Here is a 56964-nt window from a genome sequence, read left to right as displayed (position 1 = left end):
ATGCGCTCGCTGCGGTCGCCGGAGCCGACCTTCTCCTTGCGGTCGGCGGAGCGTGCCGCGTCGGCGCGCTGGCGCTCGGCATCATAGATGCGCGAGCGCAGGATGTTCATCGCCGACGCCCGGTTCTTGTGCTGCGAGCGGCTGTCCTGCATCATCACCACGATGCCGGTCGGGATATGGGTGATGCGGATCGCCGATTCCGTCTTGTTGACGTGCTGGCCGCCCGCGCCCTGCGCCCGCATGGTCTCGATCCGCAGATCCTCGTTCTTGATGTCGACGTCGACGTCCTCGACCTCGGGCAGCACGGCCACCGTGGCGGCGGAGGTGTGGATGCGCCCCTGCGTCTCGGTGTCGGGCACGCGCTGCACCCGATGCACGCCGGATTCGAATTTCAGTTTCGCGAACGCGCCGCGGCCCTGCACCTCGGCGATGATTTCCTTGTAGCCGCCGACTGAGCCTTCGCTCGCCGAGATCACCTCGACCTTCCAGCCCTGCAGGGCGGCGAAGCGCTCATACATGCGGAACAGGTCGCCGGCGAACAGCGAAGCCTCGTCGCCGCCGGTGCCGGCGCGGATTTCCAGCACGACGTTGCGGTCGTCCATGGCGTCCTTCGGCAACAGCGCGATGCGGATATTCTGTTCGAGCTCGGCAAGCCGCGCATGCAGCGTCTCGAGCTCGGCCTCCGCCATGCCGCGCATGTCGGGCTCGGTTGCGGGATCGGCGATCAGGCTCTGGGTGTCGGCGAGCTCGGTGCGCGCGGCGCGATAGGCCTTCACCGCCTCGATCAGCGGATTGAGCTCGGCGAGCTCGCGGGTGATCTGGACATAGCGTTCCGAATTCACCTGGCCGAGCAGTTCGGCCTCGAGCGAGGCGTGATGGGCGAGCAGGACGTCGAGTTTGGCTTCGGGCAGCATGGATAGTTCTCAAATTACGGAAAGGGCAGGGGCGGCGTCGTCGAGGAGAGCGTCGCTACAAGGTGAGCCCTTCGGCTTCCGCAAATTCCGTCAGCTTCTCGCGGATCGACACGCTGCCGGCCGGCGCGTCCAGAAGCGGGTTGATCATCGCTTCGGCCTTTTTCGCGTCGAGCTCAATGATCATCGCCTTCACCGGGCCGTGCGCGGTCGCCGACAGTGACAGCGAGCGGTAGCCAATCGCGATCAGCGCCAGCGCGCCGATCGGCTTCGATGCCATCTCGCCACACAGCGAGGCAACCTTCCTGCAGCCCTGCGCCCTGCGCACGATGTCGCGCAGCGCGCGCAGGATCGGCGCGGACAGGGTGTCGAACCGTTCCGAGACCTTGGCGTTGCCGCGGTCGACCGCGAACAGGAACTGGAACAGGTCGTTCGACCCGACCGAGAGGAAGTCGACCCGCTTCAACAGCTCGTCGAGCTGGTAGAGCAGCGCCGGAACCTCGACCATGGTGCCGACATCGACGCGCTCGGGCAGCGAATGGCCGTGCTGGCGCAGATAAGTCAGTTCACGCTCGACAATGGCCTTGGCCTGATCGAACTCGGTAACGTCCGAGATCATCGGAAACATGATCTTCAGCGCGCGGCCGCCGGCGGCGCGAAGCAGCGCGCGGATCTGGCCGCGCAACAGTCCCGGGCGGTCGAGGCCGAGCCGGATCGCGCGCCAGCCGAGCGCCGGGTTCTCCTCGACGACGGTCTCCATATAGGGCAGCGCCTTGTCGCCGCCAATGTCGAGCGTGCGAAACGTGACGGGCTTCGATCCCGCTGCATCCAGCACGGTGCGATAGAGCGCGAGCTGGTCGCTGGAGCGCGGCAGGTTCGGGCTCACCATGAATTGCAGCTCGGTGCGAAACAGGCCGATGCCGGCGCTGCCGGTGTCATCGATATGCGGCAGGTCGATGGTGAGTCCGGCGTTGATCAGAAGCTCGATCGGCTGGCCGTCCTTGGTCACGCAGGGCTTGTCGCGCAGCGCCGAATATTGCGCCTGCCGCCGCGCGCGGAAGCGGACCCGCTCGGCGTAGGCCGACTCGATCTCCGACGACGGGCGGACATAGATCTCGCCCGAGATGCCGTCGACGATGATGGCGTCGCCGGGATCGGCGATGCCGGGCGCGTTCGGCACTTCGCCGACCGCGGGAATGCCGAGCGCGCGCGCCACGATCGAGACGTGGGAATTGGCGGTGCCTTCCTCCAGCACCAGGCCCCGCAATCGCTTGCGGTCATAGTCGAGCAGCGCCGCCGGGCCCATCGCGCGCGCGATCAGGATCGCGTTGTCGGGCAATTGTTCGCGTGACGGCGCGTGGTCCTGGCCGACGAGCTGCCGCATCAGGCGATGGCCGAGATCCTCGAGGTCATGCAGCCGGTCGCGCAAGTATGGATCGGTCGAACGCAGCATGCGCGCGCGGGTGTCGGACTGTACGCGCTCGACCGCGGCTTCAGCGGTGAGGCCGGTGGCAACTGCCTCATGCAGCTTGTGCGACCAGCCCTGGTCGTTGGCGAACATGCGATAGGCTTCCAGCACGTCGCGATGCTCGCCGCCATCGGCGACGTCGCCGCGCTCCAGGAGGCGGTCGAGATCGGCGCGCAGCTTGGTCAGCGCCGCATCCAGCCGCTTGATCTCCTTCGGCAGATCCTCGGCGATATAGTTGGTGATGACGACGCGCGGCTCGTGCAGCACGACATGGCCGAGCGCGATGCCTTCGGAGAGAATGGCGCCGGTCTTGTGCAGCGAATGCCGCGCCGCCGGCTCGGCGCCCGGTTGCGCCAGCGCCGCCAATTCGCCCGAGGCGATCATCTCCGCCAGCACCATGGCGGTGGTCTGCAGCGCCTCGACCTCTTCCTCGACATAAGTGCGCTTGGCGCGGTTCTGCACCACCAGCACGCCAAGCGTGTTGCCGGCGCGCAGGATCGGCACGCCGAGGAAGGAGTGGTAGATTTCTTCGCCGGTCTCCGGGCGGTAGGAGAAGGCCGGGTGGCTTTGCGCGTCGCTCAAATTGAGCGGCGTGGCCTCGCTGGCGACGAGGCCGACCAGGCCCTCATGGGCGCTGAGCACCGTCCTGTGGACGGCGTCGCGGTTCAGACCTTCGGTGGCGTAGAGCTCGAGGGTGTTATCGACGCGCAGCACATAGACCGAGCAGACCTCGGCCACCATATTGGCCGCGATCAGGACCACGATCTTGTCCAGCCGCTCCTGGGCCGAGACCTGCTCCGCCATGGTTTCGCGGAGCCGTCTCAACAGGACGCGGGGACCTCCCGAAGCGCTCCGCATAGGATGAAACCCTCCCCCACATGACCAGCAGGCCGTGTGGCCGGTAACTGGCGAGAAACTCGACTAATCCAACAATTTTATCCATCGGCGCCGCCGCAAGCTCGCAACCCTGCCGAATCGGATTCGCCAAGAGTGTGACACAGTTCGCGGCACCCTCCGATCAGGCCGTATAGCCAATCGAGGCTTGTTTTGCCAAGCAAAACGCCTGCCAAAAGATATAACGTCTCTGTCAGCCCAATGCTGCGGTAGCTAAGAGAAATTCTTACTCGCAACAGCGAGAAATGTGGGCTCAGGACGCCGTTGGAACAGGCCCGCAGCCCGTAGCCCGGGTGAAGCGCAGCGCAACCCGGGACCGCTCGTCAATGTTGAGGCGAAGTGCCCGGGTTACGCTTTCGCTCCACCCGGGCTACGGGATTTCGAGGTGGAGGGAACGCACCCTCAGGCCTGATCGAGACCGTACAGCGTGTGCAGTGTGCGTACCGCGAGCTCGGTATAGGCGGCATCGATCAGCACCGAGAACTTGATCTCGGAAGTGGTGATGGCGCGGATGTTGATGTTGCGCGCGGCGAGCGCGGCAAAGGCCTTGGCGGCGACGCCGGCATGGCTGCGCATGCCGCTGCCGATGACAGAGACTTTCGCGACGTCGGTGGCGCTGTCGAAGCGCTGGTAGCCGATCTTGCTCTTGGCCGCGGTGATGGTGTCGCGGGCGCGGCCATAGTCGGTCGCCGGAACGGTGAAGGTCAGGTCGGTGGTCTTGCCGTCCTCGGAGACGTTCTGCACGATCATGTCGACATTGATGTTGGCGTCCGCGAGCGGGCCGAAGATCGCTGCTGCCACCCCCGGCTTGTCCTCGATCTGGCGCACGGAAATCTGAGCTTCGTCCTTGGAGAAGGCGATGCCAGTGACGACGTGCATTTCCATGATTTCCTCCTCGCTGCAGATCAGCGTTCCCGGCGGCGTGCCGTGCGGGTCGATATCTTCAGGCTTGTCGAAGCTGGATCGGACGAAGATTGGCATGTTGTGCACCATGCCAAGTTCCACCGAGCGCACCTGAAGGACCTTGGCGCCCTGGGAGGCCAATTCCAGCATGTCCTCGAAGGCGATTTTCTCGAGCCGCCGCGCCTTCGGCACCACGCGCGGGTCGGTGGTGTAGACGCCGTCGACGTCGGTATAGATGTCGCAGCGGTCGGCTCGGACCGCTGCCGCGATTGCTACCGCCGAGGTATCGGAACCGCCGCGGCCGAGCGTGGTGATGCGGCCGGTCTCGGGGCTGATGCCCTGGAAACCGGCGATGACCGCGACCTCCTTCCGCTCCTTGAAGCGGTTCATGATCTCGGTGCCGTCGATATCGAGGATACGCGCCGAGGCGTGCGCGTCGGAGGTCTTGATCGGGATCTGCCAGCCCTGCCAGGAGCGCGCCTGGATGCCCATGCTCTGCAGCGTGATCGCCAGGAGGCCCGAGGTGACCTGCTCGCCGGAGGCGACGACGGCGTCATATTCGCGTGCGTCGTGCATCGGGGAAGCCTCGCTGCACCAGGCCACCAGCTCGTTGGTCTTGCCGGACATCGCGGAGACCACCACGGCGACGTCGTGGCCGGCATCGACCTCGCGTTTGACATGGCGTGCGACGTTGCGGATTCGGTCGATATTGGCGACGGAGGTGCCGCCGAATTTCATCACGAGGCGGCCCATGACGACGCGTGCATTCCTTGTGAGGATCGGTAGAGTGCCCGCGCTTTAATCCAAGCGCGGGGGCTGAAACGCGCGTATACATAGCGAAGCGGCCGGGGGCAAGCGGGTTCCTGGCGCCGTCCGTGGCGGGGGCGCGGGTGGCTATGACGCGGTGGTAACTGAGGCGTTTGTATGGGGCGGTATATCGACGAGATCCTGCAGCCCGGCGAGAGGGTGCTGTATTCGACCAATGCGCACTGGATCTTCTTCCTGCCGGCAATTGCCGGCTGGGTCGTAGCGATCGTGTTCCTGGTCCTCTCGTACATGGTTCCGACTGGCGCGCCGGCAGTTTTGTGCCTGGTGATGGCTGCTCTGGCGGCGATCGCGGCGCTTTACAAGACCGTGACTGCGGGAATCCACCACTGGACCACCGAAACCGACGTCACCAATCTGCGCGTCGTGCACAAGACCGGCTTCATACGGCGGAAGACCATCGAGATGAGTTTGGACAAGATCGCCAGTGTCAATGTAGAGCAATCCATTCTGGGGCGTATTCTCAACTACGGCGACGTAACGATTTTCAGCGTTGGTGAGGCAGAGCAGGACATTCCGACGATCGCCTCGCCGCTGGCGTTCCGCAATTCCATCACGGCGCGATAGGGGCGCGCGCATCATGGCCATGCAATCTGACTTTTCCGGCACCACGGTCGATCCGGCCGAGGTCGCAAAATTCTCAAAACTCTCGGCGGAGTGGTGGGACCCGCGCGGCAAGATGGCGCCGTTGCACAAGATCAATCCGTTGCGGCTGGGCTATATCCGCGATGCCGCCTGCCGCAAGTTCGACCGCAACGTCAGGAGCCTGAGCTGTTTGTCCGGCTTGCGCACCCTTGATATCGGCTGCGGCGCCGGGCTGCTGTGCGAGCCGCTGGCCCGGCTCGGCGCGCAGGTGATCGGGATCGATCCTGCCGCCACCAACATCGCCGCCGCGAAATTGCATGCCGACAAGGGGCACCTGGCGATCGACTACCGCTGCACCACGGTCGAGGAAATGGACGCGCGCGAGCGCTTCGACATCGTGCTGGCGATGGAGGTCGTCGAGCACGTCACCGACGTCGGCGTGTTCTTGAAGCGCTGTACGGCGATGCTCAAGCCCGGCGGGCTGATGGTGCTCTCGACGTTGAACCGCAACTGGAAGAGCTTTGCACTCGCGATCGTCGGCGCCGAATACGTGCTGCGCTGGCTGCCGCGCGGCACCCATCAATGGAGCAAGTTCGTCACCCCCGACGAACTCGCGCATCACCTGCAAGACAACCACCTCACCATCACCGACCAGGCCGGCGTGGTCTACAACCCGCTCGCCGACAAATGGAACATCTCCTCCGATATGGACGTGAACTACATGGTGGTCGCGGAGGAGGGGTAGGAGCTGCTTGCCACGCGGACGGCGTGCGGTCCGAGCGCAATCCTGTCATGCGCTGTTCCGGTTGACCGCGCCCGCGGCGGCCGCCACGGTGAGACCGTTTTCCCAGCCCGCTCGCGATTCTCCCGCACATGCTAACGATTTCCTCGCTCTGGATTCCCTTCACCATCGTCGCTGCGCTCGGGCAGGTCGCGCGCAATGCGATGCAGCGGTCGCTGACCGGGCCGCTCGGGACCTGGGGCGCGACCAATATCCGCTTCCTGTTCGGCTTTCCGTTCTCGATCCTGTTCTTTGCGCTGGTCATCGCGGCAACCGGCGATTCCGTTCCGTGGCCGCCAGCGGTGTTCTGGCCGTGGCTGTTGCTCGGCGCGCTCAGCCAGATCGTCGGCACCGGCTTGATGCTGCTGGCGATGAACGAGCGCTCCTTCGTGGTGACGACGGCCTATCTGAAGACCGAGGCGATCCAGACCGCGATCTTCGGCTTCGTCTTCCTCGGCGATCACCTCACCTTATTGAAGGTCATCGCGATCCTGATCGCGACCATCGGCGTCGTCATCACCGCGCTGCGGCCCGGCGGCGAGAAGGGGTTTGCGGAGCTGAGGCCGACCATCATGGGCCTCGTCGCTGCGGCCGCCTTCGCGCTGTCGGCGATCGGCTTTCGCGGCGCGATCATTGCGGTGCCCGGCGTCTCCTTCGTGACGGCATCGTCCTATACGCTGGTGTTCGGCCTGTTCGTGCAGACGCTGGTGCTGTCGATCTATCTGTTGCTGCGCGCGCCCGGCGTGCTCAAGGCGATCTTCGGATTATGGCGGCCGTCGATGCTGGCGGGCTTCATGGGCGCGTTCGCCTCGCAATTCTGGTTCCTTGCCTTCGCGCTGACGGCGGCGGCGAATGTGCGAACATTGGCGCTGGTCGAAGTCTTGTTCGCGCAAGGCGTGGCGTATTATTCGTTCAAGCAGCCAATCTCGCCGCGCGAGCTTTCCGGCATCGTCCTGATCGTGATCGGTGTGGCGCTATTGATCGCGGTCTGACGATCAGTTGCGGTCGTCCGGCAGCACCGGCAGCGGCGAGACTTCGACGCCTTCCTCGATCAGCGAGCGCGCTTCCTCCGGCGAGGCTTCGCCGTAGATCGGGCGGTGCTCGATATCGCCGTAATGCATCTTGCGCGCCTCGTTGGGGAAGCGGTCGCCGACATTGTCGGCGTTCTGGACGATGTGGTCGCGCAATTCCTTCAGCTTGGCGCGCAGCTCACGCTCCTGCGCCATCATCAGCGGTGTGGATTCGGCTGGCGCTGCCGCCGGCTGCTCGGCCGGCGCGGGAGCCGCGGCTTCGCGGCCCTTCTTGCCGACGATCTGCGGCGCCATGATCGCCTTCTCGACCGTTGACGTGCCGCAGGTCGGGCAGGCCACGAGCTTGCGGCGGACCTGGGAATCATAAGCCGACGAACTCTGGAACCAGCTTTCGAAAGCATGGCCCCGTTCGCAGCGCAGGTTGTAGCGGATCATGCTGAGCCCCGGACGAGGTGCAGATGCTCCGGACCTGCCTTGGGGTCGGCGACCGTGAAGCGGCGCCCATGCTGCAGCGAAGGAATCGCCCTGCGCGCGGTCTCGACCTTGGCCGGATCGATCTTCGCCAGGAATACGCCCGGCTCGACGCCGCCCTCGGCGAGGACCTCGCCCCAGGGGTCGATGATCAGCGAATGACCATAGGTCTCGCGCTTGTTCTCGTGCAGGCCGGCTTGCGCGGCGGCAAACACGAAGCAGCCGGTCTCGATGGCACGGGAGCGGAGCAGAATGTGCCAATGCGCCTCGCCGGTCTTGCGGGTGAAGGCGGACGGCACGGTGAGAAAGGACGCGCCGCTTTCGGCCAGCGCACGATACAGTGCCGGGAAGCGCACGTCGTAGCAGATGGTCAATCCGATCCGGCCCCACGGCAGATCGGAAATGACAGCGGTCTCGCCCGGCTGGTAATTGGCCGATTCGCGATAGCTCTCTCCGCCGGGCAGATCGATATCGAACATATGGATCTTGTCGTAGCTGGCGAGCAGGTTGCCGTCCGGGCCGATCAGGAAAGAGCGGTTCACCGCCTTCTCCGGAGAGAAGCGCAGCGCTAGCGAGCCGATATGGAGATGTATCTTCAATTCGGCGGCCAGCGCGCGATAGGCCTTTAGCGACTTGTCGTCCTCTTCCGTCGCCAGATGCTCGAACAGCGCCTTGCGGTTCAATTGCATCATGTTGCTCACTTCGGGTGTGAGCACATAGTCCGCGCCTTGCGCCGCCGCCTCGCGCACCAGCTTCATGCCTTGCTCGAGACTCGGCTCCGGCAGAAGCGAGGTGCGCATCTGCACCATGGTGGCGGTGAAGGTGCTGTCGGCGCTCATCAGGCCACGCCTTCGCTGGTTAAGAGATCATCGAGCTTGCCCTCGCGGTCGAGCGCATAGAGCTCGTCGCAGCCGCCGACATGGGTGCTGCCGATGAATATCTGCGGAAAGGTCGAACCGGCGCCGGCCCGCTCGTACATCTCGTCGCGATAGGCCGCGTCGCTGGCAATGTTGAATTCGGTGAACGCCGCCTTCTTGCGGGTCAGAAGCGACTTGGCCGCGGAGCAGTAGCCGCAGCCCGGGCGGGTGTAGATTTCAATTGCAGCGGTCATGGCGCGCTCGGTTGTGATTTTGTCCGGGATTATATGGGAGTTTTGTGGCTATCGACAACCCGGGCGAATACCAGCACGTCGACCTGCGCGGCTTTGGCGCGCAGAAGCGCCCGCGCGCAGGCGTCAACCGTCGCTCCCGAGGTCAGGACGTCATCGACCAGGATCACGCGGCGGCCCTGGACTTCGGCGGCCCGGTCGGGCGCCACCTTGAACGCACCCTGGACGTTGGTCGCCCGCTGCGCCCGCGACAATCCGACCTGCTGCTCGGTCGAGCGCACCCGGCGCAGCGCATCGGAGGCGAGGTTGACGCCGCTTTGGCGCGAAATGACGCGGGCAAGCGCGCCGGATTGGTTGTAGCGGCGGCTCCAGCCGCGCCGCCAGTGCAGGGGAACTGGTACCAAAACATCGGCGTCGCTGAGCAATTCCTTCCCCGCCCGCGCCATCCAGCGACCCATTGCTGGCGCCAGATCCGTGCGGTCCTGGTATTTCAATGCGTGCACCAGCGTGCGCGCGACGTCGTCATAGCGCACCGCGGCGCGGGCGCGCTGGTAGGCCGGCGGATTGGCGATCGCCTCCATCGACAACAGTTCCGGCCCCGGATCGTAGACGAAGGGAATGCCGAGCCGCGGGCAGAACGGTGGTGCAATGAACGACAATTTGGCCCAGCAGGCGGCGCAGACGCCCTCGCCATCGACCGGCTCGCGGCAGGCAACGCACAGCGTCGGCAGCGCGATGTCGAGCATCAGCCGTGCTGCATGCGTCCATGCTCCCTGCGCAACGCTCAGCGCGCCGCGCAGATGGCCTGCAATAGAGCGGGATGGTGATGCTTCGGCGCCCATGAAGGGAGGCTAGCGCCGCGAACCTGTCAGCTCAAGCATTGCGTTGCCAGCGACGGAGGCAAGGCGTACCAACCGGCATGGCCGCAAACCCGACCACTCCTGTGTTGTTCGACCGTTCGCTGTTGTCAGCCCGGCTGAAGCGCGCGCGGCGCAACGCGCCGGTCACCTTCCTGCTCGAGCGCGTCGCCGAGGACATGGCCGAGCGGTTGCAGGCGGTCACGCGGGAGTTTGCCGATGCCGCCGACATCTGGACGCCGGGCAACGCGCTGCATGATCTCGTGCGCGAGCGATGCAAGTCGGTCCGCGAGGTCACATTCGAGGCTTCCGAAGTCCTTCCGCTGCAGCCGCAATCGCTCGATCTCGCGGTCTCCGCGCTCGCCTTCCAGTTCGTCAACGATCTTCCCGGCGTGCTCGCGCAGATCCGTCGCGCGCTGAGGCCCGATGGTCTGTTGCTCGCGGCGATGATCGGCGGCGATACGCTGACCGAGCTCAGACAATCCTTTGCGGCGGCCGAAGCCGAATGCGAAAGCGGGGTGTCGCCGCGCGTTGCGCCATTCGCCGATCTGCGCGACGTCGGCGCGCTGTTGCAGCGTGCGGGCCTCGCGTTGCCGGTGACCGATGTCGACCGCATCGTGGTGCGCTACGACAATGCGTTCGCGCTGATGCAGGAACTGCGGCGCATGGGCGCCACCAACATCCTGGTCGAGCGGCGCCGCGCGCCGAGCCGCCGCGCCACTTTGCTGCGGATGGCGCAAATCTATGCCGAGCGTTTCGCCGATCCCGACGGCCGCATCCGCGCCACCTTCGACGTGATCTGGCTGTCCGGCTGGGCGTCGCACGAAAGCCAGCAAAAACCGCTGCGGCCGGGTTCCGCGAAGACGAGTCTGGAAGAGGCGGTGAAGCGGGCAAAGCGCGACTGACGCCGAACAGCCAGAGCCGTCATCGCCGGGCTTGACCCGGCGATCCATCGATCTGGAAAGAGTCTTTGTGAAGATGGATGCGCGGGTCAAGCCCGCGCATGACGAGTGTTGGCCGAAGGCAGCGCTACAACAACAGATCAATCAGATGCGGGATCAGCGGAATATCCGCCGCCGGCATCTCGTAGTCGCGCAATTTGTTGGCGCGGACCCAGGCGAGATTCTGCCCCTCGCGCGCCGTCACCATGCCGTCCCAGCGCCGGCAGATATAGAGCGGCATCAGCAGGTGAAACGTCTCGTAGGCGTGGCTCGCAAAGGTCAGCGGCGCCAGGCACGGCTCGGCGACGGTGATGCCGAGTTCTTCGTGCAATTCGCGGATCAGCGTGGCTTCCGGCCGTTCGCCTGCCTCGACCTTGCCGCCGGGAAATTCCCAGAGACCAGCCATCGGCTTGCCCGCCGGCCGCTGCGCCAGCAGCACGCGCTTGTCGGCATCAACAAGCGCGCAGGCAACCACGAGGGTGAGTTTAATATCGGTCATGCACCACACGCTTGAATGGTAGGCGGGCAAAGCGCAGCGTGCCCACCGCCAACACTCTGCTCGCAATGGTGGGCACGCCGCGCTTTGCCCACCCTACGGAATCACTGATGTCACGACCGATAATCGCCGTTGATCGCGACATATTCCTTGGTGAGATCGCAGGTCAGCACGCGGTCGCGGCCCTTGCCGAGGCCGAGGTTGACCTTGATCTGGATCTTCGGCTGCTTCATCGCCTGCGAGACTTCCGGCTCGTTGTAGGAGGGATCGCGCGCGCCGCTCTTGGCGACGCGGATGCCGTTGAAGGAAATCGAGAGCTTGTCGCGGTTGGCCGGCTCGCCGGCCTTGCCGACCGCCATCACCACGCGGCCCCAATTGGCGTCCTCGCCGGCGATCGCGGTCTTCACCAGCGGCGAGTTCGCCACCGACATCGCGATCTTGCGCGCCGACGCCTTGGTGGTCGCGCCATCGACGATGATCTCGACCAGTTTCCGCGCGCCTTCGCCGTCACGCGCCACCTGTTCGGCGAGGTCGGCGAGCACATCGCGGAACGCTTTCGTAAACGCTTTCAGCCGCGGATCGCTGGCGCGGCTGATCTTCGGCGCGCCATCGGCGGCGGCGGTGCCGGTCGCGAACGCCAATAGCGTGTCCGACGTCGAGGTGTCGCCGTCGATGGTGACGGCATTGAAGGTGTCCTCGACCCCGCTCTTCAGGAGCTGTTGCAGCGCGGCTGAGGACAGCGGCGCGTCGGTGAAGATGAAGGAGAGCATCGTCGCCATGTCGGGTGCGATCATGCCGGCGCCCTTGGCCATGCCGTTGATCGTGACCTTGGCCTTGCCGAGCTTGACGGTCGCGGTCGCGACCTTCGGGAAGGTGTCGGTGGTCATGATCGCCTTCGCAGCGCTCATCCAGTCATCGGGCCCAGCTTGTTTGGCCAGCGTCGCCAGCACCCCGTCGAACTTGGTCGCATCGAGCGGCTCGCCGATCACGCCGGTGGAAGCCAGGAACACCTCATTGACGCCGCAGCCGACCGCCTTGGCGGCGATCTGCGCGGTCAGCGCGGTCGACTGCTTGCCGGTCTTGCCGGTGAAGGCATTGGCATTGCCGGAATTGACCACCAGCGCGCGAGCAAATCCTCCCTTAGTAGGTCCGCCCTTGCCAAGCTTGGCGCGGCACCATTCCACCGGCGCCGAGGGGCACTTGGACTTGGTGAAAACGCCGGCGACGGTGGTGCCCTTCTCCATCACCGCGAGCAGCACATCGGTGCGCCCCTTGTAGCGGATGCCCGCTGCCGCCGTCGCAAGCCTGACGCCCGCAATCGCGGGCAAATCGGGAACGTCTGTCGGGGCGAGAGGAGAAACGGCGGTGGACATGGAGAGCTTCCGGCTTCGAGGAGGGAAGCGCTCTGTATCATCTCAATTGTCGGAGCGGGAGAGGGGACGCGACACGATCACCCACAGTCGTCCCGGCGAAGGCCGGGACCCATACCGCGTGATCCATCTATCTTGCGTGGAGGCTCGTTGCCCCTCACCAACTCAGGCTGGTGGTTATGGGTCCCGGCCTTCGTCGGGACGACCACCTAACTACTTCTCGCCCGACTATTTCTTCGCCGGCGGTGCCATCTTGGAGTCGGACGGCTTGGCGGCCGGGGCCGTTGCGTCCGGCTTGCTGTCGCTCTTGGCGGTCTCTTCCGGCTTGTCCATGCGCTCGATCTTGGCGGCCTCGCGCAGCTTGGCGACGTAGTCGGCCTGCGCCTTGCGGGTCACATAGGTCTCGATCTGGCTCTTGACCTGGTCGAACGGCGGCGCGGTGCGGTTGCGCTTTTCCTCGACCTTGATGATGTGCCAGCCGAATTGCGACTTCACGGGATCGGAGATCTTGCCCGGCTCGAGCGAAAAGGCGACGGCGGAAAATTCCGGCACCATCTGCTCCTTGGTGAAGAAGCCGAGATCGCCGCCATCGGAGGCGCCGGGATCCTTGGACTTCTTCTTGGCGAGTTCGGCGAAATCGGCGCCCTTCGCGAGCTCGGCCTTGATCGCCTTGGCCTCGTCCTCGGTCTCAACCAGGATGTGGCGGGCATGCACTTCCTGTTCGCCGGTGATCTGCTTGGAGGCCTCCTCATAGACCTTCTTCATGGCGTCGTCGGTGGTCGCGGCCTTGCCCTCGCTGGCAAGCAGGCTGTCCATCAGGAGCCGGTTGCGGGTGAAGGCGATACGCTTCTTGAACTCGTCAGTATTGTCGACCTTCTTGTCCTCGGCGGCCTTGGCGACGATCTTCATGTCGATCAGGAAGGCCAGGAGGTTATCCTTCCGCGTCGCCGGGTCCATCTGCTGCAGGCTCGGCCCGAGTTCCTCTTCGGCAATCGCCACATCGCTCTGGCGGATCTCCTGCCCGTTGACCTTGGCAAGCACCGGGTTGGCATCCTCGGCGCGGACCGGCAGGCCAAAGGCGAGAACGGCAGCGATCGAGCCGGCCACGGCCAGTGACGCAAGGCCGACACGCAAGCCGGGTTTCATTTCCGCGAACGAGGTGGTCATGCAAAATCCTTAACTTGTCTCGAACAGGGGGAACTTCTCTTGAGCGGGCGGACACTCGCCCAATCAAGCCGCCTTGGCAACGCGAAAAGTCTGACAAAATGATGAATTCCTTGACATCCTGCCGAGCGTTGACAACCCCCGGAGCGGGCCATATCTCTGGCCCATCGTGTCAATGGCGATAGCGCTCATTTTGCTTACGTTTTTGGCCGTTGAACCTTGGATTGCTTGCTTCCCACTTAATTGGCGGATCGGGCCCCAGGTTGGGGCCGTTGCCGGGGTGCGTCACGGTGAGTTGATAGACGATCGGCTGCACCACGCTCCGGTTGCAACGCAGAAGAACAGGAACTACGCATGATCGGCGCGCTCGCCCGCAAATTGTTCGGCTCCGCCAACGACCGGCGGGTGAAGGGATACCAGTCCCGCGTCAACGCCATCAACGCATTGGAGTCCGAACTCGCAAAGCTTTCGGACGAGGCGTTGAAGGCCCGCACCGCCGAATTCCGGCAGGAATTGGCGAACGGCAAGACGCTCGACGACCTTCTGGTTCCTGCGTTCGCCACCGTCCGCGAGGCCGCCAAGCGCACCCTCGGCCAGCGCCATTTCGATGTGCAGCTGATCGGCGGCATGGTGCTGCATGAGGGCGACATCGCCGAGATGAAGACCGGCGAAGGCAAGACGCTGGTGGCAACACTCGCGGTCTATCTCAACGCGCTCGCCGGCAAGGGCGTCCACGTCGTCACCGTCAACGATTACCTCGCCCGCCGTGACTCCGGCTGGATGGGCCAGATCTATTCCTTCCTCGGGATGAGCACCGGCGTGATCGTCCACGGGCTCGACGATGCCGAGCGCAAGACGGCCTATGCTTGCGATATCACCTACGGCACCAATAACGAATACGGTTTCGACTACCTCCGCGACAACATGAAGTACCGCCTGGAGGACATGGTCCAGCGCGGGCACTATTACGCCATCGTCGACGAAGTCGACTCGATCCTGATCGACGAGGCGCGGACGCCGCTGATCATCTCCGGCCCGCTCGACGACCGCTCGGATTTCTACAACACCATCGACACGTTCTTTCCCCAGCTCGACAAGACGGACTACGACGTCGACGAGAAGCAGCGCACGGTGACGCTGACCGAAGGCGGCATGGAAAAGCTCGAAGGGTTGCTGCGCGATGCCGGCCAGCTCAAGGGCGAGTCGCTCTACGACGTCGAGAACGTCTCGGTCGTCCACCACGTCAACCAGGCGCTGCGCGCACATACGCTGTTCACCCGCGACAAGGACTACATCGTCCGCGACGGCGAGGTTGTCATCATCGACGAGTTCACCGGACGCATGATGCCGGGCCGCCGCTACTCGGAAGGCCTGCACCAGGCGCTGGAAGCCAAAGAGCACGTCCAGGTCCAGCCGGAGAACCAGACGCTCGCATCCATCACCTTCCAGAACTATTTCCGGATGTACGAGAAGCTGGCAGGCATGACCGGCACGGCCGCGACCGAGGCCGACGAATTGTTCGACATCTACAAGCTCGAGGTCCTGGAGATCCCGACCAACCTGCCGGTGGCGCGCCTCGACGAGGACGACGAGGTCTATCGCACGCAGAACGAAAAATACGCAGCGATCCTCGCCGAGATCGAACGCGCCAACAAGCGACTGCAGCCGGTCCTGGTCGGCACCGCCTCGATCGAGAAGTCGGAAGTGCTGGCCGAGTACCTGCGCAAGCACGGCTACAAGCAGATCGACTTCAGCAATCACGGCGCGCTCGACAAGCTCTATGCCGCTGCGCGCGCCGGCAAGCCGGCGAAACAGTTCGCGGTCTTGAACGCGCGTTTCCACGAGCAGGAAGCCTATATCGTCGCCGAAGCCGGCGTGCCCGGCGCGATCACGATCGCGACCAACATGGCCGGCCGCGGTACCGACATCAAGCTCGGCGGTTCGCTCGACATGCGGATCCAGCAGGAGACGGCCGCCATCGCCGATGAAGCCGAGAAGGCGAAGAAGATCGAGCAGATCAAGGCCGACATCGAGCGCTTCCGCGAGATCGTCTTGAAGGCCGAGGAGGTCGTCGAGGTCGAGCCCGCCAAGGGCAGCAAGCCGGCGAAGACGGTGACCAAGCCAGGCGGCCTCTACATCATCGGCTCCGAACGGCATGAATCCCGCCGCATCGACAACCAGCTCCGCGGCCGCTCCGGCCGCCAGGGCGACCCCGGCCGCTCGAAATTCTTCCTGTCGCTGGAAGACGATCTGATGCGCATCTTCGGGTCCGACCGGCTCGACAGCATGCTGACCCGGCTCGGCCTGAAAGAGGGCGAGGCGATCATCCATCCCTGGATCAACAAGGCGCTGGAAAAGGCGCAGCAGAAGGTCGAAGCGCGCAACTTCGACATCCGCAAGAACCTGCTCAAATTCGACAACGTCCAGAACGACCAGCGCAAGGTGATCTTCGATCAGCGCGTCGAACTGATGAAGGACGAGAGTGTCGCCGAGACCGTCACCGACATGCGCCACGCCTTCATCGAGGATCTGGTGGCCAAGCACATCCCCGAGCACGCCTATGCCGAGCAGTGGGATGCGGCGGGGCTGAAGGACGAATTGAAGCGCGTGCTTGATGTCGACCTGCCGGTCGACGAATGGGCCAAGGAAGAGGGCATCGCCGACGAGGAATTGCTGGCGCGGATCGAGAAGCATGTCGACGAGCGCATGGCGGCCAAGGTCGCGCAATGGGGTCCCGACGTGATGCGCTACGTCGAGAAGACGATCCTGTTGCAGACGCTCGACCATCTCTGGCGCGAGCACCTGATCATGCTCGATCATCTGCGCCAGGTGATCGGCCTGCGCGGCTATGGCCAGCGCGATCCGCTGCAGGAGTACAAGACGGAAGCCTTCAACCTCTTCCAGGAGATGAGCTCGCATCTGCGCGAGGCCGTCACCGCGCAATTGATGCGGGTCGAGATCATCCCGCCGGAGGAGCAGCAGCCGGTGCTGCCGGCGATGGAAGTGCACAAGCTCGATCCCAACACCGGCGAGGACGAGATGTCCTTCGCCAACGCCTCGCTGGTGCCGAAGGCCGCCCCCTCCGACCGCGATCCCAACAACCCCGCCACCTGGGGCAAGGTCGGCCGCAACGAGGATTGCCCCTGCGGAAGCGGCAAGAAGTACAAGCACTGCCACGGCAGGTACGCGTGAGATGAGCTGCCCGTAAGCGGGCAGGGTACTCCTCTCCGTCATTGCGAGCCAACGGGTCGCGCGAACGCGCGCCCGACGACAGGCTCCGCGAAGCAATCCATAGCGCCGCAAGTGGAGACGTGGATTGCTTCGCGGAGCCTGTCATCGGGCGGCGCTACCGCGCCGACCCGGTGGCTCGCAATGACGATGTGGCTACTTCGGGCGCGACAAATCAACCCGACGGGCAAATCAGCAAAAGTCTGTCCAGCCCTCGCGCAAAAAACATTCCACTTCCGTCGTCGGGCAAATCAGTGATTTAACTCCGCGCGTCTCACGGCGGATGAGGGGCGGGTCGCGATCGTCACGAACGTTGCGGTGAGATGCGGTGGACGAGAGTGTCACGACTGACGAGCGTGGCGCTCACGGACGGCGAAGTCGTGTGGTCCTGGCGCCCCGACGCTGGCGCTAAGTCCTGGGGGATGGAAACATCCCTTGGGGTGACGGTGGCAAGAAAGCCCGGTCACCGGGGAGAGCACGAAGGAAGCCGTAACACCATCGCGCAGGGAAAGCCGGAATGCTTCGGTTGACCTGTGGTCCTACCCCCGTGCTTTTTGTTGCACGGGGCCCACGGGTGCAACCGGCACCCGGCTTTCCCTGCGCCCTCCGCTCAATGAGAGGGTGAAACGAACGCAAAGCTCGGACGCAAAGCGCCGCGAGAATGTGGACTCACATCCGCCGTTTGAATCCGACGTAGGATGGGTAGAGCGAAGCGAAACCCATCATTCGCGCAGCTTGCTCCCAAAGCTGATGGGTTTCGCTGCGCTCTACCCATCCTACGGAATCGCTGTTTGACATTTGAATCAGAACTCTCCGCACGTCATTGCGAGCGCAGCGAAGCAATCCATCGCGCCGCTTGCCGAGGCATGGATTGCTTCGCTGCGCTCGCAATGACGACAGAGGAAGCGCTGGCCCTCGCGGCGCCGCGCCTACTTCATCGCTCCGAAGCGGCCGTCGAAGGAGTTCGGCTGCACGATCGGCTGCGAGCCGGAGAGTTGCGTGTCCTTGGCGGCCGGCGCGGCTGCGGCGGTCGAGGTCGCCGGCGCATCGGTGACGGTCGGCTTGAGCGTCGGCTTGACGGCGGCGAGCTTGGTGTCGGGCTTCGGTGCGACGCGAACGACCGATTGCGGCTTGGTCTGAGCAGCCTTGATCTCAACAGCCTTGGCGTCGGCAGCCCTGGCCTCGACCGCCTTCGGCTTCGCGGCCGCCGCGGGTGCGGAGGGCGGCACGCTGGTGGCGGCGGCGTTGGCGTCGGCCGTGGCGCCGATCCCGACCTTGCGGGCGATGCTGGAGAAGAAGCCTTCCGACTGCTCGCCTGACTGCGTCGCGGGCGTCGCGGAAGCGACCTTGGTCGACGAGGTCGATGACGTCGATGAGGTCGACGACACCGCCACCACCGGCTCTTCGGGCTGCGCCAGGTTCGGCTTCGGCGGATTGACGGTGGATGGGATCGTGCCGGGCGCACGCGCCAACTGCAGCGACGCCAGGCTCTGGCTGTCGCCGCCCTCGGAGAGGCCGGTACTGCCCTCCGGCAGCTTGGAGGCAAAGATCTTGTTCATGCCGCCATCGATGCCGGTGTTCATCCGCGCCACTGGCGTGCCCTTGGAGATCAGCTTGGCGACTTCGGCCGCCTCCTGCTGCTGCCTCTCGCGCACGGCGCTCGCGATTTCGTCCGGGATCACATAGGCAGGGCACTTGGCGGACGCATCGAATGCCGGATCGCGGGTAGCGCCCGCAGGTTTGGCGGCGTCGAAGACATATTTCCTCTCGCAGAAGTCGACCTTCGGCTCCTGCTTCGTCACCTCGAAATGGTCGTAGCCTTCCTTGATCATCTTCCAGAAAGGCATGTTCGGGTTGTTGCGGTGCTTGGCCATGTTCACCGGCGTCATCCGGAACGGATAGGCCTGCAACTGGAATGCCTTCTGGCCGCCAAAGAAGGACTCGCGGCCGAGCGAATAGATCTCCGCGATCTGCTCGTCGGTCATCGCGTAGCAGCCGCGCGAGGAGCAGTCGCCATGCACCATCAACTGCGAGCCGGTGCGGCCGAGCGCCTTGTCGAAGGCGTTGGGATAGCCGGTGTTGAAGGAGAGATAGTAGGCCGATTGCGGGTTCATCTGGCCGGGGCTGATCGTATAGAAGCCCTCCGGCGCCTGGCGGTCGCCCTCGCGGATCTTCGGGCCCAGATCGCCGGACCAGCGGCAGATCGGATAGGTCTTCAGCAGCGCGAACCTGCCGGAGCGGTCCTGCTTCCAGACTTCGAGCTCGGCTTCCTGCTTGAACAGGCGGACCAGGATCGGCGACTGCAGATCCATGTCCTTTTCGGCAATCGCCGCGACCAGCTTCGGCGGCACCGGCTGGTTGGCCTTGGCATTCGATGCGAGTGAGATGTCGTCGCTATTGCAACCGGCGAGCAATACAGCGGCCGCAAGGGCAGCCGAGGCCAGAAGCGCGCGAACCAGCGTGCGGTGATTCAAGTCCAAGCTCCACACCCACCAGGCATTTCGGGCAACCCCAAGTCAGCCTTTATGCCTTGAAGCGATCGTTAAAATACTAACCTTTGGACTTCCCACCCGCAACCTGAACGGGGTCCGGCGGGCCGGAACCATGACAGGCATGGTCAAGCAAGGGTTAAAAACCCGCCTCTAGGCCGAATTGCGGCCAAACTGGCCGACCTGGAGCAAAATGCCGCGATTTGCGGCCAGCTAGGCGAGCTTGCGGCCGATATCGAGAAACTTCTGGCGGCGCTGCTTGCGGATCGCGTCCGCATCAAGATTTCGTAGGTCGTCGAAGGCCTGCGCGATGGCATCGCCGGTGGACGCGATCATGGCGGCGGGATCGCGATGGGCGCCGCCCGGCGGCTCCTTCAGGATCTGGTCGATCACGCCGAATCGCAGCATGTCCTGGGCGGTGATCTTCATGCTGTTGGCGGCTTCCTGCGCCTTGGTGCCGTCCCGCCACAGGATCGAGGATGCCGCCTCCGGCGAGATCACGCTGTAGATCGCGTGCTCCATCATCAGGACGCGGTTGGCCGTGGTGATCGCGATCGCGCCGCCCGACATGCCCTCGCCGGTAATGATCGCGACATTGGGGACGCCCAGCGACAGGCAGGCGTCGGTCGAGCGCGCAATCGCTTCGGCCTGTCCGCGCTCCTCCGCGCCGATGCCGGGATAGGCGCCGGCCGAATCGACGAGGGAGAGTACCGGGATGCCGAAACGGTCGGCCATTTCCATCAGCCGGACCGCCTTGCGGTAGCCTTCGGGCCGCGCCATGCCGAAATTGTGCTTGATCCGGCTCTCGGTGGAGGCGCCCTTCTCCTGGCCGATCACGCAGATGCTCTCGCCGCGGAAGCGGCCGAAGCCGCCGAGCAGGGCTTCGTCGTCGGCGAATTTGCGGTCGCCAGCCAGCGGCGTGAATTCGGTGATGAGCGCGCTGACGAAATCGGTGAGATGCGGCCGCTGCGGGTGCCGGGCCACCAGCGTCTTCTGCCAGGGCGTCAGATTGGCATAAAGGTCGGCCAGCGCCTGGCCGGCCTTCTCCTCGATCCGCGCGATCTCGTCGCCGATGTCGCTGCCGGACGCCGCCAGCGCGCGCAATTCGTCGATCTTGGATTCAAGCTCGGCGACGGGTTTTTCGAAGTCGAGGTAACTGCGCATCTGATCCGGCATTACGGCAATATAGGAAGGAACCTGGCGGGCGGCGAAGCGGGTCTGGGGTCTCGAAGAGAAGTTTTGTATCTTCAATAAGTTAACACGCAGCCTAAGCCGAGGCGCGTGGGCTGACCGCAAGCGGTGACGCTCTTTCCTGTGAGAAGCCGCCGAAGTCAAGGCGTAACCCGTAGCCCGGATGGAGCGAAGCGTAATCCGGGGATCGACCGGGCTAAGCCTTCTCCGCCAGCGGATGCAGGTCGCGCACCAGGCTCTTCAGCCGCTCCTCGACCACATGGGTATAGATCTGGGTGGTGGAGATGTCGGTGTGGCCGAGCAGGGTCTGGACGATCCGCAGGTCCGCGCCGTTGTGCAGGAGGTGGCTGGCAAAAGCATGCCGCAGCACGTGCGGGGAAACGAGCCGCGGCGCCAGGCCGGAAGCCGCCGCCAATTCCTTGAGATCGCGGGCAAAGTGTTGCCGTGTCAAATGACCGCTCTCGCCGAAGGAGGGAAACAGCCATTTCGACGGCGCGGCCTTCTTTTCCGGCTTCATGACCTGCATCGCCGTGAGATAATCGGCCATCGCCTGCCGCGAAGCCTCGTTCAGCGGCACCAGCCGCTCCTTGTTGCCCTTGCCGCGCACCACGATCATGCGGGCATCGCGCCGCGCCGCCGATAGCGGCAGCGAGACCAGTTCGGAGACGCGCAAGCCGGTGGCGTACAGCACCTCGAGCAGGCAATGGAGCCGGAGCGCGCGCAGCCGCTGCGCCGGCGTCGTGTCGGTCTGCGTGAGTTCCTTCGCCCGGGTCAGCATGCGGTCGACGTCGGCGATCGACAGCACCTTGGGCAGGCCGCGGCCGCGCTTCGGGCCAGAGAGGATCGCGGCAGGATCGTCGCTGCGGATGCGCTCGTTGAGCAGGAATCGGAACAGATGCCGCATCGAGGAAAGCCGGCGGGCGACGCTGGTTGATTTGAACCCGCGCGTGTCGAGGTCGGCGAGGTAGTCGCGCAGCGTCTGGGTGTCCGCGCCGGCAAAGCTCTTGCCGGCATGGGTGAGGAATTCGAAGAGGTCCTCGAGGTCGCGACGATAGGCGTCGAGCGTGTTCTCGCCCGCGCCCTGTTCGGCCGCGAGCATGTCGAGGAACAGGCTGATCAGCCCGGCATCTGATGTGCTGGAACGTGTCTTGGAACGCATCCCCGAATCATAGCGGCTATTTCTTGAGGAACTTATCCGGCGGGATCGTCACCGTCATTTCCCGCGGTTTCGGGGTCACGAAATTGGCCAGCGCGAAGATGATCCCGTAGCCGATCCCGCCGATCACGGCGACGACCGTCAGGAAGCGGAACAGGCTCGGCATATCGAAGGCTCGGGCGGCGAATTAACCATCGGCATCATCCACCATGTTCCCTCAGCCGTTGCAAGACTCTGGCAACGGTATCGGCGGGGGTAGTATAGGTGACCGGAATGCCGCAAATTCGCCGAGAGACCGAGCTTTAGATGCCAGACAGCGCTCCACCGCTACCTGCGCTCCCGTCCCTGGAGGCCGACATCCTGGCCGCGCTGGGGTCGAGGTCGATCGTGCTGGTGGGCATGATGGGCGCCGGCAAATCGACCATCGGCCGGCGGCTGGCCGCGCGGCTGAGGCTATCCTTCACCGATGCCGACACCGAGATCGAGGCGGCGGCGGGCATGTCGATCCCGGAGATTTTCGAAACCCATGGCGAGGCCTATTTCAGGGATGGCGAGGCGCGGGTAATCGCGCGCCTGCTTAGCGACGGGCCGGCAGTGCTCGCCACCGGCGGCGGCGCGTTCATGCGTGAGGAGACCCGCAACTGCATCCGTGCCAAGGCAATCTCGCTCTGGCTGCGCGCCGATGCCGATGTCATCATGCGCCGGGTGCGGCGCCGTGCGGACCGCCCGCTGTTGCAGACCGCGGATCCCGAGGGGACGGTCAACCGTCTGCTCGGCGAGCGCGAGCCGGTCTACCGGAGCGCTGACCTGACGATTTCGTCGCGCGACGTGCCGCATGACCGGATCGTCGAAGAGTGCCTCGAAGCGTTGCATACCCATCTCTGTGGCAGCGGCACGGCACAACCGGCAACCAACGGAATTAGCATCCCATCATGACTGCGCCACTGAAACATTCTGATACCATCACCGTCGATGTCGCGCTCGGCGACCGCGCCTACGACATCGTGATCGGGCGCGAGGTGCTGCCGTCGCTCGGGCCGCGCATTGCGGCGCTCCGCCCGGGTACGCGCACCGCCATCGTCACCGACCGCACCGTGGCGATGCATTGGCTGGAGCCGACCGAAGCGTCGCTTGCGGCGGCGGGCATTTCGAGTTCGCGCATCATCGTCGAGGAGGGCGAGGGCTCGAAGAGCTATGCCGGCCTGACCCAGGTCAGCGAAGCGCTGATCGCGGCCAAGATCGAGCGCAACGATCTCGTGATCGCGCTCGGCGGCGGCGTGGTTGGCGATCTCGCGGGCTTTGCCGCGGCCATCCTGCGCCGCGGCGTCGATTTCGTGCAGGTTCCGACCTCCCTGCTGGCGCAGGTCGATTCCTCGGTCGGCGGCAAGACGGGGATCAACTCGCCGCAGGGCAAGAACCTGATCGGCGCCTTCCACCAGCCGGTGCTTGTCGTCGCCGATACGGCCGTGCTCGACACGCTGTCGCCGCGTCAGTTCCGTGCCGGCTATGCGGAGGTCGCCAAATATGGCGTGCTTGGCGATGAGGCTTTCTTCGCCTGGCTGGAAGCCAGTCACGCCGACATCTTCTCGGGCGGCGCGGCGCGCGAGCACGCGATCGCAACCTCGTGCCGCGCCAAGGCCGCGATCGTCTCGCGCGACGAACGCGAGACCGGCGAGCGCGCGCTGCTCAATCTCGGCCACACGTTCGGTCACGCGCTGGAAGCGGCGACGGGCTTTTCCGACCGGCTGTTCCACGGCGAAGGCGTTGCCATCGGCATGACGCTGGCGGCAGAATTTTCCGCTTCCCTCGGCATGATCGCGCAAGCGGACGCGGCGCGCGTGAAACGCCACCTCGCCGCGGTGGGATTGCCGACCCGGCTGCAGGATATCGGCGGCTTCGCCCAGGAAGGACTGGCCGATGCCGACGCGCTGATGGCGCTGATGGCGCAGGACAAGAAGGTCAAGCGCGGCAAGCTGACTTTCATTCTGCTGGAAGCCGTCGGCCGCGCGGTGATCGCGCGCGACGTCGAACCTGCGCCGGTGCGTGACTTTCTGAAGGCAAAATTGGCCGAGAATTAAGAGCATGATCCGGAAAAGTGGGAACCGGTTTTCCGAAGAGATCATGCCCAAGACAAAGACGCTGCTCGGATGACGTAGCTTGACCTGGGTTTCGTTCGCAATCGTCGTCGTCTGCCTGTTGGTCTCCGCCTTTTTCGCGGCGAGCGAGACCGCGCTGACCGGCGCTTCGCGCGCCAGCATGCTGCGGCTGTCCAAGCAGGGCAACCGCGAGGCCGGCGTCGTCTCCAGCCTGTTCAACATGCGCGAGCGGCTGATCGGCGCGCTGCTGCTCGGCAACAACATCGCCAATATCGGCGCATCGGCGCTCGCAACCGGCATCCTCACCGCCTGGTTTGGCGATGTCGGCGTGCTCTATGCGACCGCGGTGATGACGGTGACGGTCGTGATCTTCGCCGAGGTGCTGCCGAAGACCATCGCGATCAACGCGCCCGACCGGATATCGCTCCTGGTGGCGCGGCCGATGAAGGTCACCGTCTATCTGCTCGGACCGTTCCTGACCGTGATCGAGTTCATCGTGCTCGCTCTGATGAAACTCTTCGGCATCAAGGTCGGCGCCAACCAGGCCATCCTGTCGCCGACCGAGCGACTGCGCGGCGCCGTCGACCTGTTGCATCATGAGGGCAAGGTCGAGAAGCTGGACCGCGACATGTTCGGCGGGCTCCTGGATCTGCGCGAGTTGCAGGTGTCGGACGTGATGGTCCATCGCACCGAAATGACCATGATCAACGCGGACCTGCCGCCGGAGGAACTCGTGCGCGAGGTGCTCGCCACCGAGTACACCCGCATTCCGCTGTGGCGCGACAAGCCCGAGAACATCATCGGGGTGCTGCACGCCAAGGATTTGCTGCGCGCCATCCGCGCCGCCGATGGCGACACGTCGAGCATCGACGTCTCCACCATCGCGCTGCCGCCCTGGTTCGTGCCGGAGATGCGGCCCGTCTCCGAGCAGCTCAAGGCGTTCCGCCGCCGCAAGACGCACTTCGCCCTCGTCGTCGACGAGTATGGCGAAGTCGAAGGCCTGGTGACACTGGAAGATATCCTGGAGGAGATCGTCGGCGACATTTCCGACGAGCACGACGTGGTGGTCGCGGGTGTTCGTGCCCAGCCCGACGGCTCCGTGGTGGTCGACGGCTCGGTGCCGATCCGCGATCTCAACCGTGCGATGGACTGGCATTTGCCAGACGAGGAAGCCACGACCGTGGCGGGTCTCGTGATCCATGAAGCGCGCTCGATTCCCGAACGCGGCCAGAGCTTCACCTTCCACGGCTTCCGCTTCCGCGTCCTGCGCCGCGAGCGCAACCGCATCACGGCACTGCGCATCACCGCGCTGCCACGCGAAGCCGAGGCCGAAGAGCCCAGGCCGAAGCGCGCGGGGACGGCGTTCTAGTCAGCTCGCGCAGCGCATATCCGCTCCATCTCCTCACCCTGAGGAGGCCGCGCAGCGGCCGTCTCGAAGGGCGAGGCCGAGGTGCCGCCGCGGAATGCGCGGAAGCGGCGGGGCCCCATCCTTCGAGACGCGCTGCGCGCTCCTCAGGATGAGGATCGGGCAGGAGGATGAGGATCAGGCAGGGCGCCTATTCAATGTCGATGGTGATGCCGGAAAGCTTCCAGGTGCCGTCGGCGGGGATGAAGGCGAGCTGATACTTCACCTGCTTCGGTGTGGTCTCGAAATGGCCCTTCAGGCGCAGCACGCCCTTGTCGTCAATCTTTGCCTCCTCGTCTGCAACGACGGGCTTTGCCACCACGGCGTCGAACACCGCGTGCTTGTCGACGAGATCCTTGAAGACGGCCTGCAGCTTCTCCGGCGGAAACTGCCCGGCGAACGGCTTTGAGAGCTTGGCGTGCAGGACCGTGAAATTATTGGCGGCGACGGCATCGCTCAGCGTCACCAGAATGCTTTTCACGAGCACTTCCTGAACGAGCGGGCTCGGCATGGCCTGTGCCGCAGCCGGTACGGGCACAGAGAGCGCCAGCATTGCCATCAGGGCCGCGGCCAATCGCAGATGTGCCCAGTGAACCATCTGACAGCCCCTCGTTACAGGTGACGATGGTGCAATGAGCCTGCCCAATTCCAATGGAACTGTCCATCGCCCAGGCAGCTATTTCTGATAAAGGAAAACAGCCGTGGCGTCTTGCGCGACGTTGATCAAAACCGCAGTTCGCTCGTGTTCTTCAGCTAAATTTCCAGGCGGCGTCCCTCAGCGCGGTCGTTCCACTGGAGCTTGCGCATGGATCGCGAGCGCATGCACGCCATCCGCGAGTTCCTGGGTGAGTGCCGCATTAATCATGCGATGGCGTTCGATCCGGCTCTTCCCTTCGAACGCTTGAGATACAATATAGACACGGAAATGCGTCTCGCCGCCTGGCCGATGCCCCGCGTGGCCCTCATGCAGATGTGATTCATCGTGGACCTCGAGGCTTTCGGGCAAGAAAGCTTCACGCAACTTGTTTATAATAACATCTCTTGTGCTCATGGCGGCGGCAATAGTTCGAAGGCTGCATTTCGTCAATGGCACATCCGAAGCAGAGGTATTCGCAATGTCAAGACTTGAAGCTTTTTGCATTGCGTAGTCAAAGTCAGTCATGGCGATCGATTCATCAAAATTCTTCGACTCCATTCGCATCAAGCCGACGAAGGTGAGTGCGAAGCGCCAGGCGCAGGCTGGCCAGGAAGCCATCACCTGCGAATGGGCCGGCTGTCAGAACAAGGGTTCGCACCGCGCGCCGAAGGGCCGCGAGAACTCGCGCGAGTATTGGCATTTCTGCCTCGACCATGTTCGCGAATACAACCAGTCCTACAATTTCTTCCAGGGCATGAATCCCGAGGCGGTGGCGCGCTACCAGAAGGATGCGCTGACCGGCCATCGCCCGACCTGGAAGATGGGCGCCAACACCAGCGCCAAGCATGGCAAGGGTAGTGCCGAGGACGATCTCGGCGGCGCCGCCGATCCCTTTAACGTGTTCTCCGAACTCAATGGCCGTGCTGGCTGGCGGCCTGGCCCCGGCGCGCAGGCCAAGCCCGAGGCGCGCAAGGTAATGAACGCCGAGCGCAAGGCACTGCAGGTGATGGGACTCTCCGCCGAGGCGACGCTCGAAGACGTCAAGGCGAAGTACAAGGCGCTGGTGAAGCAGCACCATCCCGACGCCAACGGTGGCGATCGTTCTACCGAAGACCGCCTGATCGAGATCATCAAGGCGTATAACTATCTAAAGACGGTGGTGCGCGAGGCGTAGCACACTGTCGTCCCGGGCTTGACCCGGGACCCATAATAACCACAGGATCCCGTGGTTACGGCAAAATGTCGGCCCAGTCTTAGTTACAATTCACGTCAGTCGTTATGGGTCCCGGGTCAAGCCCGGGACGACGGCGGAATTTGTGTCGCTGCTGTCGTCCCATTGACGGTCTGCGCCTCACACTTTCGGCATTGGCCCCACATAGGACGAGCTTGGCCGGATCAGCCGGCCGGTGCGCTGCTGTTCGCGCGCATGCGCGGTCCATCCCGCAGAGCGCGCCACCGCGAAGATCGGCGTGAAGGCCTGCCGCGGAATGGAAAGCGCATCGAGCAGGATCGCGGTGAAGAACTCGACATTCGTTTCCAGCGGCCGGGTCGGATTCTTCCGCCGCAGCGCCTCGCGGATGTAGGCCTCGACCTCACCGGCGAATGGCAGGTCGGCGCCTTCGGCAGCTAACCGCTCGATCGCATCCTTCAGCACATCCGCGCGGGGGTCGCGCACGCGATAGACGCGGTGGCCAAATCCCATCAGCCGCTCGCCGCGCGCCAGCGCCGCATCGACCCAGGGCCTGATGCGCTCGCGCGTCCCGATCGCATCGAGCATCTCAAGTACCGGCTCCGGCGCGCCGCCATGGAGCGGCCCGGTCAGCGCGCAATAGCCGGCGGTGACGGCCGCGAACAGGTCGGCCTGCGTCGAGGCCACCACGCGCGTCGCGAAGGTGGAGGCGTTCATGCCGTGATCGCAGACCGTGACGAGATAGGCATCCAGTGCCGCGACCTCGCGCGGCTCCGGCTTGCGGTTGAGCAGCATCGTCAGCGTATCCGCGGCGTGGCTGACATTCGGATCGGGAGCGAGCGGATCGTGGCCCTTGGCCCACTGCACCAGCGCGCCGGCGATCACCGGAAAGGCGCCGACGATCGTCGCTTCGTGCTCGAGCCCGTTTTCGGCGCGCAAGCCCGCGACCGCGGCGCGGAAGCCATCCACGATCGACATGCCGCGGGTCGCCGGCAGTAGTTCCGGCAGTCTCGCGAAGGCGCGCTCGCGCGCGGCGCCGAGCTTGGCGCGCACATTGGCCTCGCTGAGCGAGCTTCCGGTCGCCGCATTCCACAATCGCGCGGTGACGCCCTCGAAGCTCGATGTCGAGGCGAGCACACGGACGTGCTCGCCCGCGACGATGAGTTCGCCGCGCTCGCCGTCGACATGGCTGAGCACCGTTTCGGCGGCGGGAATGCCGTCCAGTCCGATCGGGCTCTTGGTCACCTGGATATTCATGGCGGATCTCCTTTCGTGATTAGGAAAGTCGATCCTCTCGACAGATTGATCAATCTTGATTAGCTTAATCAAGATGAAAAAATCCGATGGCCTTTACCTCTCCGCCCGCGAGGCAGCGGCTGAGCTCGCGATCTCTCCGGCCACGCTCTACGCCTATGTCAGCCGCGGCCTGATCCGCTCCGAGCCATCGGCGGATTCCCGCAGCCACCGTTATCGCGCTGAGGATGTGCGCGGGTTGAAGGAGCGCCGTACCCCGTCGCCGGAGCCGCGGGGCCTGCGCAGCTTCGATGCCGATCTGCCGGTGATGGACTCGGCGATCGCGACGATCACAGAGGACGGGCCGATCTACCGCGGCGTGAACTGCGTCGATCTCGCCGAGAAAGACACGCTCGAACACACGGCGACGCTGTTGTGGGACGTGACGGGCGTCGATCCCTTCGCGCCGGGCAACTGCCCGTTCGTCTCGGACGAGATGCGTGCCATCGCGGAGGCCGCGCGCCGCGCCGCACCGATCGACCGTGCCATTGCCGTGCTGGCGCTGGCCGCAAGCGCCGATCCGCGTGCCTTCACCCGCGCGCCAGACGGCCGCGCCATGGTCGGCGCGCGCATCGTCAGGCTGCTGGTTGCGACCATGCTGAACCGCGAGCCGTCGTCCGAACCGTTACATGTGCAGATCGCCGACGCCTGGGCGGGCGACAACAAGCATGCCGCCGACCTGATCCGCCGCACGTTGGTGCTGCTCGCCGATCACGAATTGAATGCCTCGACCTTCACGGCGCGCTGCGCCGCCTCGACCGGGCTCAATCTCTATGACGCCGTCATCGCCGGGCTCGCCGCGCTGAAGGGTCCGAAGCACGGCGGCGCCGGCGTATTGGCGTCACGGCTGGTGAAGACGCTCGTCGACCAGGACGTCGAACCCGTGATCCGCGAGCGTGTCGCGCTCGGCGAGCGCTTCGCCGGTTTCGGCCATGGCGTCTACCGGCGCGGCGATCCTCGTGCGCAGTCGCTGTTGGATGCGCTCGCACGCACCGGCGCCGCGCGCAAATTCACCAGGGAGGTTCCGGAGCGGATCGCGGAGGCGACCGGCGAGTTCGTCAATATCGACTATGCGCTGGCCGTGCTGGTGCACAGCCTGCGGCTTCCGGTCGGCAGCGAGCTTGCGCTGTTCGCGATGGCGCGCAGCGTCGGCTGGATCGCGCATGCCAGCGAGCAATTGCAGCACGGCCGGCTGATCCGCCCGCGCGCACGATATGTCGGGCCGGCGCCCGGACGCAGCGCGGCCGCCAAAACCATTTGAGATGCGTAGCCCGGGTGAAGCGCCAGCGTAACCCGGGACCGCCGGCGACCATTGATAGGGATGTCCCCGGTTGCGCGGAGCCTGTCATCGGGCGCGCGTTCGCGCGACCCGTTGGCTCCACCCAGGCTACGTGCCGGACTTTGCCGCTGGCTCGATCACGCCGCGCCGGCGGCGGATGATCCAGAGCACCAGCGTCAGGATCAAGGCGCCGCCGATCACCGCCAGGATCCAGATATGCTTGCCGACATGATGGTGATACGGCAGCCCGCCATACTCATGCAGCGCCGAGATCGCGAGCACGCCCGGCAGCACATGCACCGGCGCCCAGAGCAGGACCGCGGGGATATTGACGCTGTAGAAGCGCACCGGCGGCATATCCAGCGCGCCGGCGGTGAGCGGCACGAAGGCGCGGAACGGCGGCACGAAGCGCGCAAAGAACACCGCGAGCGTGCCCCAACGGTGGAAGAATGCCTCGCTCTGCTCGATCAGGCGCGGATAGCCGGACAGCGGCCATGCGCTCAGAATCTCGCGCTGGCGGCGATGGCCGATCCAGTAGGCGGAGCCGTCGCCGAGCAGGGCGCCTGCGGCGGTGGCCGCCAGCACGGGCCAGAGCTTCAGCTCGCCGCCGGGGATCAGCGCGCCCATCGCCAGGATGATGGTCGAGCCCGGCACCAGCGACCCCGCCACCGGAACCGCCTCCAGAAAGGCGGCCAAAAACAGCGTCAGATAGGCAAGCCACGCATGGGCCGAAACGAAAGTGATCAGGGGGTCGAGGAATGTGGTCACAAAATTCCCGCAGCTCACGGTCTTGCCTGACCTCCAGAGCTAACAACTCGCCGCTGGCGTGGAAAGGGATCGCGGCAGGCCCTCGCGGCAAAGTGCAGCGCGATTCGCAGGGCAGCCCTCCAAAAACCGCGTCCAGCACCTATCTTTATGAAAGGACAACGGAACTTTGATCGTGCCGCGGGCTTCTGCCGGCGGTTGCACTCTGCTAGGCTTGTGCAGAGCACCCAATCCGCAGCCAAACGAATAATCTGGTTTCGGGATTCCCGGGACCTCGGAGGACGAATGACGACCGCCGCCCAGACCACATTGGAAGACACCGTCGGCTTGCCCGACATGAAAGTATCGGTCCGGCAGGTGTTCGGCATCGATAGCGACCTTGAGGTGCCGGCCTATGCGGAAGTCGACCCGCACGTGCCGGAGGTTGATGCGGATTACCGCTTCGACCGCGCCACCACGCTCGCGATCCTCGCCGGCTTCGCCAGGAACCGCCGCGTGATGGTCACCGGCTATCACGGCACCGGCAAGTCGACCCATATCGAGCAGGTTGCAGCGCGGCTCAACTGGCCCTGCGTGCGCGTCAACCTCGACAGCCATATCAGCCGTATCGACCTGGTCGGCAAGGACTCCATCGTGGTCCGGGACGGCAAGCAGGTCACCGAGTTCCGCGACGGCATCCTGCCCTGGGCGCTGCAGCACAATGTCGCGCTGGTGTTCGACGAGTATGACGCCGGCCGGCCTGACGTGATGTTCGTGATCCAGCGCGTGCTGGAGGTCTCCGGCCGGCTGACGCTGCTCGACCAGAACAAGGTGATCAAGCCGCATCCGGCGTTCCGTCTGTTCGCGACCGCCAACACGATCGGCCTTGGCGACACGTCGGGCCTCTATCACGGCACCCAGCAGATCAACCAGGGCCAGATGGACCGCTGGTCGATCGTCACCACATTGAACTACCTCGCCCATGACGAGGAAGTCGAGATCGTGCTCGCCAAGGCGAAGCACTATCGCAGCCAGGAAGGCCGCGACATCGTCAACAAGATGGTGCGGCTCGCCGATCTCACCCGCAACGCCTTCGCCAATGGCGATCTGTCGACGGTGATGAGCCCGCGCACGGTGATCACCTGGGCGGAAAACTCCGAGATCTTCGGCGATATCGGGTTTGCCTTCCGCGTCACCTTCCTCAACAAGTGCGACGAGCTCGAGCGGCCGCTGGTGGCTGAATTCTATCAGCGCTGCTTCAATGCGGAGCTGCCCGAATCCGCTGTCAACGTAGCGCTCAGCTAAGGACCGACGATGTCGTCCCGGACAAGCGAAGCGCGATCCGGGATCTCCCGAGCGAGCGCTCGCGCTCGTCGCGATAACCCCAGGACGTGGTTGTTGCGAAGATTGGGGCCGCCATCGCGCTCAACAACTTCTTCCTGTGGTTATAGGTCCCCGCCTTCGCGAGGACGACGGTGAGATCGAGATGACCATCTCCAACTCGAAATTCCGCGGAACGAAGGAAGCGCCGACCGAGCCGTTCAAGCGCGCGGTGACCTCGTGCCTGAAGGCGATCGCGAAGGCGCCGGAGCTCGAAGTCTCCTTCGCCGCCGAACGCCCGGGGCTTGCGCCCGGCAAGGCGCGACTGCCGGAGCCTGCGCGCAAACTGACCAAGCGTGACGCCGCGATCGTGCGCGGCCACGCGGACTCGATCGCACTGAAGCTCGCCTGTCACGATCCCAAGGTGCATCGCAAGCTGATCCCGGGCAATCCGCAGGCGCGCGGCGTGTTTGAGGCGGTCGAGCAGGCGCGCGTCGAGGCGATCGGCTCGCGGCGGATGGCGGGCGTTGCGAAAAACCTCAACGCGATGCTCGACGATCATTTTCACCGCGGCAAGTATGACGAGATCACCGACCGCGCCGATGCGCCGCTGGCGGATGCGCTGGCGATGCTGGTGCGCGAGCGGCTGACCGGACTGGCGCCCCCTCAGGCTGCGCGCAAGATGGTCGACCTTTGGCGCCCGCTATTGGAAGACAAGATCGGCACGCGGCTCGATAAACTGGCGCGATTCACCGAGGACCAGGCCAGGTTCGGCGACCTCGTGCATGATCTGTTGTCGGCGCTCGACCTCGGCGACGAGCGCGACATGGACTCCGACGAGGACGACAACCAGGATGAAAATCCGGATGGCGAGAGCGATCAGTCCGGCGCCGAAGGCTCGCCTGATTCCGACGCCGCGCAGGAGATGAGCGCCGACCAGGCGCAGACGACCTCGGAAGAGATGTCCGAGAGTGCGATGGAAAGCGCGCAGGCGTCCACCAGCGACACCTTCGACGACGGCGAGCTCGGCGACGACGAAACGCCGGGCGAGGCGACGCGGCCGAACACGCGTGGCGGCAACGAGCCGCGCGGTCCCGAATATCACGCCTTTGCACCGAAATTCGACGAGATCGTCGCGGCCGAAGACCTCTGCGACCATGACGAGTTGGAGCGCCTGCGCTCCTATCTCGACAAGCAGCTCGCGCATCTGCAGGGCATCGTCGCGCGGCTGGCCAATCGGTTGCAGCGCCGCCTGATGGCGCAGCAGAACCGCGCCTGGGAATTCGATCTCGAAGAGGGGATTCTCGATCCCGCGCGCCTGTCGCGCGTCGTCACCGATCCCTATCACCCGCTGTCGTTCATGCGCGAGAAGGAAGCGACCTTCCGCGACACCGTGGTGACGCTGCTGCTCGACAATTCCGGCTCGATGCGCGGCCGTCCGATCACGGTCGCCGCCACCTGCGCCGATATCCTGGCGCGCACGCTGGAGTGCTGCGGCGTCAAGGTCGAGATCCTCGGCTTCACGACGCGCGCCTGGAAGGGCGGGCAGTCCCGCGAAGCCTGGCTCGCCGCCGGCAAGCCGCCGAATCCCGGCCGGCTCAACGATCTCCGTCACATCATCTACAAGTCAGCCGACGCGCCGTGGCGGCGGGCGCGGAAGAATCTCGGCCTGATGATGCGCGAGGGCTTGCTCAAGGAGAACATCGACGGCGAGGCGCTGGACTGGGCGCACAAGCGCCTGCTGGCGCGTTCCGAGCAGCGCAAGATCCTGATGATGATCTCCGACGGCGCGCCGGTCGATGATTCCACGCTGTCGGTCAATCCCGGCAACTACCTCGAGCGGCATCTGCGCCACATCATCGAGGAGATCGAGACCCGCTCGCCGGTCGAGCTGATCGCGATCGGCATCGGCCACGACGTCACGCGCTACTATCGCCGCGCCGTCACCATCGTCGATGCCGAAGAACTCGGCGGCGCCATCACCGAGAAGCTCGCCGAGCTCTTCAGCGAGACTCACGGCCCTGCTCCCGCGGAACGTCGGCCCAGGCGGCTGCATTCTTGAACATCATGACATGACGCGCCGCGCCAACGGATCGTCTCATCCCGAGGAGCGGCGTCGCCGCTGCCCCTCGGACGACGAGGAAGCTGCCGGGCCTCATGGTTCGAGACGGCGCGAATGCGCCTCCTCACCATGAGGGATGGAGATCTTTCCCGCCGCCGCTTCCTGGGCATCGCCGCGGCGGGTCTTGCGACCACGGCGCTGCCATCCGCGGCGCGCGCGCAGACCGTTCTCGAGCCGCCGACGAAACCGATCCTGCCGAGCGAGTCCACGGTGGCGGCGCCGGTCTCGATCGATGTCAATGCGCGGCCGCTAGCTTCCTTCGACATCCGCGACCGCGCGCATGTCAGGTTCGGCGCGCTGGAATATCGCAGCGGATTGGTGCTGACCTCCTCGTTTCGCGGCTTCGGCGGCCTGTCGGCGTTGCGGCTCGATGCAAAGGGCGAACGCTTCATCGCCCTCAGCGACCACGGTAGCTGGTTCACCGGCCGCATCGTTTACAAAGGCCGCGAGATGACGGGGCTCGCCGATGTCGAGGCGGCGCCGCTGCTCGGCCCGGATGGCAGGCCGATCACCGCGCGCGGCTGGTACGATTCGGAATCCATGGCGCTCGACGGCTCGTTCGTTTATGTCGGGCTCGAGCGTGTCAACCAGGTGCTGCGGTTCGATTTCGCCAAGGGATTCACGCGCGCACGTGGCGAGGTGGTGCCGCTCCCGCCGGCCGCGAAACGGCTTCCGAACAACAAGGGGCTGGAGGCGCTGGTGATGGTGCCGCAAGGCCAGCCGCTGGCGGGAACGCTGATCGCGATCTCTGAGCGCGGCCTCGATGCGCGGGGCAACATCATCGGCTTCCTGGTCGGCGGCAAGACGCCGGGGCAGTTTTCCGTTCGCCGCACCGACAATTTCGACATCAGCGACGCGGTGCTGCTGCCCTCCGGCGACCTGCTGCTGCTCGAGCGCAAATTCTCCTGGGTTGGCGGCGTCGGCATCCGCATCCGCCGCGTCGAGCTTGCGTCCGTGATGCCGGGCGCCGTCCTCGACGGTCCTTCGGTCTTCAATGCCGACCTCGGCAACGAGATCGACAACATGGAAGGCATCGACGCCCACACCACGGCCGAAGGCGACACCGTGATCACCATGATCTCCGACGATAATTTCTCGATGATCCAGCGTACGCTCCTGCTGCAGTTCACGCTGGTGGAATAGGAGACTGGTTTCGGGGTTGGCAAACCCGGCGGCCAGCGGAACGGTTCTTGCAGCGCCGCGGCGTCAATCGAAATCGAGAGCCATGATGCGCAAGTTGTTTTCCATTCTCATCGCCGCGAGTTTGTTTGCCGCAGTTGCACAGGCGGAGACCTGGCCCTCGCGCCTGATCAAGGCGACGATCCCGTTCGGCGCGGGCAGTGCCACCGATGTGGTGCCGCGCCTGGTGTTCGATCGGCTCTCGGCCGAGCTCGGCCAGCCCTTCGTGATCGAGAACCGCGCCGGCGCCGGCGGCACGCTCGGCACCGGCCTCGTCGCCAAGGCGGAGCCTGACGGCTACAACGTGCTCGCGCATTCCTCGGCGCTGACCATTGCGCCGGCAATCTTCCCGAATCTTTCTTTCGACGCGACCAAAGACCTTTCGTCCGTGCTGATGATCGGCTCCAGCGCCAATGTCATGATCGTGCCGAAAGAGCGGCCCTGGAAGACCATCCAGGATTTCATTGCCGACGCCAAGGCGAAGCCCGGCTCGATCTCCTTTGGTTCGGTCGGCGTCGGCAGCGCCGTGCATATCAGCGCCGAAAAATTCCTTCTCGCCGCCGGCATCGAAGGCACCCACGTGCCCTATCGCGGCGGTCCCGAAGTGATTGCCGACATCCTGGGCGGGCGCATCGATCTCTATTTCTGCCCGCTCGCGACCGCGCTGCCCCTGATCCGCGACGGCCAGGTGAAGGCGCTGTTGGTGTCGACGCCGAAGCGCGCCGCCGATTTGCCCGATGTGCCGTCTCCGTCGGAGATCGGTTTGACCGGCGCCGACAGCATGAGCTGGTTCGGGATCTTCGTGCCGGCGAAAACGCCGCGCGACATCATCGACAAATTTCACGCTGCAGGCATGAGGGTGTTGAATGATCCGGCGACGCAGGCAAGCCTGAAGAAGCTCGGCGTCGAGCCGATGCCGATGACATCAGACCAGATGGACGATTTCATCAAGCGCGAGACCGCCGCTAACCTGGAGTTGATCAAGGCGGCCGGAATCAAGCAGTAGCTGACAGCTTGAGACGGGGCCGGGGCGTCGCTAGATGAAAGGGCAGTTTCCCTCCTATCCGGATCCCCACATGAGCGCCCTGTTTTCCCCGATCGAGCTGCGCGGCCTGAAATTACCCAATCGGATCATGGTATCGCCGATGTGCCAATATTCGGCAGAAAACGGCGAGGCCAATGATTGGCATTTCACGCATATCAACATGCTGGCGCTATCGGGCGCGGCGATGTTCTGCATCGAAGCCACCCATGTGGAGGCCATCGGGCGCATCACGGCCGGCTGTCTTGGTCTCTACAACGACGCCACCGAGGCCGCGCTGAAGCCGATCCTGGCCTCGGTGCGCAAACATTCGAAAGCAGCGGTCGCGATGCAGCTTGCGCATGCCGGCCGCAAGGGATCGAGCCATCGGCCCTGGGATGGTGGGCAGTTGATCCCGTTGTCCGAAGGCGGCTGGCAGACCGTGGCGCCATCGGCGGTGCCGCACAAGGAAGGCGAGGCGGTGCCGCTGGCGCTTGATGAGGCCGGGCTCAAGCGCATCCGCGACGATTTTGTGACGGCCGCCAAGCGTGCCGACCGGCTCGGCATCGACGCGCTCGAACTGCATGGCGCGCACGGCTATTTGATGCATCAGTTCTTGTCGCCGATCTCGAACAGGCGCACCGACCAGTATGGCGGTTCGCTCGAAAACCGCATGCGCTTCCCGCTTGAAGTGTTCGACGCGGTGCGTGCCGCATTCCCGGATCGCAAGCCCGTTGGCATCAGGGTGTCGGCGACTGATTGGGTCGAGGGCGGCTGGGACGTCGCGCAGACGATCGAATTCGCCAAGGAATTGAAAAAGCGTGGGGTCGACTGGATCGATGTGTCCTCCGGTGGTGTTTCGCCATTGCAAAAGATTCCGCTGGGCCCGGGCTATCAGGTCCCGTTGGCGCAGGCCGTGAAGGAAGCAACTGATGTCACCACGATGGCAGTCGGCCTGATCACGGAAGCCAAGCAGGCCGAAGAGATCGTCGCTTCCGGCAAGGCTGATATGGTCGCGCTGGCCCGCGGCATGCTCTACGACCCGCGCTGGGCTTGGCACGCCGCCGCTGAACTCGGCGGACAGGTTGACGCACCGCCGCAGTATTGGCGTTCGCAACCGTCGACGCACAAAGCGCTGTTCGGCGCGACGACGTTCGGGGCACGGTAAATCTTCACCGTCATTGCGAGCGAAAGTGAAACGGCTATTCCGCTCTGCAATGACGAAAGCCACTATTCCGCCGCAACCGGGGTGGGTACTCTCGCTTGTGCATGAGATGCGACGGCAAAGTCGCACCAGAAACAAGCGAGAGGAAAGTCATGGAACTAGGATATTTCGCGATGCCCTCGCATCCGCCGGAGTGCGGATTGAAGGAGGGCCACGATTGGGACCTGCAGGTGCTCAGGTGGCTGGACGAACTCGGCTATCAGGAAGCGTGGATCGGCGAGCACCACACCGCGCCCTGGGAGCCGCATCCGTCTCCGGATCTGTTGGTCGCGCAGGCGTTGCTGCAGACCAAGAACATCCGCATCGGTCCCGGCGGCTTCCTGCTGCCCTATCACCATCCGGCTGAACTCGCGAACCGCGTCGCAATGCTCGATCATCTCTCCAATGGGCGGCTCAATTTCGGTGTCGCTGCAAGCGGCCTGCCGAGCGACTGGGCGATGTTCAATGTCGACGGCATGTCCGGCCAGAACCGCGACATGACGCGCGAAGCGCTCGAGATCATCCTGAAGCTTTGGACCGACGATGCTCCGTGGACATACAAGGGCAAATACTGGACGGTGACGAAACCGGACACGATGTTCGATTTCCTCAAGCCCCACCTCAAGCCGAAGCAGGCACCGTATCCGCCGATCGGGGTCGCCGGCCTGTCCAAGAACTCTGACACGCTGAAGCTGGCGGGCGAGCGCGGCTTCATCCCGATGAGCCTCAACCTCAACCCGGCCTATGTCGGCAGCCACTGGGATTCGGTGGAGGCGGGCGCAGCGAAGACTGGTCGCAAGCCGAGCAGGCAGGATTGGCGATTGGTGCGCGAAGTCTTTGTCGCCGACACCGACGAGGAAGCCTGGCGTCTGTCGACCGGCGACATGATGGGGCGGATGATGGGCGAGTATTTCCTGCCGCTGCTCGGTCACTTCGGCTTCAAGGACTATCTGAAAGCCACGCCCGACGTGCCGGACAGCGACGTCAACGTCGAATATTGCGCCCGCCACAACTGGATCGTCGGCTCGCCCGCGACCGTCACCGAGAAGATCGAGAAGATCTATCAGGAAGTCGGCGGCTTCGGCGTGCTGCTCGTGTTCGGATTCGACTACAAGCACAAGCCGGAAGCCTGGCACCACTCGCTGCAACTGTTGAAGCAGGAAGTGCTGCCGCGGCTCAAGCATCTCGGCAGCGAGTTCGGCCGCGCAGCGTAGCAGAAGCGATCGCAGAGCATAGCGTGGGCAAAGCGACTACATCCACCGCAGCTCACCACAAGTGACGATGAAAGCGTGCCCACCATTGCGAGCGGAATGCTCGATGGTGGGCACGCTGCGCTTTGCCCACCCTACGAGAGCTGCGAGTCTGCAGAAAATCGATAATCGCGGTAACTAATCGCCGTTATCAGCGCAATTTGCGGTGAACATGGGCCGCCGACATGTGCAGCGCCACATGCGAACGGTATCTTTCACGCTATCGGAAAGAGGCGTAGCCTGATCATTATCATGGGGGATCGGCACGATGCGGTCCCGCGTACGAAAGTTCGCCCATGTTCTCGAGCGCCTTGGCCTTGCCATGGCGGGAGCCGCGAGCGGCCTGTTCGTGGCGGCCCTTGTCGGGTCAGGCATCTCTGCCTTTACGTCGCAGGGATTTCTTCTGCTCATGATGATCTGCGGCGCAATCGGCTTCTATCTCGGCATCGACACGCCGCCACTGCCATTCCAGCCGCCGAGCGATCAATCCTCGCGCGGGAATATCGATGCGGCGGAATTCATGAGTGCGGTCGGGACGTTTCTTGCGGCACTGGTCGCCTTCGTCTCGGTGGTCCTCATCGTGCTTCGCATCGAGCCGCATGTCGCCTGGACGGTTGCGATCATGATCGGATGGGTGTTCGGCGTCGCCATGCAGATTGTCGCCGGCACGATCGCGCGTATGCGCTAGGTCGAAGCTGCCGACGGGGCTCGGATGCATTAATTGTATATAATATCAATGACTTAATTTCTGAAGCGGCGGCTGCCTGTCGATCGGGCATGTGCGCTTTCGGTTCTTGCGAAGATATTTCTTGAGCGACGCTCATTTTCGCGCTATAAAATGAGCATTGCTCAAATTCATCCGGAGGCCGCTCGCATGGAAACACTTGTCCTGCAACTGACCCGGCAACTGACCACGACCTTCTTCGAGGATGTCCTCAAGTCCGTCCTGGAATTTGGCAGGTCGATCGCCCGCGTCATCACCGCGCCGATCAATCGTATTGCCAACGCCTGCGACGTTGCCGGCGTGCTCGAACGCCGCCGGTTCGCGGCACAGATCCGGCGTCGTGCGCGGCAAATGCAGCGTCCCCGCGGGCGCTGGCCGTTCGGTTCGCTCAGCGAACTCACCTGAGACGGTCCAATTCGCCTCGATAGCGGAGCCGGTTCCTAACCAAGAAATCACCATGCTCCGCATTGTCGCCGGCCGACATGGCCGCCCCACAACCAGGCACAAGGTCTCGTACATCTTTGCCGTGCATGGTCGGGCGGTGCCGCAACCTCAGTGCGTCGAACCGCGAGGCATTCGAAGACACTAATAGCAACGACGTCACTGCTCACTTTCGCCTATCCTGATCCCAATTACCCCAAAACGAATTTCGCAAGGCCAAGGACTTTCGGCACTGCCCAGGAACCGGTTATGATCAAACAGTTGATGTCGTCCCGCCGCTTCGCGCCGCTGTTCTGGGCGCAGTTTTTCTCGGCGCTCAATGACAACGTCCTGAAGAACGCGCTGGTCATCATCCTGCTTTATGGCGCGACCGCCGGCGAGAATGCGTCGCTGGTAACACTTGCCGCCGCCGTTTTCATCTTTCCGTTCTTCGTATTGTCGGCGCTCGGCGGCGAGCTCGCCGACAAGTATGTGAAATCGGTCGTCGCCCGGCGGCTGAAATTCGTCGAGATCTTTGCGGCCTGCTTTGCGGCGGCCGGCTTCTTCCTGCATTCGGTGCCGCTTCTGTTCGCCGCGCTGGCGCTGTTTGGCACGGTCGCGGCGCTGTTTGGTCCGGTGAAATACGCGATCCTGCCTGATCAGCTCTCGGTCGGCGAGCTCGCCACCGGCAACGCGCTGGTCGAAGGCGCAACTTTCCTGGCGATCTTGATCGGCACCATCGCCGGCGGCCTGTTCGTCGCGGGCGCGAGCCACATGGGCTGGATCTCGCTTGCCGTGGTCGGCCTGTCCGTCCTGTCCTGGGCGTTCGCCGCGCGCATTCCCGCCACCACGCCGTCCGCACCCGAACTCGCCATCACCGCCAATCCGTGGACGTCCACGGTGCGGCTGCTCAAGTCGCTCTATGCCGAGCCACGTCTGTGGGACGGCATGGTGATCGTGTCCTGGTTCTGGCTCGCCGGCGCGGTCGTGCTGTCGCTGCTGCCCGCGCTGATCAAGGAAGGCGTTGGAGGCACCGAAGGCGTCGTCACGCTGTGCCTTGCGATCTTCGCGATCGGCATCGCCACCGGCTCGTTGATTGCGGCACAGCTCAGCCATGTCAGGCCCAATCTCGCGCTGGTGCCGATCGGCGCCATCATCATGGGCGTCGTCGGTCTCGATCTCGCCGCGGTGATCGGCGCGACCGTGCCGGGCAACGGCGTGACCGCGGCAGCGTTCGCGACCTCATTCGGCGGGCTGCATATGCTGGTCGGCTTCTTCCTGTTCGCCATCGGCGGCGGCCTGTTCGTGGTGCCGGCGTTCGCGGCGGTGCAGTCCTGGACCGCGCCGTCGGAGCGCGCCCGGATCATCGCCGCCGGCAATATCCTGCAGGCCGGCTTCATGGTGGTAGGCTCGCTGTTCGTCGCGCTGCTGCAATATGCCGGGCTGTCGATCGCCTGGATCTTCTTCGGCCTTGCCGTCGCAAGCTTTGGTTCAGTGTGGTTCGTGCTCAAGAAGTGGGGCAAGGAGGGTGTGCGCGACTTCGGCGCGCTCTTGTTCCGTGCGCTGTTCCGCGTCGAGGTTCGCGGCATTGAGAATCTGCCGCCCGTGGGCACGCGCATGCTGATCGCGCCCAACCATGTCAGTCTGGTCGACGGCCCGCTGCTGCACGCGACGCTGCCGATCGATGCCAGCTTTGCCGTCGATACCGGAATTGCGAAGGCGTGGTGGGCCAAGCCGTTCCTGAAGATGGTCCGTCACATCACCGTCGATCCGACCAAGCCGCTCGGCGCGCGTGATCTGATCAAGCTGGTCGCCTCCGCTGAGCCCGTCGTGATCTTTCCCGAGGGGCGCCTGACCGTGCATGGCTCGCTGATGAAGGTCTATGACGGCACCGCGATGATCGCCGACAAGGCCGATGCCGTGATCGTTCCTGTCAGGATCGAGGGCGCGCAGCGCTCGCATCTCAGCTATCTCAAGAATGGCGAGATCAAGCGCTCCTGGTTCCCGAAGGTGACGATCACGATTCTGCCGCCGGTCAAGCTGCCGATCGATCAGTCGTTGAAGGGCAAGGCCCGCCGCAATGCCGCCGGCGCTGCGCTGCAGGACATCATGATCGAGGCCATGGTGAAGAACGCCATGCTCGATCACACCCTGTTCGAAGCGCTCGCCCATGCACATCGCGACCGCGACACCGGCAAGGTGGTCGTTGAGGACGCGCTGGGCACGAAACTCACCTATCGCAAGCTCATCCTTGGCGCGCAGATGCTGAGCCGCAAGCTCGAGCAGGACACCGCCATCGGCGAGAATATTGGCGTGCTGCTGCCGAACTCGGCCGGCGTCGCCGTCGTCTTCATGGCGCTGCAGACCATCGGCCGCGTCCCGGCGATGCTCAACTTCTCCGCCGGCCCCGTGAACGTGCTCTCGGCGATGAAAGCGTCGCAGATCAGGACCGTGCTCACCTCCCGCGCCTTCATCGAGAAGGGCAAGCTCGACAAGCTGATCGCGGCGATCGCTCCTGAAGCGCGCATCGTCTATCTCGAGGACATCCGCGCGACTGTCACCGCGCTCGACAAGATCCGCGGACTTCTCGCGGGCACTGCGCCGCGCGTCGCGCGCAGGGCCGATGATCCCGCCGTGATCCTGTTCACCTCGGGCTCGGAGGGGACGCCGAAGGGCGTCGTGCTCTCCCATCGCAATATCCTGGCCAACGCGGCGCAGGCGCTGGCGCGGGTCGATGCCAATGGCAACGACAAGGTGTTCAACGTGCTGCCGGTGTTCCATTCGTTCGGACTTACGGGTGGCATGATGATGCCATTGCTCGCAGGGATTCCGATCTTCATGTATCCGTCGCCGCTGCATTACCGCATCGTGCCGGAACTGATCTACCAGACCGGCGCCACCATCCTGTTCGGCACCGATACGTTCCTCACCGGCTATGCCCGCTCGGCGCATGCTTACGACTTCCGCACGCTGCGGCTGGTGCTGGCGGGCGCGGAGGCGGTGAAGGACCGCACGCGGCAGGTCTATATGGAGCGCTACGGCATCCGCATCCTCGAAGGCTATGGCGTCACCGAGACCGCACCGGTGCTCGCCATGAACACGCCGATGGCGAACCGCCCCGGCACCGTCGGCCGGCTGTCGCCCCTGATGGAATACCGTCTCGATCCGGTCCCCGGCATCGAGGAGGGCGGCCGGCTCTCGGTGCGCGGGCCGAACGCGATGCTCGGGTACTTGCGCGCGGAAAATCCGGGCGTGCTGGAGAAGCTCGTCGATGGCTGGCACGACACCGGCGACATCGTCACCATCGACGCCGCGGGCTTCATCGCCATCAAGGGCCGCGCCAAGCGGTTTGCGAAGATCGCGGGCGAAATGGTGTCGCTGTCGGCGGTGGAAGCGATGGGGTCCGCGTTGTGGCCGCAGGCGATCTCGGTCGCGGTCTCCATTCCCGATGCGCGCAAGGGCGAACGCATCGTGCTCCTGACCACGCAGCGCGATGCCGAGCGATCTGCGATGCAGCGACAGGCCAAGGCGACAGGCGCCTCCGAGCTTGCCGTGCCGGCCGATATCCGCGTCGTCGACAAGGTGCCGCTGCTCGGCTCCGGCAAGACCGACTATGTCGCGGCAACCACGCTCGCCAAGGAACTCGCTACCGCGGCGCCGCCGGCAGAGCCGATGGCCGACGTGGCGTAACATCTCCGTCATTGCGAGGAGCGCAGCGACGAAGCAATCCATTTCTCCGCATGCGGAAGCATGGATTGCTTCGCTTCGCTCGCAATGACGGTGGGCGGACGGTTGTGCTTCGCGCGTTCCTGTTGTCCAATGAGCTCATAATCAACAACAACGCTCGCCGGCCAACGAAATGCCGGCCGAAATCTTGGAGGAACTCGATGCCTCTCCCGCTTGATCCCGTGATCGAGAAGATCATCCCGCTGTTGCCGCTGCGTGATCCTAAGACCATGACGCCGCAGAGCGCGCGGGAATCGCTGCGGGCGCTGGCCGCCGCGCGCGCCGAGATCCCGCCGCCGCCGGTCGAGCACGTGAAGGACATCAACGTCGCCGGCGGCGCCGGGCCGCGGCCGGCGCGGGTCTATCGCAATGGCAGCGGGACCGCACCAACGGTCGTGTTCTTCCACGGCGGCGGCTGGGTCGCGGGCGACCTCGAGACCCATGACCGGCAGGCGCGCAACCTTGCCATCGAAACCCGCGCGGTGGTGGTTTCCGTCGACTATCGCCGCCCGCCGGAGACGCGTTTCCCCGGCGCGTTCGAGGATGCCTTTGCCGCGGCGCGCGACGTGGTCGGCCGCATCAAGGAATTCGGCGGCGACGTAGCTCGCGTGGGCGTTGCCGGCGACAGCGCCGGCGGTAATCTCGCAGCCGCCAGCGCGCTCGCCTGCCGCGATGCCGGGATCAGGCTCGCCGGCCAACTGCTGGTCTATCCCGTCACCGACGTCGTCGGCAATTTTGCAGACGCCGCGGAGAATGCGCGGTTTCCGTCGCGGGCCGAGAATGCGGAAGGATACTTCCTGTCGCGCGCGGTGATGGAGTGGTTCTGCGGGCATTATCTCGAAGAGCGCGCACACGGCGCGGATTGGCGGGTCTCGCCGCTGCGGGCGAAGGAGTTGAAGGGCGTCGCACCCGCCGTTGTCACCACCGCCTGGTTCGATCCGCTGCGCGATGAGGGCGTTGCTTACGCCAACGCGCTGCGCGAGGCTGATGTGCCGACCACGCACCATGACGGGCAGGGCCTGATCCACGGCTATTTCGGCCTCGTCGACGCCTCCGAGGCCGCGCGAGCCGAGGCGCAGCGCGCGCGGACGGACTTCAAGGCGCTGCTCGACAAGGGCGCATATCATTAACCGACGGCGCGTACGCCTTTCGCGAATGGGCTCAAGCCCAGCCATTGCTGCATCGAGCGGGCGATCGCCTTGTCGCCGGTGAGCTCGATGCCGCCGTTTGCCACCTCGCGCTCGAGCGTCGAGATCCCCATCCACACCGCGGTCATCGTGCGCAACGGGCACGTCACATAGAGATCGACCTCGTAGCCGGGATCGGTCAGGCAGAGGTCGACGATGGCGCCGTCGATCACGAGCCACCAGGATCTGCGGTCGCCCGACAGCTCCGGATAGATGAACTCGATGGTGCAACGGCGCGGCGGCAACGGCTCGGGGCGCAGATTCCGCCGCATGTCCCACATCAATAGCGACGGATCGAGATTCTTCAGCGACAGCGAGGACTCGACCCAGCGCTGGGCCCAGAAGCCGAGCGACATGATCACCTCGCGCAAATCCTCGCCGGCCTGCGTCGGCCGATAGTCCATCACGCCCGGTTGGCCCGATGGCGTCACACTGATCAGCCCGGCCACCTCCAGTTCCTTCAGCCGCTTCGACAGCAGCGAGGGCGACATCCGCGGCACGCCGCGCCGCAGGTCGTTGAAGCGCGTGGTGCCGCACAGGAGCTCGCGCAGCACCAGCACGGTCCAGCGGTTGCAGACGATCTCGGCTGCCATCGCGACCGGGCAAAACTGCCCATAGCTTCCGCGCTCGGTCCTGTCAGGCAATCGGCCTCTCCTGAAATGCGGTAGTACAGATATGCTAGCGCGGACCCGGCACCAGGCCGGAAGACGCGGCGGAAAATGTAAGCAATTCAGACGTGCTCTCGCCCCTCTCCGCGGTCACGGCGTCGCAGTACAGTTCCTGAACTGGAGCGCCCTTTGCGGCGGAATTAGGCTCTCCCACGGTGGATATTCTCAACGATGGAGAGTGTCATGAGCAGCAACGCAGCACACAGTCTCGATGCGTCAAAATCGCGCAGCGCGGTCGAGATCGCAGAGGAGCTTGGCCCGGTCTTCGCGCGGCGCGCCGAGCAGCAGACGGATGAGGACAGGTTCGTCGCCGAGGATTTCGCCGACCTGAAGGCCGCAGGCCTGGTTGAGGCCGGCGTGCCGGCCGAGCTGGGCGGCGGCGGCGCCGATGTCGACGAGCTCGCCGAGATGCTGCGCACCATCGCCCACTATTGCGGCTCAACCGCGCTCGCCTTCTCCATGCACACCCACCAGGTCGCAATTCCTGCCTGGCGCTGGAAGGTCCAGAAGGCCGCCCCCGTCGAGCCGCTGCTCCGGCGCATCGCCAATGAGCGCATCATCCTGTTGTCGAGCGGCGGCTCGGACTGGATCGGCGGCTCCGGCCGCGCGGAGAAGGTCGACGGCGGCTATCGCATCACCGCGCGCAAGGTGTTCTCGTCGGGCTCGCCCGCCGGCGACCTCTTGATGACGACCGCGGTGCTGGAAAGCGAAGGCGAGCCAGCAACGGTGCTGCATTTTGGCGTGCCCATGAACTCGCCGCATGTGAAGGTGCTCGCGCGTGATCAATTCCAGCGTCAATTCCGGATGCTGGCGCAGGAAGCCGCCGATGCGGCCAGAGAGGATCACGCGCGAGAAATACGGATCGATGTCGACGCGCAGCCGGCCGCGGACGACCCCGGCCGATTTCGACGCGGTGCTCGCGGCGTCCTCGATCCCCGCCAGCAGCGGCGCCACCTGTTCATAGAAGCGGCGGCCTTCGTCGGTCAGCGCCACCGAGCGCGTGGTCCGATCGAACAGCCGCACGCCGACCCGCGCCTCAAGCCGCGCAACCGCGCGGCTGACGCCTGAGGCGGTGATTCCGAGCGTATCGGCGGCGCGGGCAAAGCTTTTGGTCTGCACCACCGCCGCCAACACGCTGATTCCCGCCAGCAGGCGGCCGTCGAAGGGCATTGCTCTACCATGACTGTGTGTCAGTAATGATGGAGCGTGGTTGCGGCTGGATCAATAGCGAGTCTGTAGCCCGGGTGGAGCGCAGCGCAACCCGGGGACGCCGGTAACCGCCGAAACAGGTGTCCCGGGTTACGCTCTCGCTCCACCCGGGCTACGAATCATCCGAGCGGAGAGAGCGTCCCTCATGCCTTGCGTTTCGCGGCTTCCTGCAAATCAGGCGCGTTGACGGCGGGGATCGCGACACGGCCGGGGCCGGTATGCGCGAGTGCGGCGGCGGCTTTGTCGTTCTCCATGATCTTGGCCATCACGGCCTGGCCGGCGCGTTCGAAGATCGCGCGATTTTCGATCACGAATTTCTGCGACTTGCGCAGGCCGTCGATATAGCCGTTGATTTCGGGGATCACATAGCGCGCCACCAAGTCCCAGCTTCGCCTTGTGTTTTCCGGGTTGGCCCAGTCATGGGCGAAGCCGACGATGGTGCCGACGCCGCCGGAGACTTGCACCAGGTTCTTGATCATCTTCACGAGATCATCAGGCGTGCCGATGGTTGAGGCGGCGCCCTCCACGAACGCGGTCTTGTCGACGGCCTCGTCCGGCGAGGAGAACGCGGTCAGCCCGGGCCGCATCAAAGTGCCGACATTATATTCGTTGTGCCAGCGCATCAGCCCGGCGCCGGCCTCGCGGCGCGCCTGCTCGCGCGTCTCGGCGATGTGCCAGGAGAGCAGCACGCGCCAGTTCGAACGGCTCACGGTGGTGCCGGCCTTCTTGGCGGCGTCCTCGGCGAATTGCCATTGCTGCGGCAGCGCCATCAGGCCTTGCGTCGACATCGAGCCGAGCGAGATGATGCCGATGCCGTATTTGCCGGCCAGCGTCATGCCCGAGGGCGAGATCTGCGAGGCCACCACGAACGGCATGTCCTCCTGCAGGGGGAGGATCTGCAGCGCGGCGTCGTTCATCACGAACCAGTCGCTCTTGGCGGTGACTCGCTCGCCGTTGAACAGGCGGCGGATCACGGCGATCGCTTCGTCCTGGCGGTCGCGCTGGGTCATCGGGTCGATGCCGAGCGTGTGCGCGTCGGAGGCCAGCGCGCCCGGGCCGGAGCCGAAAATGGCGCGGCCGCCGGTCATGTAGTCGAGCTGGACCATGCGCTGGGCGACGTTGAAGGGATGGTGATAGGGCAGCGAGATCACGCCGGTGCCGAGCTTGATCCGCTTGGTGCGCTCGCCGGCGGCCGCCAGAAACATCTCCGGCGAGGCGATCATCTCCCAGCCTGAGGAGTGATGCTCGCCGCACCAGAACTCATCATAGCCGAGCTCGTCGAGCTGCTGGACGAAATCGAGGTCGCGGCGGAATTGCAGCAGCGGATGCTCGCCGATCGGGTGATGCGGGGCGAGGAAAGCTCCGAATTTCAGGCGCGCCATTGGGTGTTTTCTCCAGGATTATTGTTGTCGTTAGCGTTGCAGCAACCCTACGGGCGGGGCAGGTCCGGCGCAATGCTTCGAGCCCGCCGGGCCTGCATGGTTGTTGCGCAGGCGGCGCAGCCTGCCGCCGCCCGGAATTTCAGCCCCGTAGCCCGGGTGGAGCGCAGCGCAACCCGGGGTGCTGTTCGCCGCGGACGCAGCGGTCCCGGGTTGCGCTGCGCTCCACCCGGGCTACGGACCTACTGCGAAGCTTACCTCGGAGGTAATCGCCGGAATGTGCCGAATCTGTAGCTTGCGGGCACAACAGATTTTGAACGGAACGGCCCGCCATGCACCAGATCGTCACCTATGTCAGTGGCACTATGTCAGTGGATTCCTCGCGGCGCTGGTGGGTGTTGGCGACAGTGGTCGCCGCGCAATTCATGTTCGGGGTCGATGCCTTCATCGTCAATGTCGCGATCCCGACGATCGCGGTGGAGCTGCAGGCGAGCGCCGCCGAGATCGAAGCCGTCATCGCGATCTACCTGATCGCCTATGCGACGCTGGTGGTCACCGGCGGCCGGCTCGGCGACATCTACGGCACCAGGAACGTGTTCGTCGCCGGCGTTGCAGGCTTCAGTCTGGCGTCGCTGTGGTGCGGGCTTGCGCAATCCGGCCCCGAGCTGATCATCGCGCGACTGGAGCAGGGCGCGACCGCGGCGCTGATGGTGCCGCAGGTGCTGGCGACGCTGCATCTGTTGTTTGCCGATTCGGCGCGCGCCCGTGCCTTCGGCATCTATGGCATCGTGCTGGGCCTCTCGGGCGCCGCCGGCTTCCTGCTCGGCGGCGTGCTGGTGACGCTTGATCTTGCCGGGCTTGGCTGGCGCGCGGTGTTTTTCGTCAACGTGCCCTTCGGCATCGTCATCATTGCCGCCGCGCTCAGGATCATGCCGACGGTGCCGCATCGCGCCGGCACGAGGCTCGACCTTCCCGGCGCGGTCGTGCTGTTTGCGGGATTGCTGTGCCTGATCGGACCGCTGCTGTTCGGCCACGATGTGCACTGGTCGCCCTGGGTGTGGCTGGTGATGGCGGGCGGCGCTGTGATCATCGCCGTGTTCGTCCGGCTCGAACGCGTGATCGCGCGCGGCGGCGGCATGCCGCTGATCGATCTCGCGCTGCTGGCTGACGCAGCCTTCATGCGCGGGCTGGTCGCGGTGTTCTTTTTCTTCTTCGCCAATCTCTCGTTCTATCTGATCATGACCATGTTCATGCAGAACGCGCTGCATATTCCGCCGCTTCAGGCTGGTCTCGTCTTTATGCCGGCCGCACTCACCTTCGTGGTCGCCTCGCGCCATAGCGGCGCGCGGGCCAGGCATCGCGGCACGCTGGTGCTGATCGAGGGCTGCGCGCTGCAGATCGCAGGCCTTGTCGCGATTGCCGCGACGGCAGCGCTGGTTGAGGCGCCTTCCGCGCTGTCGCTTGCGCTGGTGCTGATGATCTTCGGCTACGGGCAAGGATTGGTGATGGCGCCGCTCTCGAGTGCAGTGCTTTCGACGGTGAAACCTGCGAGCGCGGGTGCGGGTTCCGGCATGTACGGCACCACGGCGCAGATCGGAAATGCGGCCGGCGTGGCCGCAATTGGCGCCGTGTTCTTCGCGATCGAAGCCGCAGGCTCAGCGCGGCTGGCGCTGCATTCGGCATGCGCATTGTTTGGGCTGTCGATCATCATTTGCACCGCATTCCTGTCATGGATGCGGCGCGCAACATGATCACAAATTAATCTTGGATCACGAATTTACCGCCCGCCTCACGATTTCGCGGGGAATGACAGTATACGGACTTTTTATTTTGCGCTGCAGCAACTATGTGTTTGGCCGAGGCTGGTCGAAATCACCTCAGGAGTTGCTGTTGTCACTTGCCAAGAACATCGAGTTCCTAAGCCATCTGCCCCGGCTGAATGGATTCAATGGGTTTGCCGCCGTCTACCGGCGAAGCCTTGCACCTGATGTCGATAGTCCGCTGGTCGAGACCGCCGAGTTCGGATCGAATCCCGGCGCGCTGAAGATGTATTCGTTCGTGCCGGAAGGAATGCCGCGCGGCGCGGCGCTCGTGGTCGTGCTGCATGGCTGCGGCCAGACCGCGGCTGGTTACGATCTCGGTGCGGGCTGGTCGACGCTTGCGCGTCACCATGGTTTTGCGCTGCTATTGCCGGAACAACAGCCGGCGAACAACGCCAACACCTGCTTCAACTGGTTCGATCCGCAGGACATCACACGCGGCAAGGGCGAGGCTGCCTCGATCCGTCAGATGATCGCGCGCATGGTCATCGATCACAAGCTCGATCCACGCCGCATCTACATCACCGGGCTCTCCGCCGGCGGCGCCATGACCTCGGTGATGCTTGCGACCTATCCGGATGTCTTCGCGGCAGGCGCGATCGTTGCCGGCCTCCCATTCGGCATCGCCACCAATCTGCGCGAAGCCCTCAATGGCATGATGCAGGCGTCGTCGCGCACCGCCAATGAACTGGGCGATCTCGTGCGCGGCGCCTGGAAGCACGATGGTCCGTGGCCGAAGGTTTCGGTCTGGCACGGCAGTGCCGATCGCACCGTCAATCCCGGCAATGCGGACGCGATCGTCAGGCAATGGCTCGACGTGCACGGCCTGCCGGAGGCGCCGATGGCGGCGACGATGGTCGACGGCTATCCGCGCGAGGTCTGGTGGGATTCGAACGGCGAGACCGTGGTCGAGTCCTACACCATCACCGGCATGGCCCACGGCACGCCGCTCGGCATCGCCGCCAATGACGAACGTTATGGCGAAGCCGGCGCCTTCCTGATCGAGGCCGGGATTTCGTCGTCCTATCATATCGCGAATTTCTTCGGCCTCACCGAACGGGCCCGCCGACCCGCGCCGGTTGCCAGAGAAGCCGCAAAGCCGGTGGTCAAGCCTGTGACCAAGCCGGTCGCGAAGGAGCCGGCAAAACCGATGCCCTTGCCGCGCGCGACGCCCTCCCGTCAGGCTGCGCCGTCGTCACACAGCTTCCGCGGCCGCGCTCGCGAGATCAGCGATGTGATCACCCGGGCGCTGACTGCCGCCGGTTTGATGAAGTAATTCTGGCGCCGCGCCGATAAGCCGCGGCGTCGCTCACAGTTCGCCGGTGATGAACGGATTCGTCATCCGCTCCTGGCCGATGCTGGAGCCGGCGCCGTGGCCGCAGATGAAGCCGACGTCGTCGCCAAGCGGCAGCAATTTCTCCTTGATCGACCTGATCAGCGTTTCGTGGCTGCCGCCGGGCAGATCGGTGCGGCCGACCGAGCCGTTGAACAGGACGTCGCCGACATGGGCGAAGCGCAATTCCCGGTTGAAGAACACGATGCTGCCAGGCGAATGGCCGGGGCAATGCAGGATCTCGAAAGTGAGTTCGCCGATTGTGACCTGCTCGCCCTCCTCGAGCCAGCGGTCCGGTGCAAAGTCGCGCACGCCGCTCATGCCGAAACGCGCGCCGCTGCTGACCACATTGTCGAGCAGATATTTGTCGGCGATATGCGGGCCCTCGATCGGCACCTTCAGCGCGTCGCGCAGTTCGGCCGCGCCGCCGACGTGGTCGATATGGCCATGGGTGATCCAGATCTTCTCGACGCTGACGCCGGTCTGTTTGATCGCCTCTTGGATCTTCGGAACGTCCCCGCCGGGGTCGATCACGACCGCCTTCTTGGTCGGCTCGTGCCAGAGGATGGTGCAGTTCTGCTCGAACAGCGTCACCGGCACGATGATGGCGCCGGCCTTCGGTTTTGTTTCGGTTTTGTTATCCATAGCGGCACCTTATGCGCTGGGAAAATCGCGTCAACACGTCCCGGGAACGCCATGCGGTCGCGGGCCGGACTGTGATAGCATTGCACAGTTCTTGAACATGTAGTCTGTAAGAGGAATGGCATCCACCGTATCGGAACATCCCGTCAGCCAGGTTTCGCGGTCGCCGCTCGGAGGCCCGCGCACCACGGCCCGCGCCTTCTTTGTGGCCGAACGCCTGAACACATCGGGGCTGGAGCGCAGCGATGTGCTGGCGACGACGCCATTGGCGTTCCGCGTCAATGAGAACGGTGTCGCGATCCTGTTCCGTTACGGCGTCGTGGTCCTGATCGGGCTGAATGCGCTGGAGGAGGAGGAGTTCCTGCGCGGGCTGCAGTCGCGCCTGGTCGCGCCGTTTGCGCGGCGCGAGGAGGAGAGCGCCACCATCGAGCTCGCCTCCGAGAAGGACGATCAAATACCGCCGGGCGGGCCGATCTATCTGCAGAGCCTGTCGCCGGAGCGGCTGATCCTCGTCGGCGAGGCGCTGGCGAAAAGCGTCGTGCTGGCGCGGCATGAGCGCGAGGTCGCCGCGGTGTTCGACATGACCGAGCCATTCGCGCGCGACCTCGCCAAGAGCGGGCAGATCCATCGCGGCCGCAACGCGATCCTGAAGCACATCGGCAACGCATTGTTGGTTCGCCATCGCGTCTCGGGCCCGGTCGAAGTGTCCGAGAAGCCCGACATCCTCTGGGACAAGCCGCAGCTCGAGCGGCTCTACGCCCGGCTCGAGGACGAATACGAATTGAAGGAGCGCGCCGAATCGCTCAACCGCAAGCTCGCGGTCATCGCCGAGACCGCGCAGGTCCTGACCGATATCATCGACACCCGCCGCTCGCTGCGGCTCGAGATGATCATCGTCTTCCTGATCCTGTTCGAGGTGTTGATCACCATCTACCAGCTCGCGATCGGCCGGCACGTGTGATCTTCTCCCTCTCCCCGTTCTTACGGGGAGAGGGTAGGGGTGAGGGGCTCTCTCCGCGAATACGGTGACAGGAGGACTCGCGGAGGCTCCCCCTCACCCGGATCACATCTGCGATGCGATCCGACCTCTCCCCGCAGGCGGGGCGAGGTGAAGCGGAGCTCGCGGCTCAATTTGTCCTCAACGAAATCTCGTGTGAACCCGCCACGCGTTAGCGTGTTGCCACGTTCAAGCCTGAATTGAAGGATCACGTGGCCCTATGGGCGATTTTGACAAAGATTGGTGGCGGCGCGGCATCTTCTATCAGGTGTATCCGCGCTCGTTTCAGGATTCCAACGGCGACGGGGTCGGGGACCTCAAGGGAATTTTGCGGCGGCTGCCGTATCTCAGAGAACTTGGCGTCGACGCATTCTGGCTGTCGCCGATCTTTCCGTCGCCGATGGTCGATTTCGGCTACGATATTTCCGACTATACCGGCATCGATCCGCAGTTCGGCACGATGGAGGATTTCGACGCGCTGGTCGCGGCAGCCCACGACACGGGGCTCAGGCTGATCCTCGATCTGGTGCCGAATCACACCTCGGACCAGCACCCCTGGTTCATCGAATCGCGAAGCTCGCGCGATAACCCCAAGCGCAACTGGTACATCTGGCGCGATCCGAAGCCGGGCGGCGGACCGCCGAACAACTGGCTGTCGGAATTCGGCGGCAGCGCCTGGGAATATGACAGCGAGAGCGGGCAATATTACTACCATGCCTTCCTGGCCCAGCAGCCGGACCTGAACTGGCGCAATCCGGAGGTCCGCCAGGCGATCTATGACGTGATGCGGTTCTGGCTCGGCAAGGGCGTCGACGGCTTTCGCGTCGACGTCATCTGGCATCTGATCAAGGACGCGAAGTTTCGCGACAACCCGCCCAACCCGCATTATCACGAGGGCCGGCCGCCGCATGAGAAGATCCTGACGCAATATTCCACCGACCAGGCGGAGGTGCACGAGGTGATCGCCGAGATGCGGCGAGTCACCGACGAGTTCGATGACCGCGTGCTGATCGGCGAGATCTATCTGCCGCTGCATCGCCTCGTCGCCTATTACGGCAACGATCTCACCGGCGCGCAAATGCCGTTCAACTTTGCGCTGTTGTCGACCTTGTGGAGCGCGCGCTCGATCGAGCGGATCATCGAGGATTATGAGAAGGCGCTGCCGCCGGGCGCATGGCCGAACTGGGTGCTCGGCAATCACGACCGTCCGCGAGCGGCGAGCCGGGTCGGGCCTGAGCAGGCCCGCGTCGCGGCCATGCTGCTATTGACGCTGCGCGGCACGCCGACGCTCTATTACGGCGACGAGATCGGCATGCGCCAGGTTCCGATCGCGCCCAGTGAAGTGCGCGATCCCTTCGAAAGGAACGTGCCGGGGCTGGGCGTCGGCCGCGACGGCTGCCGCACGCCGATGCAATGGGATGCAGAGCCCAATGCCGGCTTCTCGACCGCAAAGCCCTGGCTGCCGCTCGCCCATGATGCATTGAGCGAAAACGTCGCCAGTCTCGGTGCCGACAAGACGTCGATCCTCAACCTGTACCAGGCGCTGATCGCGCTTCGGCGGCAATGGCCGCAGCTCGTGACCGGCAGCTATGAACGGGTCGCCGCGCAAGGCGACATCCTGCTCTATCGCCGGCGCGGCGAGGAGGGCGCGCTGATCGTGGCGCTGAACTTAGGGGCCGATCCAGCCGCGGTCACCTCGAGTGCGATTGCTTTCAACAGCGAAATCCTGCTGTCGACCTTCCTCGACCGCGAGGGCGAGACGATCGAAAGCGTGCTCGAGCTGCGCGGCAATGAAGGCGTCATCATCGCGCCGCCGGGGCATCGAAATCATGATGCTCTCGATCTCGACGGGGGAGAGGTGAACCGCAGCGAGTGATCCGACGTCGGTCAGGCCGGGTGACCGCCGTTGTCGGCCTGATCGATATCGCTGCGTTTCAACAGGTAATCGAGCCCGCCCATCCTGTACCAGCGGTAGCCATAGGCTTCGAGCAATAGCCGGTGTTGGCCGCGTCCATTGGCGCGGCTGTGGTCCTCGGTGAGAAGACTGATCAGCAGCTTGCCGGTGTCACCGGGAAGCCCGGCCGAAAACGCCACCTCGCGCGGCCTGTCATCGAGGTTATGGACGAACAGCACCGAATTGTTGCGCCAGTCATAGCGGATCACGAATATGGCAGGATCGCGCGTGTCGATGATGCTGAAATCGCCCCAGCCGACCTCCGGGACTTCCTTGCGCATGCGGATGATGCGTTCGGTCCAGTTCAGCATTGAATTCGGATCGCGGCGCTGCTTGGCGACGTTGACGTGCTCATAGCCGTAAGGGCCGGTATCGATGACGGGCACGACCGGCCTGTCGCCCTTCGTGAATCCGGCATGTGGCTCCGTCGACCATTGCATCGGCGTGCGTGCACAACCGCGCTCGGGCAGATCGAGATTGTCGCCCATCGCGATCTCGTCGCCATAGCGGAAGACCGGGGTGCCCGGCAGCGTACACATCAAGCTGTAGGCAAGCTCGAGCCGGCGCCGGTCGCCCCCCAGCATCGGCGCGAGGCGGCGGCGGATGCCGCGATCGTAGAGTTGCATCTCCTTGTCGGGGCCGAATGCCCTGAACACAGTCTTGCGCTGCGCGTCGGTCAGGCGGCCGAGATCGAGTTCGTCATGGTTGCGCAGGAACAGGCCCCACTGTGCCGTCGCCGGCCGCGGCTTTGTCGCCTCGAGCGCCTTTGCAAGCGGACGCGAGTCGGCGGAGGCCAGCGCATAGAACAGATGCTGGTTGACCTGGAAATTGAACATCATGTGCATGCGGTCGCCATCGCTTCCGAAATATTCCATGTCGGTTTTCGGCAGCACATTGGCTTCGGCCAGAATGATCGCGTCGCCCTCGCGCCATTGCAGGAATTCCCGAAAAGCGCGCAGCATGTCGTACTGCTCGACCGGCTTCTTGACCTTTGGTCCCTTGGTCGCGATCACGAAGGGCACCGCATCCATGCGGAAGCCGGAAACGCCAAGCTGGATCCAGAACCCCATGATCTTGAGGATTTCCGCCTGCACATGCGGATTCGATGTGTTGAGGTCCGGCTGGAAATCGTAGAAGCGATGAAAGTACCAGGCGCCGGATTCCTTGTCCCTGCTCCAGGTCGACTTCTGCACGCCGGGAAACACCATGCCGGTGTCGGCGTTCGCGGGTTTTTTGTCGGACCAGACATACCAGTCGCGATACTGGGATTCCCTGTTCTTGCGCGCCTCGCGAAACCAGGGATGGTGGTCGGAGGTGTGGTTCACGACAAGGTCGATGATGACGCGGATGCCGCGTTGCTTGCAGCCATGGGTGAATTCGACGAAGTCTCCGAGCGTGCCATAGCGCGGATCGACGCCGTAATAGTCTGATATGTCGTAGCCGTCGTCGCGGCCTGGCGAGGGCTGAAAGGGCATCAGCCAGATCGCGGTGACGCCGAGGCCGTGCAGATAATCCAGCCGGCGCAACAGCCCCTTGAAGTCGCCAACGCCGTCGCCGTTCGCATCCATATAGGTGCCGACGGAAAGACAATAGATAACGCCGTTCTTGTACCAGAGGTCGTCGATCACAGGGCAGCCCTCCAGGTCCGCCCGGGTGATGCAGCGGCCGTCTGTTAAGCGGACAGAGCAGTTTGGGTTCCCGCCAATGGCCGTGTTGGGCGGTCCGCCGGAATCGGCTAGGTTATTGGAATGGAATCGTCCGCCCGCAACATCTCGCTTGTTCCGCCACCGGACCGTCGCCAGTCGGAGACGGCGCTTGCGATCGCGCGCGGGACGGCGCGGCTGTTGCGCTCGCTCGGGTTCTCCTGCATCAGCGAATTGCCGCTGCCGTCGGGCCGGCGTGCCGATCTGGTGGCGCTGAACGAGCGCGGCGAGATCTGGATCGTCGAGATCAAGTCGTCGGTCGAGGATCTGCGCGCTGATCAGAAATGGCAGGACTATCGCCTCCATTGCGACCGGCTGTTCTTTGCCTTCACGCAGGATCTGCCGTGCGAGATCTTTCCCGCCGACACCGGCCTGATCATCGCCGACGCCTATGGCGCGCATCTGCACTGCGAGGCGCCGGAGCATCGCCTGCCGGCGCCGACCCGCAAGCTGATGACATTGCGCTTCGCGATGGCCGCCGCGCAGCGCTTCAACCGCCTGCTCGACCCGCAGGGGCATGCTGAGTTTTGATGTGGTGGCGTAGGGTGGGCAAAGCCAACGGGTCGCGCGTTCGCGCGACCCGTTGGCTTTGCC

At 64.5% G+C, this 56964-nt stretch carries 48 protein-coding genes and 2 pseudogenes (1 of these 50 only partly in view); 26 read left to right on the top strand and 24 right to left on the bottom strand.

Translation table 11 applies throughout. The features are described 5' to 3' along the window. From prfA to OZ411_RS30200, 3 genes are all read right to left on the bottom strand, one after another. Positions 1–914 carry the 5' portion of a peptide chain release factor 1 gene (gene prfA, locus OZ411_RS30210; protein WP_282530880.1) on the bottom strand. Its footprint begins 166 nt before the window's first position, so 914 of the gene's 1080 nt are visible here — the first part of the coding sequence; its start codon is at positions 912–914; its stop codon lies beyond the left edge, outside the window. Between the two features lie 55 nt (positions 915–969). Next, a complete protein-coding gene (gene ptsP / locus OZ411_RS30205; RefSeq protein ID WP_282530879.1) occupies positions 970–3237 on the bottom strand; it encodes a phosphoenolpyruvate--protein phosphotransferase in 2268 nt (755 codons plus the stop codon). A gap of 438 nt (positions 3238–3675) precedes the next feature. After that, complete coding sequence (locus tag OZ411_RS30200) at positions 3676–4929, bottom strand: aspartate kinase (protein ID WP_130581900.1); 1254 nt, start codon at positions 4927–4929, stop codon at positions 3676–3678. A gap of 171 nt (positions 4930–5100) precedes the next feature. Here OZ411_RS30200 and OZ411_RS30195 point away from each other — a divergent pair, with 171 nt between their 5' ends. The 3 genes from OZ411_RS30195 to OZ411_RS30185 all read left to right on the top strand — a co-directional run bounded on the left by OZ411_RS30195 (position 5101) and on the right by OZ411_RS30185 (position 7359). Next, the gene (locus tag OZ411_RS30195) at positions 5101–5568 is read left to right on the top strand and encodes a PH domain-containing protein (protein WP_282530878.1); all 468 of its coding nucleotides are present in this window, start codon (positions 5101–5103) and stop codon (positions 5566–5568) included. A gap of 13 nt (positions 5569–5581) precedes the next feature. Next, entirely contained in the window at positions 5582–6331 is a 750-nt protein-coding gene (gene ubiG, locus OZ411_RS30190; protein WP_282530877.1) for a bifunctional 2-polyprenyl-6-hydroxyphenol methylase/3-demethylubiquinol 3-O-methyltransferase UbiG, read from the top strand. Positions 6332–6459: 128 nt separating this feature from the next. Then, on the top strand, positions 6460–7359 hold the full coding sequence (locus OZ411_RS30185) for an EamA family transporter (protein ID WP_282530876.1): 900 nt from the start codon (positions 6460–6462) through the stop codon (positions 7357–7359). Between the two features lie 3 nt (positions 7360–7362). On the opposite strand, the gene OZ411_RS30180 is transcribed toward OZ411_RS30185, so the two are convergent. The 4 genes from OZ411_RS30180 to OZ411_RS30165 are packed head-to-tail and all read right to left on the bottom strand — an operon-like array spanning position 7363 to position 9819. Then, positions 7363–7833 (bottom strand): DUF1178 family protein, encoded by a 471-nt coding sequence (locus OZ411_RS30180; RefSeq protein WP_130581904.1) that lies wholly within the window; start codon positions 7831–7833, stop codon positions 7363–7365. Further along, positions 7830–8708 carry a carbon-nitrogen hydrolase family protein gene (locus tag OZ411_RS30175; RefSeq protein WP_282530875.1) on the bottom strand — a complete coding sequence of 293 codons (879 nt, stop codon included), beginning with the start codon at positions 8706–8708 and terminating at the stop codon, positions 7830–7832. The genes OZ411_RS30180 and OZ411_RS30175 overlap by 4 nt, the downstream gene beginning before the upstream one ends. After that, positions 8708–8980: a glutaredoxin 3 gene (gene grxC, locus OZ411_RS30170; RefSeq protein WP_130581906.1), complete on the bottom strand. Its 273-nt coding sequence runs from the start codon at positions 8978–8980 to the stop codon at positions 8708–8710. Before grxC ends, OZ411_RS30175 begins: the two co-directional genes overlap by 1 nt. Before the next feature lie 29 nt (positions 8981–9009). Further along, positions 9010–9819, bottom strand: coding sequence for a ComF family protein (locus OZ411_RS30165; RefSeq protein WP_282530874.1), 810 nt, complete (start codon positions 9817–9819; stop codon positions 9010–9012). Positions 9820–9896: 77 nt separating this feature from the next. Here OZ411_RS30165 and OZ411_RS30160 point away from each other — a divergent pair, with 77 nt between their 5' ends. Further along, positions 9897–10739, top strand: coding sequence for a methyltransferase domain-containing protein (locus OZ411_RS30160; RefSeq protein ID WP_282530873.1), 843 nt, complete (start codon positions 9897–9899; stop codon positions 10737–10739). Positions 10740–10863: 124 nt separating this feature from the next. Here the strand turns inward: OZ411_RS30160 and OZ411_RS30155 are convergent, their stop codons facing one another. The 4 genes from OZ411_RS30155 to OZ411_RS30140 all read right to left on the bottom strand — a co-directional run bounded on the left by OZ411_RS30155 (position 10864) and on the right by OZ411_RS30140 (position 14124). Continuing rightward, the gene (locus OZ411_RS30155; RefSeq protein ID WP_027581863.1) at positions 10864–11274 is read right to left on the bottom strand and encodes a (deoxy)nucleoside triphosphate pyrophosphohydrolase; all 411 of its coding nucleotides are present in this window, start codon (positions 11272–11274) and stop codon (positions 10864–10866) included. Between the two features lie 110 nt (positions 11275–11384). Beyond that, positions 11385–12644 (bottom strand): bifunctional glutamate N-acetyltransferase/amino-acid acetyltransferase ArgJ, encoded by a 1260-nt coding sequence (argJ, locus tag OZ411_RS30150; protein ID WP_282530872.1) that lies wholly within the window; start codon positions 12642–12644, stop codon positions 11385–11387. Positions 12645–12869: 225 nt separating this feature from the next. Next, the gene (locus OZ411_RS30145) at positions 12870–13808 is read right to left on the bottom strand and encodes a peptidylprolyl isomerase (protein ID WP_282530871.1); all 939 of its coding nucleotides are present in this window, start codon (positions 13806–13808) and stop codon (positions 12870–12872) included. 169 nt (positions 13809–13977) lie between these two features. Beyond that, positions 13978–14124, bottom strand: coding sequence for a hypothetical protein (locus OZ411_RS30140; RefSeq protein ID WP_282530870.1), 147 nt, complete (start codon positions 14122–14124; stop codon positions 13978–13980). A 35-nt stretch (positions 14125–14159) separates the two neighbouring features. On the opposite strand from OZ411_RS30140, the gene secA reads away from it, so the two are divergent. After that, positions 14160–16997 carry a preprotein translocase subunit SecA gene (gene secA / locus OZ411_RS30135; protein ID WP_282530869.1) on the top strand — a complete coding sequence of 946 codons (2838 nt, stop codon included), beginning with the start codon at positions 14160–14162 and terminating at the stop codon, positions 16995–16997. A gap of 965 nt (positions 16998–17962) precedes the next feature. Here secA and OZ411_RS30130 read toward each other — a convergent pair. The 4 genes from OZ411_RS30130 to OZ411_RS30115 all read right to left on the bottom strand — a co-directional run bounded on the left by OZ411_RS30130 (position 17963) and on the right by OZ411_RS30115 (position 22035). Beyond that, positions 17963–19507 carry a murein L,D-transpeptidase family protein gene (locus OZ411_RS30130; protein WP_130577685.1) on the bottom strand — a complete coding sequence of 515 codons (1545 nt, stop codon included), beginning with the start codon at positions 19505–19507 and terminating at the stop codon, positions 17963–17965. 228 nt (positions 19508–19735) lie between these two features. Continuing rightward, positions 19736–20698, bottom strand: coding sequence for an acetyl-CoA carboxylase carboxyltransferase subunit alpha (locus OZ411_RS30125; protein WP_130577686.1), 963 nt, complete (start codon positions 20696–20698; stop codon positions 19736–19738). Positions 20699–20909: 211 nt separating this feature from the next. Continuing rightward, a complete protein-coding gene (xerD, locus tag OZ411_RS30120) occupies positions 20910–21872 on the bottom strand; it encodes a site-specific tyrosine recombinase XerD (protein WP_282530868.1) in 963 nt (320 codons plus the stop codon). 16 nt (positions 21873–21888) lie between these two features. Further along, complete coding sequence (locus tag OZ411_RS30115) at positions 21889–22035, bottom strand: histidine kinase (protein WP_130577688.1); 147 nt, start codon at positions 22033–22035, stop codon at positions 21889–21891. A 140-nt stretch (positions 22036–22175) separates the two neighbouring features. Here OZ411_RS30115 and OZ411_RS30110 point away from each other — a divergent pair, with 140 nt between their 5' ends. The 3 genes from OZ411_RS30110 to OZ411_RS30100 all read left to right on the top strand — a co-directional run bounded on the left by OZ411_RS30110 (position 22176) and on the right by OZ411_RS30100 (position 25334). After that, positions 22176–22805, top strand: a complete 630-nt coding sequence (locus OZ411_RS30110; protein ID WP_282530867.1) for a shikimate kinase — start codon at positions 22176–22178, stop codon at positions 22803–22805. Further along, positions 22802–23947, top strand: a complete 1146-nt coding sequence (gene aroB, locus OZ411_RS30105) for a 3-dehydroquinate synthase (RefSeq protein WP_282530866.1) — start codon at positions 22802–22804, stop codon at positions 23945–23947. Before OZ411_RS30110 ends, aroB begins: the two co-directional genes overlap by 4 nt. A 79-nt stretch (positions 23948–24026) precedes the next feature. Beyond that, positions 24027–25334 (top strand): HlyC/CorC family transporter, encoded by a 1308-nt coding sequence (locus OZ411_RS30100; protein ID WP_130577691.1) that lies wholly within the window; start codon positions 24027–24029, stop codon positions 25332–25334. A 187-nt stretch (positions 25335–25521) separates the two neighbouring features. Here the strand turns inward: OZ411_RS30100 and OZ411_RS30095 are convergent, their stop codons facing one another. After that, positions 25522–25968 carry a hypothetical protein gene (locus OZ411_RS30095; RefSeq protein ID WP_282530865.1) on the bottom strand — a complete coding sequence of 149 codons (447 nt, stop codon included), beginning with the start codon at positions 25966–25968 and terminating at the stop codon, positions 25522–25524. A 177-nt stretch (positions 25969–26145) separates the two neighbouring features. Beyond that, on the bottom strand, positions 26146–26421 hold the full coding sequence (locus OZ411_RS30090) for a BolA family protein (RefSeq protein ID WP_282530884.1): 276 nt from the start codon (positions 26419–26421) through the stop codon (positions 26146–26148). 109 nt (positions 26422–26530) lie between these two features. Here OZ411_RS30090 and OZ411_RS30085 point away from each other — a divergent pair, with 109 nt between their 5' ends. Beyond that, on the top strand, positions 26531–27181 hold the full coding sequence (locus OZ411_RS30085) for a DnaJ domain-containing protein (RefSeq protein ID WP_130577693.1): 651 nt from the start codon (positions 26531–26533) through the stop codon (positions 27179–27181). A 177-nt stretch (positions 27182–27358) separates the two neighbouring features. Here OZ411_RS30085 and OZ411_RS30080 read toward each other — a convergent pair whose 3' ends face one another. Further along, positions 27359–28453, bottom strand: coding sequence for a citrate synthase/methylcitrate synthase (locus tag OZ411_RS30080; protein WP_282530864.1), 1095 nt, complete (start codon positions 28451–28453; stop codon positions 27359–27361). A 73-nt stretch (positions 28454–28526) separates the two neighbouring features. On the opposite strand from OZ411_RS30080, the gene OZ411_RS30075 reads away from it, so the two are divergent. Then, positions 28527–29750 (top strand): citrate synthase family protein, encoded by a 1224-nt coding sequence (locus OZ411_RS30075; protein ID WP_282530863.1) that lies wholly within the window; start codon positions 28527–28529, stop codon positions 29748–29750. A 126-nt stretch (positions 29751–29876) separates the two neighbouring features. Here OZ411_RS30075 and OZ411_RS30070 read toward each other — a convergent pair whose 3' ends face one another. Beyond that, a complete protein-coding gene (locus tag OZ411_RS30070; RefSeq protein WP_282530862.1) occupies positions 29877–30536 on the bottom strand; it encodes a DedA family protein in 660 nt (219 codons plus the stop codon). Positions 30537–30818: 282 nt separating this feature from the next. Between OZ411_RS30070 and cobS the strand changes: the two genes are divergently transcribed. The 10 genes from cobS (at position 30819) to OZ411_RS30020 (ending at position 44608) form a co-directional block, all read left to right on the top strand. Then, positions 30819–31817 (top strand): cobaltochelatase subunit CobS, encoded by a 999-nt coding sequence (gene cobS, locus OZ411_RS30065; RefSeq protein WP_130577697.1) that lies wholly within the window; start codon positions 30819–30821, stop codon positions 31815–31817. A 181-nt stretch (positions 31818–31998) separates the two neighbouring features. Next, positions 31999–33894 (top strand): cobaltochelatase subunit CobT, encoded by a 1896-nt coding sequence (gene cobT / locus OZ411_RS30060; protein WP_282530861.1) that lies wholly within the window; start codon positions 31999–32001, stop codon positions 33892–33894. 114 nt (positions 33895–34008) lie between these two features. After that, positions 34009–35097: an esterase-like activity of phytase family protein gene (locus OZ411_RS30055; RefSeq protein WP_282530860.1), complete on the top strand. Its 1089-nt coding sequence runs from the start codon at positions 34009–34011 to the stop codon at positions 35095–35097. 85 nt (positions 35098–35182) lie between these two features. Then, positions 35183–36139 (top strand): tripartite tricarboxylate transporter substrate-binding protein, encoded by a 957-nt coding sequence (locus OZ411_RS30050; RefSeq protein WP_282530859.1) that lies wholly within the window; start codon positions 35183–35185, stop codon positions 36137–36139. Between the two features lie 70 nt (positions 36140–36209). Beyond that, a complete protein-coding gene (locus tag OZ411_RS30045) occupies positions 36210–37322 on the top strand; it encodes an NADH:flavin oxidoreductase/NADH oxidase (protein ID WP_282530858.1) in 1113 nt (370 codons plus the stop codon). 149 nt (positions 37323–37471) lie between these two features. Then, positions 37472–38572 (top strand): LLM class flavin-dependent oxidoreductase, encoded by a 1101-nt coding sequence (locus tag OZ411_RS30040; RefSeq protein ID WP_130577699.1) that lies wholly within the window; start codon positions 37472–37474, stop codon positions 38570–38572. A 304-nt stretch (positions 38573–38876) separates the two neighbouring features. Beyond that, positions 38877–39296 carry a hypothetical protein gene (locus OZ411_RS30035; protein ID WP_130577700.1) on the top strand — a complete coding sequence of 140 codons (420 nt, stop codon included), beginning with the start codon at positions 38877–38879 and terminating at the stop codon, positions 39294–39296. 186 nt (positions 39297–39482) lie between these two features. Beyond that, the gene (locus tag OZ411_RS30030) at positions 39483–39737 is read left to right on the top strand and encodes a hypothetical protein (RefSeq protein ID WP_282530857.1); all 255 of its coding nucleotides are present in this window, start codon (positions 39483–39485) and stop codon (positions 39735–39737) included. 285 nt (positions 39738–40022) lie between these two features. Next, complete coding sequence (locus OZ411_RS30025) at positions 40023–43442, top strand: acyl-[ACP]--phospholipid O-acyltransferase (protein ID WP_282530856.1); 3420 nt, start codon at positions 40023–40025, stop codon at positions 43440–43442. A 197-nt stretch (positions 43443–43639) separates the two neighbouring features. After that, entirely contained in the window at positions 43640–44608 is a 969-nt protein-coding gene (locus OZ411_RS30020; protein WP_282530855.1) for an alpha/beta hydrolase, read from the top strand. On the opposite strand, the gene OZ411_RS30015 is transcribed toward OZ411_RS30020, so the two are convergent. Continuing rightward, the gene (locus OZ411_RS30015) at positions 44605–45258 is read right to left on the bottom strand and encodes a helix-turn-helix domain-containing protein (RefSeq protein ID WP_282530883.1); all 654 of its coding nucleotides are present in this window, start codon (positions 45256–45258) and stop codon (positions 44605–44607) included. The genes OZ411_RS30020 and OZ411_RS30015 overlap by 4 nt on opposite strands. Before the next feature lie 246 nt (positions 45259–45504). Here OZ411_RS30015 and OZ411_RS30010 point away from each other — a divergent pair. Beyond that, positions 45505–45807: pseudogene (locus OZ411_RS30010) on the top strand (acyl-CoA dehydrogenase family protein); the annotation flags it as partial. Positions 45808–46107: 300 nt separating this feature from the next. Here OZ411_RS30010 and OZ411_RS30005 read toward each other — a convergent pair. Both OZ411_RS30005 and OZ411_RS30000 read right to left on the bottom strand, forming a co-directional pair. Next, positions 46108–46503: pseudogene (locus OZ411_RS30005) on the bottom strand (LysR family transcriptional regulator); the annotation flags it as partial. Between the two features lie 182 nt (positions 46504–46685). Next, the gene (locus OZ411_RS30000) at positions 46686–47924 is read right to left on the bottom strand and encodes an LLM class flavin-dependent oxidoreductase (RefSeq protein ID WP_282530854.1); all 1239 of its coding nucleotides are present in this window, start codon (positions 47922–47924) and stop codon (positions 46686–46688) included. Between the two features lie 329 nt (positions 47925–48253). Between OZ411_RS30000 and OZ411_RS29995 the strand changes: the two genes are divergently transcribed. Further along, positions 48254–49672, top strand: a complete 1419-nt coding sequence (locus OZ411_RS29995) for an MFS transporter (protein ID WP_282530853.1) — start codon at positions 48254–48256, stop codon at positions 49670–49672. 139 nt (positions 49673–49811) lie between these two features. Beyond that, on the top strand, positions 49812–51017 hold the full coding sequence (locus OZ411_RS29990) for a PHB depolymerase family esterase (protein WP_282530852.1): 1206 nt from the start codon (positions 49812–49814) through the stop codon (positions 51015–51017). A 33-nt stretch (positions 51018–51050) separates the two neighbouring features. Here the strand turns inward: OZ411_RS29990 and OZ411_RS29985 are convergent, their stop codons facing one another. Next, a complete protein-coding gene (locus OZ411_RS29985) occupies positions 51051–51719 on the bottom strand; it encodes an MBL fold metallo-hydrolase (protein ID WP_130583235.1) in 669 nt (222 codons plus the stop codon). A 115-nt stretch (positions 51720–51834) separates the two neighbouring features. Here OZ411_RS29985 and OZ411_RS29980 point away from each other — a divergent pair, with 115 nt between their 5' ends. Then, complete coding sequence (locus OZ411_RS29980; RefSeq protein WP_282530851.1) at positions 51835–52677, top strand: RMD1 family protein; 843 nt, start codon at positions 51835–51837, stop codon at positions 52675–52677. Positions 52678–52933: 256 nt separating this feature from the next. Next, complete coding sequence (locus tag OZ411_RS29975; protein ID WP_282530850.1) at positions 52934–54589, top strand: alpha-amylase family glycosyl hydrolase; 1656 nt, start codon at positions 52934–52936, stop codon at positions 54587–54589. A gap of 11 nt (positions 54590–54600) precedes the next feature. On the opposite strand, the gene OZ411_RS29970 is transcribed toward OZ411_RS29975, so the two are convergent. Then, entirely contained in the window at positions 54601–56295 is a 1695-nt protein-coding gene (locus OZ411_RS29970; RefSeq protein WP_282530849.1) for an alpha-amylase family protein, read from the bottom strand. A gap of 120 nt (positions 56296–56415) precedes the next feature. Here OZ411_RS29970 and OZ411_RS29965 point away from each other — a divergent pair, with 120 nt between their 5' ends. After that, on the top strand, positions 56416–56901 hold the full coding sequence (locus OZ411_RS29965) for an MmcB family DNA repair protein (protein ID WP_282530848.1): 486 nt from the start codon (positions 56416–56418) through the stop codon (positions 56899–56901). Positions 56902–56964 lie beyond the last annotated feature (63 nt).

The organism is Bradyrhizobium sp. Arg237L (genome assembly GCF_029990105.1).
In the GTDB taxonomy this organism is placed as follows: domain Bacteria; phylum Pseudomonadota; class Alphaproteobacteria; order Rhizobiales; family Xanthobacteraceae; genus Bradyrhizobium.
This window is presented reverse-complemented; position numbering and strand designations above follow the sequence as displayed.

Bases quoted from the DNA above. Each gene is read 5' to 3' on its own strand.
- OZ411_RS30015 (WP_282530883.1), bottom strand. From the start codon at position 45,258: ATGGCAGCCGAGATCGTCTGCAACCGCTGGACCGTGCTGGTGCTGCGC.
- xerD (WP_282530868.1), bottom strand. From the start codon at position 21,872: ATGCGTTCCAAGACACGTTCCAGCACATCAGATGCCGGGCTGATCAGC.
- OZ411_RS29975 (WP_282530850.1), top strand. From the start codon at position 52,934: ATGGGCGATTTTGACAAAGATTGGTGGCGGCGCGGCATCTTCTATCAG.
- secA (WP_282530869.1), top strand. From the start codon at position 14,160: ATGATCGGCGCGCTCGCCCGCAAATTGTTCGGCTCCGCCAACGACCGG.
- OZ411_RS30145 (WP_282530871.1), bottom strand. From the start codon at position 13,808: ATGACCACCTCGTTCGCGGAAATGAAACCCGGCTTGCGTGTCGGCCTT.
- OZ411_RS30165 (WP_282530874.1), bottom strand. From the start codon at position 9,819: ATGGGCGCCGAAGCATCACCATCCCGCTCTATTGCAGGCCATCTGCGC.
- OZ411_RS30195 (WP_282530878.1), top strand. From the start codon at position 5,101: ATGGGGCGGTATATCGACGAGATCCTGCAGCCCGGCGAGAGGGTGCTG.
- OZ411_RS30045 (WP_282530858.1), top strand. From the start codon at position 36,210: ATGAGCGCCCTGTTTTCCCCGATCGAGCTGCGCGGCCTGAAATTACCC.
- ubiG (WP_282530877.1), top strand. From the start codon at position 5,582: ATGGCCATGCAATCTGACTTTTCCGGCACCACGGTCGATCCGGCCGAG.
- OZ411_RS30090 (WP_282530884.1), bottom strand. From the start codon at position 26,421: ATGAGCACAAGAGATGTTATTATAAACAAGTTGCGTGAAGCTTTCTTG.
- OZ411_RS29995 (WP_282530853.1), top strand. From the start codon at position 48,254: ATGCACCAGATCGTCACCTATGTCAGTGGCACTATGTCAGTGGATTCC.
- OZ411_RS30110 (WP_282530867.1), top strand. From the start codon at position 22,176: ATGCCAGACAGCGCTCCACCGCTACCTGCGCTCCCGTCCCTGGAGGCC.
- OZ411_RS30080 (WP_282530864.1), bottom strand. From the start codon at position 28,453: ATGAATATCCAGGTGACCAAGAGCCCGATCGGACTGGACGGCATTCCC.
- OZ411_RS30085 (WP_130577693.1), top strand. From the start codon at position 26,531: ATGGCGATCGATTCATCAAAATTCTTCGACTCCATTCGCATCAAGCCG.
- OZ411_RS29965 (WP_282530848.1), top strand. From the start codon at position 56,416: ATGGAATCGTCCGCCCGCAACATCTCGCTTGTTCCGCCACCGGACCGT.
- cobS (WP_130577697.1), top strand. From the start codon at position 30,819: ATGACGACCGCCGCCCAGACCACATTGGAAGACACCGTCGGCTTGCCC.
- OZ411_RS30025 (WP_282530856.1), top strand. From the start codon at position 40,023: ATGATCAAACAGTTGATGTCGTCCCGCCGCTTCGCGCCGCTGTTCTGG.
- grxC (WP_130581906.1), bottom strand. From the start codon at position 8,980: ATGACCGCTGCAATTGAAATCTACACCCGCCCGGGCTGCGGCTACTGC.
- OZ411_RS30095 (WP_282530865.1), bottom strand. From the start codon at position 25,968: ATGGTTCACTGGGCACATCTGCGATTGGCCGCGGCCCTGATGGCAATG.
- OZ411_RS29980 (WP_282530851.1), top strand. From the start codon at position 51,835: ATGGCATCCACCGTATCGGAACATCCCGTCAGCCAGGTTTCGCGGTCG.
- OZ411_RS29985 (WP_130583235.1), bottom strand. From the start codon at position 51,719: ATGGATAACAAAACCGAAACAAAACCGAAGGCCGGCGCCATCATCGTG.
- OZ411_RS30200 (WP_130581900.1), bottom strand. From the start codon at position 4,929: ATGGGCCGCCTCGTGATGAAATTCGGCGGCACCTCCGTCGCCAATATC.
- OZ411_RS30160 (WP_282530873.1), top strand. From the start codon at position 9,897: ATGGCCGCAAACCCGACCACTCCTGTGTTGTTCGACCGTTCGCTGTTG.
- OZ411_RS30185 (WP_282530876.1), top strand. From the start codon at position 6,460: ATGCTAACGATTTCCTCGCTCTGGATTCCCTTCACCATCGTCGCTGCG.
- OZ411_RS30050 (WP_282530859.1), top strand. From the start codon at position 35,183: ATGCGCAAGTTGTTTTCCATTCTCATCGCCGCGAGTTTGTTTGCCGCA.
- cobT (WP_282530861.1), top strand. From the start codon at position 31,999: ATGACCATCTCCAACTCGAAATTCCGCGGAACGAAGGAAGCGCCGACC.
- argJ (WP_282530872.1), bottom strand. From the start codon at position 12,644: ATGTCCACCGCCGTTTCTCCTCTCGCCCCGACAGACGTTCCCGATTTG.
- OZ411_RS30180 (WP_130581904.1), bottom strand. From the start codon at position 7,833: ATGATCCGCTACAACCTGCGCTGCGAACGGGGCCATGCTTTCGAAAGC.
- OZ411_RS30020 (WP_282530855.1), top strand. From the start codon at position 43,640: ATGCCTCTCCCGCTTGATCCCGTGATCGAGAAGATCATCCCGCTGTTG.
- OZ411_RS30175 (WP_282530875.1), bottom strand. From the start codon at position 8,708: ATGAGCGCCGACAGCACCTTCACCGCCACCATGGTGCAGATGCGCACC.
- OZ411_RS30115 (WP_130577688.1), bottom strand. From the start codon at position 22,035: ATGCCGAGCCTGTTCCGCTTCCTGACGGTCGTCGCCGTGATCGGCGGG.
- OZ411_RS30055 (WP_282530860.1), top strand. From the start codon at position 34,009: ATGCGCCTCCTCACCATGAGGGATGGAGATCTTTCCCGCCGCCGCTTC.
- OZ411_RS30035 (WP_130577700.1), top strand. From the start codon at position 38,877: ATGCGGTCCCGCGTACGAAAGTTCGCCCATGTTCTCGAGCGCCTTGGC.
- OZ411_RS30030 (WP_282530857.1), top strand. From the start codon at position 39,483: ATGGAAACACTTGTCCTGCAACTGACCCGGCAACTGACCACGACCTTC.
- OZ411_RS30155 (WP_027581863.1), bottom strand. From the start codon at position 11,274: ATGACCGATATTAAACTCACCCTCGTGGTTGCCTGCGCGCTTGTTGAT.
- aroB (WP_282530866.1), top strand. From the start codon at position 22,802: ATGACTGCGCCACTGAAACATTCTGATACCATCACCGTCGATGTCGCG.
- ptsP (WP_282530879.1), bottom strand. From the start codon at position 3,237: ATGCGGAGCGCTTCGGGAGGTCCCCGCGTCCTGTTGAGACGGCTCCGC.
- OZ411_RS30040 (WP_130577699.1), top strand. From the start codon at position 37,472: ATGGAACTAGGATATTTCGCGATGCCCTCGCATCCGCCGGAGTGCGGA.
- OZ411_RS30000 (WP_282530854.1), bottom strand. From the start codon at position 47,924: ATGGCGCGCCTGAAATTCGGAGCTTTCCTCGCCCCGCATCACCCGATC.
- OZ411_RS30125 (WP_130577686.1), bottom strand. From the start codon at position 20,698: ATGCCGGATCAGATGCGCAGTTACCTCGACTTCGAAAAACCCGTCGCC.
- OZ411_RS30075 (WP_282530863.1), top strand. From the start codon at position 28,527: ATGAAAAAATCCGATGGCCTTTACCTCTCCGCCCGCGAGGCAGCGGCT.